The sequence below is a fragment of the Acinetobacter sp. 742879 genome (assembly GCF_000588535.1).
GTDB classification, from domain to species: Bacteria; Pseudomonadota; Gammaproteobacteria; order Pseudomonadales; family Moraxellaceae; genus Acinetobacter; species Acinetobacter pittii.
In genome coordinates, this window is sequence record NZ_JFYC01000021.1 from 1 (window position 1) to 52,157 (window position 52,157).

The following is a 52,157-nucleotide window of genomic DNA, read 5'->3' on the forward strand; positions in this document are numbered from 1 at the left end:
AAGTATGTCTCGTAAAGGAAATTGCTTAGATAATGCTGTAATAGAAAGCTTCTTTGGAATATTAAAATCGGAGTGCTTTCATGGTGAAAAATTTCAATCAACTGATGAGTTAGAGAAAACTATACGAGAGTACATTCATTATTATAATCATGAGAGAATCAAGGTGAAGCTACAAGGTTTATCCCCTGTACAATATAGAAACCAGTTTTTAAAAACTGCTTAACTAACTGTCCAACTTTATGGGGTCAGATCATTCCGCCGCAGAGGGGGCACGCAGGGATTTCCACAAAAAAGTTACTACTTTTTCGTGTACTTTGGCTGATGGTCTGCTAAAACCAACTGGCAATGTAGGCCAGCCCGCAAAGGATAGTATTCGCTCTTGTTGACGTCAAGCGTGGGAAATGACATTTGCTTTAAAATAGATCATTAAAAGTAAAGGGAATTAATTCAAACTTTTTTGTTAAAAATTGGTTTATAAAAAAACAAATCGATTATCGAAAATGGGCTTATATATTCATAAAAAAAGAATATAGCTTCCATGCTTTATTAATTTCATAGCTACATAGCAAACTATAGATTAACTTTAGAGATGAATTATGTATTGGCTTATTTTAAACATAAGTCTTTTTAACGTAACCAGAATAGTAAAAAGGGATATACTTAAAAAAAACTAGCCCTTATTAGAGCTAGTTTTTCAATCTTCACACAAATAAAAACTTATCAGCCTACCAGATCATTTACCCCTAGATGGGCAAATTTACCATTTATGGTACGACCATCATCTAACTGCACATTTTTAAATTCAATGGTTCCTTCTGATTCATTGACAGTTACACCAGTACAATGATCATTTGTCAATTTACAATTCCATTTCAAATGAATATTTACATTCAATTGATCCTTTTTAGGTCTTTGATACGCTACATTTGCTTTTTTAGTAATAGTATCGTATTTCACCGTAAACTCGAGATCAGACTTATGATCTCTACTCATAAAACGAAAATATTTACTTTCATTTTCTGCATATGCAGCTGCCGCAACTGTTTCATCAATTTTAAAAACTTCACTTCCTACTGTAACTTGCCCATAAGGAATTTTTTTCTCGAAACCGCCTGAGACATTTAATTCAGGAGATGCAACATATTCAATAGGGTTCGTAAATGAATTATTGATAAATTTAAAAGTGGTTAAACCATTTTCATAGTCCGTGTTTAATGTGAAATCCCGATTAAAATATCCTTTGTATATATAAACTTCTTTAGGCTGTTCATTACTAAAATAATTCCCCTCTGTTAATATGAACCTATCATGTTCAGGATCCAGAGGATTAGAAAAGTTAAAATAATATTCTTTATCTGTGTTAAAAGTTAAGACAGAACTGGTTGTCCAATTCATAAATCTTTGTATTGTCGCCAGCTTACCATTAACGACTAAATCTGATTTAGCTGGATATTCATTAAAACGTTTCGTGTTCCATACTGGCCAATCAGAATTTACTTCGAATTTAATAGAGCCGTTAATTTTGGCAGTCGAAGCAAAGCCAATATTATTTAAACGTCCTGATACAGCACCATTTGCGCTTATAATAAAGTAAGTTTTACCATCACTTTGTTTTTCGAACTTATAAGAAAATGTATCACTACATGAGTTTCGGCACTGGACAGCCAAATGCCCTTTATCATTCTCTGAATAGCTAAAAACTCCAACCTTATCACCTTTAGGATAAAAATAAAGACCAGCCAAATTGTTAATATGCGCAGATAAATCATTACTTGGAGTAAGAATCTCTAAATCCCACATACTATTATTTGAAGCGGATGCCTCAATTACACTGTTTGTATGAAATGGTGAGAACTTAATAGTTGAGTTATTAGTAACTCCTGAATTTTCAATTTCAAAATAGCCATGTGCCAAATCTGGGCTTAATACAGACGCTTCTACAATAGGCTTCGGTAAAGGTGTATCTGATGTCGCTGAATCATCCCCACCACCTCCACCACATGCAGCTAAAAGAAGAGAAAAAAGTGCTAGGGGTAATAGTTTTATGTGATTATAAAGCATAAAAAATATTCACTTTTATTAAAGATTTAAATTAAACTCAGAGAGTCTTTTGAACGATTCATTGAGCTTCTATAAAATTATGTTTTTGTTCGTATCTCCCAAAATTTATCGCCTTCAGAATTAACATAGTCCGTTATAAAATTTTCAAAGTTGGCTGAACAATACCAATCTGAGCGATTATCAAAAGGTAAAGCGATAAGTACAGCGCCATAATCCTTACTTTCAGGATCACACCTTAACAGTAACAAATCTGAATCACCATAAAACTCACCAATTATCAAATCCCCCTTAGTGAAGTCTTTAGGTCTTAACTCTCTATAATATTTATTAGATGACTGTAACTCATCAATACTAAATATTCTCGCTCCCCATTGCCCATATTCCTCATCCTTGAATAAATCAGCCCCATTACTAACTAAGAGGAACTCCTTAAACTCTGTTGGTAATTGCAAATCGATATCACCAAATCTATCTGGTGAAATACCATTATTCAAAATACAACGAAACTGAAAAAAAGTTTTTTCTCCTCTATGAACAGCATGCTTTGGCTCTTTACTCCAAAGAGTCTCTATTTTTCTTAATGCTTCATTTAACAGCTTCATTTACATATTTCTCCAAAAAGAATTAAACTCCTGTTGATGTGTTTTTCTTTGCACAGGTGTTAAATTCCAGAATTCATTTGTTCCACCAAACTCTCTAGGTTTAATATGATGAATATCATATTCAGACCAACCACCACGCGGAGTTTCATAACCTCGTTTATACCACTCCTGAATAAACTTACCACGTTCTTGCGCTCCCCAAGAAACACGACTTAATTCAGGTACTTTTTTTAAGTCACCAACTGGAAATGATATAGTTCTTCCTGTTCTTAAATCGGGTACATTCGGATAAAAATCACCTGCCTTATTTAAAATTTCACGATTTAGCCCAGCAGAATAATTTTTTCCAATTATATTCTTTTCGGATTTCAGAATATCAACATTCTTGCCTGCTTTTAAATCAATACCTATTAGCAAATCAATTGCTGCAAATGCTCTATCCCCAGGTGTGGATGTAGGGCTAATCAATGTTTTGATATTGTCCCCAATATCAATTACTCCCTGAACACCTTCTTCCTTAAAAATCTTAATAACATCGTCGGGTTTAAGATTTGCTCTTACTGAGGCTGGCATATCAGTAATTCTTTTAGCTACTCTATATGCCGCTTTTCCTGCGGTTGTTGCAAGCTTACCCAATGTGTTGTTTTCAACAGCTATATTCGCACTATTTGCCGCAGTATTAACATCGTATCCAGCAAAAGCAGCTGTCGTACCCGCAATAAGTTTACTTGTATCCTTAATTTTTGTTCTTTCGGCATCTGTTAGGTCGAGTGCAGTTTTACCCGCTGGAATCATAAGCTCTGCAACTATTTCACCAACCCCTGCTCCAATTGCACCCGCTTCACAACTCTGTTTTGTAGCTGCCGCCGTAGCACACCCCACAACAGCATGGGCAATTTTATGAATTGTATATTCAAATATGTTCGGATCGACTTTATCTAAACTCGTTCCAATCTGACTAGCCAACTCTCCTTGTAATGCCCCTGCTAGACCTGCAAGTAAGGCAACCTGTAAATTATCTCCCAGATCTCCACCATTAATTGCAGTTTGTACTAAAGTTGATCCTACTGAAGATGCAAAATTGTTTGCCAATCTGTCTGACAGAAGAGTACTGTCTGGTTTTAAATTTAGAGCAGTACCAACTTGACTTAATAAACCTGCTGTTACCACAGATGCAGCCAGATTTTTAATGGAGTCTTTACTTCCCATCTCTTTTAGGGTCTTACCAATATCCCCACCGTTATTAATCAGACCAATACTTGCCTGAGCAGCTAGACTCGTAACTGCTGCATTTGCCATTACCCCTAATGTTGATGGAACAATTGCTCCTGCTGCTGTGGTCGTCACTCCAGCAGTTCCAAGCATACTTGCACCCAGTCCTACAGTTGTACCACTTGCTGCGGTTCCCCCCGCTGCTCCAGCCGCTGCAGCAGTACCTGAACCCATCGTAGCAATTGTCACAATGATAACAATAATGGCAGCTCCAGCCGCTGTGAGACCTTGTGATTTATAATCCCAATCCTTTTGGGTTAATAAAACTGTTTGCCAATCTACATCTTTGCGGTTTACTAAATCTTTAAGATAGGCGCTTCCCGGTTGATTTGCTAATTTTAAAATTGCATCACGTAATTCGACTTTATTAACATCTTTTTCACTAATAGGAACTTGTACACTTAAACCACCTGCTGCATTAAAAACTGGGGGTTGTGGTCCATTAAAATTAGGGAGCTGCGCAGTTTCAGTAATTGATCCTTTGTCCTGCATAGACTGCCAGACAACAGAGTTCTTTTTTCTATTTAGGCTTTCTTCAACTAGATTCTTAGCAGGAACTAAAGTAATCGTTCCCCCTGCCTCAATTGTGGCACTTTTGAGATACGTAAACTCGGTCCCTTCAAGTCTTGTGTCATATCCTGATTTTGTACCAATATAATCAGCTTTTAATTTTGCAGGTATTTCTGTAGTTTGATTTCTGGTTGCATTGGTTTTTGATGTACCAAGATTAATCCCTAACCATGAAGATTTTTTAACCTGATTTACGTTTGAGTTATTCACAGCAGCTACAGTTAAAAAATTCAGGTCTCCGCCAGATCGAATTGAAATTTTTCCACCATTAGCATTAAATCGTGCAGAATAAATATCTACAGATGTATTCAGAGCAGGATCTCTTGTACCATCTGCTCGTAACGGGTTTTTAAATTGGCTGATAACGTTAATATTCTTACCATAAATATCAACAGAAGCAGGTGTTACAACATCTCCAATCGTTGTTGTGGTGGTAGTTTTTTTCTTACCATACCACGATCTTTTCGTTTCTATTTTTGTACTACGGTCATATAAAGTTTCAAGTGCCGTATCAAACAATATACTTTTATCTGCTTCAATATTTACATCACCTTGAGCAGAATTAATCCCTACTCCTTGCAGTACTAAATTGTCATTAACAGTTTTCCCTATAGCACGTATGTTTACCCCTTTATTTCCATTTATATTTGTTGGGTTTACATACTCTCTATAACTATAATTCTGGTCAGTATCCTTACCTTTTTCATACACATCTAAATTACCATCAATAATGATACTTGCACTTATTTCTTTAGCAGCAGTACCTTCTTTTTTTGCAGTGGCTCGATATTTCCCATTTAAAACACCCTGAGCTTGAATATTGACTATCCCTTGTTTTGCATCAATATTTGCTCCGGTAATTGAAACTCCCTTTTTTGAAGAAATATTAATATTTCCAGCATTAGAGGATAACTCGCTATTGAAGTTTTCCACTCCAGTGATCGTATTCGCGATAAAATTCTTCTTTTCCTGATCATCCTGACTGTTGATTAAATCTTTCTTCTTGGATACGCCATTGACTTTATCAGCAATCCCATCAATCACAAGGTCTCCCTTTGTTGAAACGATATTGATATCTTTTTGAACATTTATTTTTGTTCCTTTAATATCGACGCTTGTACCTTCTAAGCTAAGACCACCTTTCCTAGAGATGATGCCAACAAAACCTGCTTCATTTAGATTAGGTGCAAAATTTTCACCCTCAATCCTTATGGCTCCTTGTTTAGACCGAACATCAATATCACTTTCTGCAACTAATGTGATTGTGTCATGCCCATGAGTTGGTTTAATGACAAAGTCTTTATCAAGCTGAATCGACAAGTTACCGTTTATATTTTTTAGTTTAGTATCTAATTGAAGTAACTCACTTCCAGTTGCTCTAAAATCTATTCCATTATTTGACAGTTGATTTGCCTCAACAATAACTGCTCCACCATACCCTTGCCCATCAATACTTCCGCTACTAATTGCAGATAAAACACCTTTAGCATCTAAAATATAATTTTGATAAGCATTGATATTCCCCTTCGAGCTTAGGGCAATATGTTGATTTGCTCTGGTATTTGTGCGTTCTAATATAAGATCTTTATCAGAGTTTATTTCAATATTTTTTGTGGAGTTTAAATCAATATCATGTACTTGAGCATTGTTTCCTGCCCGAATTGATATTCCACCATTCGATGCATTAATTACACCGCTGCTTATATCTAAAACTCCGGTTTTACTCCACAAAATTACGTCTTTTGCATTAATAAAACCTGATGCAACTGCAGCTTTCATACCCGTGGTATAGCCATTATTGCCATCTAGTGTTAGATCCCCGCCAGAAAGAAGTAATACATTTCCATCTGTAGACTTAAGATCCACCGTATTTATTTTTGTAATAGCATTTTCGCCTTTTGACCCTAGGACAATTCCATTTTTTGCATTTATTCTATTTTTTAGGGTATACCATCCATCATTTTGAGTCTCAAAATTTACATTCCCATTCCCCAAAATTGAAACTTTACCTTCAGATGAGCTTACATTGAGACTTTTTGCATACAGGTTCCCGATGTCAGTTTGCACATCAATATCTTTTTTTGTCAGTAAGCTTGTATCGGTGCGAAGGATAAGATTATTTTTTGCAGCTATATTTATCGTACCTTGTGTTTTTAAGCTCACAGGACTGACATCATTACCGATCTCAATATCATTATCAGCGTATAGATTTATATTATTAGAATTTTCCTGAACAATAGAGCTATTTAGTTTTATATTTTTTGCGCCCTTAATATTAAAATCTTTTCCAGCATAAAGCTTGGTATTATTAATACCTAACAAAGAACTTGCAGTATTACCCAAACTTATTAAATTTACATTTCCAGCTTTAGACTCAATGCTGGAGTTAGCAATATTTAAATTATTTTTTGATTGGATGCTAAGATCATTATTACTAGTGATCCCTTTTCCATTTTGTATATCAATATTATTGTTTGCTAATAGAGAAATATCACCTTGACTTAAGATGTTGCTGTCCTTTCCTAAGTTGAAATTCAATGAGTCACTATAGATGCCCCCTCCGACTCCAACATTTTGAACATTTACACCATTTTGTAAGCTAACATCTCCTTTAGCCGATAAGAAAATAGAGCTTATCGTTGTTCCTAATTTATCTATTTTCCCTCCATTCAATGCCAAGTTTCTATCTGAACTTATAAATATATTGCCATTTGATTGGATTGCCCCCGAAGAGGTAAAATCTCCATTATTTTGACTAGATAAATTTAATACAGAATTTTGGCTACCTGTAGTTTTGATGGTTCCGCTATTTTCAATTTTCCCTGCACTTGTAATTACCATATTGTTGACTGCCTGAATGGTCCCTGCGTTAGTCACGCCCAAACCTTTTTCAGTTCCCATCAAATAGATGTTGTTGGCATACATCCCACCCAGAGCTTTAACATCCACAGCCAATGTCGGTGCAGTTCCAGTACCTGTTTTAGAGGTAACATCCTGCAAATCTGCACTGACATTATTTGCCCCGGCAATCACCTGAATATCATTTTTGGCACGTAGTTCAGCACTAAGTTCTAATGCACGAGCATAGAGGTCCACATAGTTTGTATCATTATTATTTCCCCCTAATCCAAACTTAGAGTTAGGATTTGCTGAAACCGTAATTCTTCCTTGATCAACTGTGAACTGTTTGATACTGCCATCAGCATTTAATTGAGGTTTACCCGTAGTAAAAATTGCCTTATTGGCATTAATAAAGCCACCGCCTTTAATGTTAATACCAGACGGGTTGGCAATAATCACATCTGCCATTTGCCCTGCGACTTCTAAGTTACCTTCAAATCTTGAAGCAGCTGTTGAATTTACCTCATTTAAAATAACTCGCGCTTCACCAGTCGCTAAAAATGGGTTTGCCCCTACGGCCCCTACTGTTTTGGTGGTTGCTCCTGTTCGACTGTTATTTAAAACAGCACCTTCAGCCAATACATCAAACTGTTTATAGATATTGTGGGAAATACCATTTTTGGGCGTCTGAATGTTAACCACTGGAACTGTTGTGCCTGCTGAGTTCTTACCAGCACCAATGACTGCTCTATTCGCAGCATTTGCTGCACTATCTGCGACAATAGCAGCATAGACAGGAGCAAATGGTACTAATAAGCTAATACTTGCTACTAATGCCTTGACATGCCACAGTTGATGAAATGATTTTTCTTGTCCTGATGATTGTCCCGAACGCTCTATTTCTGAGGAGGTAGATTGTCCTGCCGCCTTGCTCTGGCTTCTAACATTCTCCGCAACAGCCATAAACATGTTACGAGCTTTGTTAAAAACAATTCGATAAAGATTTTTATTCATAAGTCAGTTTTCTCTAATTAAAATTAATTTTGTTTCTTAAGGAAACTTAATAAAAAGCATTTAGACTAAATCCAAATATCCAGTCTTTTTTTATACTCTGCGGAGCGATTAGGCCTCGCCCTGTAAAGGCATCAATATAAAAATGGTTCAGATAACTTCGTAGACCTACGACACTCCCCATTAGATGGCGCTGCCCAGCAATACTGTTCTTACCGTTAACCCAGCCCTGATCTACGGCAACATACATTTGTGTATTTGGAATTTTTGTATTTACGCTGATTTCCTGTTGTAAATACTGTCCGTTATCGCCTGATAGCATCAGTTCACCATCAAAACCTCGAACGCTATAACGACCACCGATATAAAAACGATCATTAGGTACTAAAACTCGTGGAGCATATTGTCCACGCCAGTTCAAACGGTATTGAGCAGGGGTATCTAAAAGCAAAAATGGCATTTGAAAACGTAAATCGGCACTCCATATCGGTGCACGTGAATACCCTTCTGACGGTAATGGATTTTTATCAATGTCCTTAATTTGTTCTTCTGGTGCTAACAATGCATCAAAGGCACCGGTACCGTGCCGATAATCCAAACCCGCATCTAATACAGCATCACCCAAATATTGCCGATGTTGTATCCCCGCATTCCAACCTGACGTTTTTCTACGTTGAACTTCGATTTCAATATCATCAATAAAGTTTGAATTTTGCTTATGGTAAAACTTGCCATAGAGACTGGTTTTATGTTGACCACTCCGGCTAAGCACTCGAGATAAATTAAGATTCTCCTGCTGACTTAAGCCGTGATAACGCAATACACCATTTGCACCTAATACATTTTGCTCATATTGATAACGGCTATAGCTTGTACTGAAATCATAGTTTCCTAATGGAACCTGATAACTTACAAAATAGTTTTTATTTAAGTCTCGATGTAAGTTGTCTAATGAATGACTAAAATTAAAAGAAAGAGAATCATTTAAATAGAATGGATTATTAATATTGAGTCCCAGACTACCTATATAACGACCTGTATCTTTACTCCCTGAATTATCCAGACCAAAATTTAAATTGATTTTTGATTGTGGCTGTAACTTAATAATCAGATCACTATACCCTTTAGCTTCCTGAACAGACTCATTTGACGGCACAATTTGTATATCTACCGTATAAGCTCGTTTTAAGTTTTCGAGACCCTGATCAAGTTGTTGTAGATTAAGGACATCGCCTTTTTTAAATGGTAAAGCTGCTTTAAGTTGTAATAAGGAGAGTTGCTCACCTTCTACGATGATCTTACGTAAACGCCCAATCTGTACACCAAGCCGTAAAGAGCCTTGCTGAATATCTTGAGGATCAACAGTAACCTGACTGGTAATAAAACCCTTTTTAATCAACTCATTTTGGGCGAAATTAACGAGGTTATGTAAGCTTTGTGTACCAATACACTTGCCAATAATCTTCTGCGGATGATTCCAAATTGTCCGAAGCATAAAGTGAAATTTATAGTGTTCAGGGTCCTGTAACGTCTTTCTATCAAAATCAATATTCTTGACCTTAACGCATGGCTCTTCCGAAACGACTATAGTTTTAAAATCCTGCAATTGGGTAGTGACAGGTTTAGGTGCAAGCTGAGTGATTTGCTCTTCTAATTGTTGATTAAGCTCTTTTAAACGTTGTTCCTGACGTATACGATCTGGTAAAGAAATATCATCGATAGCATAAGCATGTGTAGCTAACCCATACAAAAGAAAAAAAGCGTGAGTAAAAAAAATTTTGTTTTGCATAAAATGTTATTTTTAATTTACCAAATGGATAAAAAATCAAACAAAAACTACATGAAACATTCACAATCAACAATAAATGTCATAAAAAATTCATAATTGAAACATTTTGGAAATTTTTTAAATATTTTTAATTTTTATTAATGTATACCTGTGGTTTAAATATTTAGGAAACAATAGTTGTTCATTAAAATTAATTTCCATCTTCTTTTATAAAGATATAAATTCAATTCTTTTCATATTTTTAGAAGTATTTCACTTACTAGGCCAATTTTTATCATTATTAAAAAAAGAAGATTTAATAGGAGTTAAGCAACCTAAAACCACTCAACTCCTTAGAAAGGCTTAATCAATCCATCAACTTTTTACGGCGATATAACCCACAATTTCCAGAAAATAGCGCTGCCAACAAACAAGTAATAATGGCGTAAGTCGCAACATTCATTCCAAATAGCTCAACAGCTAAAATAATAGATGTTAAGGGTGCCTTACTCGCCCCTGAAAACAGACTGACCAAACCTAAGCCAGCAAGCAATGAAATTGGCAGATTTAAAACCGCTCCTAAAGCATTACCTAATGTCGCACCTACATAAAAGAGTGGCGTAATTTCACCACCTTTAAAGCCTGAACCTAAAGTGATGGCTGTAAAAATAGTCTTATTAAAAAAGTCGTAAAACTCAATCGGTACATAAAAAGATGAAATGATTTTATCTGTACCCAAACCGTTGTATTGCTGATGCGCAGTGAACAACGTAAGTAGCATAATGACAATACCACCCGCCATCGTTCTTAATGGCAAATAACGCACATATTTATAAAAGACGTCACTCGCAAAATGAATGGCGGCAATAAAGAAACGTGCGACTAAACCAAAGATCAGACCTGCCACAATTAAGTTCATGAGCGTGCCAAAATGAATGGCTGGAAACTCACTAATCACATAAAAAATATGCGGATGAACAATATCAAATAGCTCAGGGATAGCCGATGCAATCAGAGCCGACACAAAACATGGAAAAATAGCTGAGTATCTTAAATTACCTAAAGCAGTAATTTCTAAACCATAGATTGCACCCGCTAGAGGCAAGCCAAACACCCCTGCAAAGCCTGCACCAATACTGGCGATTAAACAGATTTTTCGGTTATCTTCCGAGATTTTTAATATATGGCTCAAGTGATCAATTAAGGCACCTGAAAGCTGGACTGCTGGTGCCTCACGCCCTGCCGAACCACCGAACAGTTGCGTTAAAATTGAAGTAATAAAAATGATGGGGCTCATTCGTTTTGGAATAAACGACTTAGGCTGGTGAATTTCATCTATGAGTAAATGAGTTCCGCGTTCAATTGGTGATCCATATTTTTTAATGAGATAGCCAATACCAAAACCCACAAAAGGCAAAAAGTAGATGAGCCAGTGATGCAGGCTTCTAACTTTGTTTGAAATATCAAAAGCCACAAAAATTAAAGTCGAGGCCAACCCCGCGACGACTCCAATCACAATTGAGATGACGAGCCAATAGACACTGTATTTTAGAATTTGATCATATTCAGATGAAGGTAGAATTTTCATTCGCTTTCTTCAATTCGCCTTTGAGTGAGTGCCAAATTCTCAAATTATTTTTATGCTGCCAGCTCATTAAGTGAGAAATGCTTAAACTGGGCTAAAAATTAAAGCCCGCATAAGCGAGCTTTCAATACAGTGATTAATTTTCACATCACTAAACTGTGATAAATATCTCACAATTAGTGCTGATTTTCAAGCTAAAAATGGTTAACGAGTACTGTGAAAAATAACAAACTGAGTGAATAAATAAGCATTCGATTTGACCCAATTAAATTAATGCTTAAGTGAGCCAAATCATTTATTCAAAACTTAATTAATACTCGCAATCACAGTTTCTGCATGGCAGGTCGCGCCCTTCTCTGCACCAATCTGGATAACACCACTGCGATGTGCCAGTACCTGCACTTCCATTTTCATGGCTTCCATAATGGCGACTACTTGACCTTCTGTCACTTGCTCCCCATTTTCGACTTTCCAAGCGCTAATCACACCATTAATTGGGGCAACTAAATGCTCGGCACTCACTTCTGGCTCGGCTGTTTGTGCTTGGGCTGCCGTTGCTGGGCCTTGTGCAAACATACCCGCAGGTAAACCTAAACGGTGTAACTTGCCATCAATTTCAATGTAGCTGAGTAGCATGGGTTGTTGATGGTTTGGAATGCCACGTTTGGTTGGCTTTAACTCTTGTTTAAAGTCGTTTTCGATCCAACGCGTATGTACATTAAATTCATCTGTAAAGTCAGGTTCATTAAGTACCGCACGGTGAAAGTCTAAAACCGAAGCCACGCCTTCAATTTTAAATTGCTTTAAAGCACGTTTAGCGCGAGCAATTGCAACTTCTCGGGTTGGACCCGTCACAATCAGTTTTGCCATTAGGGAGTCAAAGTGACTAGAAACTAATGAACCAGTGCGAACGCCAGTGTCGACTCGTACCCCGTTACCAAACGGAGCTTCAAACAAACTCAACACACCAAAGGCCGGAATAAACCCACGTGCTGGGTCTTCAGCATTAATACGAAACTCAATGGCATGACCCTGTGCTTTCGGTGTTTCTTTAATAGAAAGCTCATGGCCCTGTGCCACGCGAATTTGTTCCACCACCAAATCGACTTTTGAAGTTTCTTCAGTCACTGGGTGCTCAACTTGCAAACGTGTGTTTACTTCTAAAAAGGAAAGCTTGCCGTCACGACTCAGTAAATATTCAACTGTACCCGCACCCACATAGTTTGCAGCCTGACAAATATTTTTTGCTGAGGTTAAAATTTGCTGGTAAATCTCATCGCTAATAAATGGTGCGGGCGCTTCTTCGACTAATTTTTGGTTACGGCGTTGCAACGAACAATCACGTGTGCCAAGCACCACAATGTTGCCATGTTGGTCTGCTATCACCTGCGCTTCTACATGACGCGGTTTATCTAAATATTGCTCGACAAAACATTCACCACGGCCAAAGGCAGCTTTTGCTTCTCGCACTGCCGACTCATAAAGCTCTTTCACTTCTTCGAGTTTCCACGCGACTTTTAAGCCACGCCCACCACCACCAAACGCAGCTTTAATGGCAATCGGCAAACCATATTGCTTGGCAAACGCTAAAGCTTCATCTGCATTGTTAAGTGGGTCTTGCGTACCTTGAACTAATGGTGCACCGACTGAAGCAGCAATTTTACGTGCTTCAATTTTATCGCCTAGTTTTTCAATGGCACTTGGTGATGGCCCGACCCATTTTAAACCTGCATCAATCACGGCTTGGGCAAATTCAGCACGTTCAGATAAAAAGCCATAACCAGGATGGACCATGGTCGCTTTCGATTTCTTTGCAACTTCGATAATGGCTGGAATATTTAGGTAAGTCTCGCTAGCAGTCGCACCAGCCAAACCCCATGCTTCATCTGCAAGTTCGACATGCATGCTGCCAATATCGTCATCTGCATATAACGCGACTGACGCAATTCCCATATCACGGCAAGCATGAATAATACGAACGGCAATTTCACCACGGTTAGCAATCAATAATTTTTCTGTATTCATCATTCATTCTCAAAATCTGTAAATTCGGCAATTTTTTTAAATTTGATGCGGCAACCTGCTGGAATCTGTGCCACCAAGTCCCAATGGTGTTTAGCAACAGAGCCAATGACCGGATATCCGCCCGTTAAAGGGTGATCATTCATAAACAAAACGGGTTGGCCACTCGGTGGAATCTGTAAAGCACCAATGCAAGTGCCTTCACTTTCCAGTTCATGGGTAATTTTGCGAGTTAAAGAATGTGCACCTGAAAGTCTTAGCCCGACTCGGTTGCTTTCATTGGTCACCAGCCATTCTTGCTGACATAGCAGTTCAATACTGTCTTGTTCAAACCAGTCTGTACGCGGTCCCATCACAATATCTAGCTCAACCACTTCGCCAGCTTGTGGCATATCGGTTTTACCTACTTCATTTACGCTAATATTGGTTGCCTTTACTTGCCCTTGATAAATGGTATCTCCAAGTTTTAAAGGTTCTGGACCTAACACCGCCAAGCTGTCAAACGAAGCACTACCCAGTACTGGTTCAACGTCTATACCACCTCGAACGGACAAATAGTTTCTTAAACCTGCTGTTGGTGGCTGAATTTGAAATTCATCGCCTTCATCCAAATCAATCGGTTGATAGCTTGCAAAGTCTGCGGTTTGCCCATCGGCAAATTTCACACGAATGGTTGAGATGGCCCCAGCCACCGCAATAACACCCGCATATTGCATTTTGGCTTTTAGGCCGCCATTTAAAACTTCAATGACAGGTGTGTCGGTTGGGTTCCCGACAATACGGTTAGCACTGTGCATGGCAGACAAGTCCATTGCACCCGCTACACCAACACCAATATTGGTCTGGTTTAAGCGCCCTTCATCTTGAATGAGCATTTGTAAACTTGGCGCAGTGATTTTAAACAGTGGCACCGATTGTTTCGGCTCAACCTTAGGCGTAATTTGCCGTGGTACAGTCACAGTAGTTGGATTATGCGTCACATCTTCAAAATGTACGGTCATACCCGGTAACAGCAATGCAGGATTTTTACGCTCTAAATCCCACATTTTTTCTGATGTTGTCCCGATCAGCTGCCAACCACCCGGACTGTCTTTTGGGTAAATACCAGAGTATTTTCCAGCCAAGCCCAAAGAACCTGACGGTATTTTTTTACGCGGAACCGTTAAGCGTGGAATATCGGTAAAAGGCTTATTGGGGCTGCTCATATACGCAAAGCCCGGCGCAAAACCAATAAAAGCCACATTCCACAAGCTTTGGTGATGTTTTCTAATCACATCAGCCACAGACAGCCCTTGTAACTCGGCAACCTGAGCAAGGTCTTCGCCATCGTAACGAATCGGCACAATCACTTCTTGGCCGCTACGCTCAAATCCAGAATCAATTTTGAGGCTCTGAATTGAAGCAACCAGCGTTTTAAAGTTGGTTTCGATCTCGTTAAAGAAAACCAAAATTGTTTTTGCAGCGGGGACTAAGTCTTTAATTCCATTCAATTGCGTATTTTGCAATTTATTGTACAACGCCAAAGTTTCCTCTAAACTCGCAAGCTCAATCAGAAAACAATCGGCGTTTACCGATAAAAAACGCATTTGTTTATCCTTTTAATTCTTCTTTAGTCCAATTAGCCAATCCAAGCACGGTCAGGAATGTCGGTAATAAACATGTAACCCGGGGCATGACTAATCGCAAAAGGAATTTTCGAGTTCATGACGGCAGCTTGCGGCGTTACTCCACACGCCCAAAACACTGGAATTTCACCCGCTTCAATACGAGAAGCATCCCCAAAGTCTGGCTTATTTACATCCAAAATTCCTAAGTTTTCAGGGTGACCAATATGTACAGGCGCGCCATGTACACTCGGCATACGTGCTGTAATTTTTACCGCTTCACTAATTTGATGCGATGGAATTGGTCGCATGGAAACCACCATATTTCCTGAAATACGGCCTGCTGGTTCACACTGAATATTGCTCAAATACATCGGTACATTGGTGTCGTCATGAATATGACGAACTTCAATGCCCGCTTCTTGCAAAGCTGTTTCAAATGAAAAACTGCAACCAATTAAGAATGTCACCAAATCAGGATGAGCGTTATAAATCTCTCTTGCATCGGTCACTTCATCGACCATTTCGCCATCTTTCCAAATGCGATAACGTGGGAAGTCAGTGCGGATGTCTGAGTCTGCTGCAAGCTTAGTTGCATAGATGCCTTCTTCGAGCACATCAAGCACTGGGCAACTTTGAGGGTTACGGTGTGCATAGAGCAAAAAGTCATACGCCCACTCTTTTGGCACCGAAATCATGTTGACCTGCGTCATACCTGCGGCCATCCCTGCTGTCGGTTTATCAAAACCTGCACGGATTTTTAAACGTGCATCTAACGCAGCTTCAAGTTGAGCTGGGTCGACTTTAATATCCTTATACATGGTGCTCATCCTTATGCTTTATTTACAAACGGGCGGATTTCAATATTGTTTTTTAAAAGCTCGGCTTTAATGGCAGCCGACATCTCTAGCGCACCGTCGGTATCGCCATGTAGGCAAATGGTGTCAGCTTGAATTGGGGTAAATACGCCGTCAATTGACTCAACTCCACCATTTTTAAGCATTGAAACCACACGGCTCGCAACAAATGCCGAATCGTGTAAAACCGCACCTTCTAGACGACGAGAAACCAATGAACCATCGCTGTTATAAGCACGGTCTGCAAAAGCTTCAGACACAACTTTTAAACCAGCCGCACGTGCCTGCTCGACTAAGTTCGACCCAGCTAAAGCCACTAAGACCAGTTCAGGGTTATACATTTTAATGGCATCAATTACTGCTGCTGCCTGAGCTTGGTCATGTGCAATGGTGTTATAGAGCGCGCCATGTGGTTTAACGTATTGCACTTTTGAGCCAGCTACTTTAGCCAAGCCATCGAGTGCAGAAATTTGGTAAAGCACATCGGCAATCAGTTCGTCACGTGACAAATCCATATTACGGCGGCCAAAGCCTACAAGGTCTGGATAAGACACGTGAGCGCCAATGGTCACGCCAAGCTCAGCGGCTTTACGAACCGTTTTTAAAATGCCGAGCGGGTCGCCCGCATGAAAGCCACAAGCAATATTGGCACTGGTCACGACAGGTAAAATCTGGTCATCATTACCCATTTTCCATGAGCCAAAGCTTTCACCCAAATCACTATTTAAATCTACAAACATGGCATTATTCCTTTATCACTTCACGCAGTCTGGCTTAAAGCTTGGTCAAATAGTTAAACACTGTCGTAAACGACATATAGCCCATCCACCATGTCAACAGACATGTTAACCCACCCAAAATAAGCAACCATTTTGGATAGTTATAATTACCCATCAAATCTTTACGGCATGCTGCAACATACACAAAAATTGTAAGGCCAATTGGCAACACCAAACCGTTAAAACCACCGACGAAAATGAGTAGACCTGCCGGAGTTGCACCCAATAACACATAGAGCAATAAAGCCAATGCAATAAAGGTAATGGTCGTATAGTTGGTTTGTTTTGGTGTTAAGTTCTTTTTAAACGCAGTAAAGAATGACACTGAAGTATATGCTGCGCCAATGGTGCTACTAATGCCGGCTGCCCAGAAAATTAAGCCGAATAATTTAAAACCGAATGTACCCGCTGCATATTGGAATGCTTGAGCTGCTGGATTGGCGTCATGGCTGGCTAAATCAATGGTTGCACCGCTTACCACCACACCTAAAAAAGCCAGGAACAACACATAGCGCATGATGCCGACTACAACAATGCCCTTGGTCGCAGCTTTAGCAACTTCATCAATATTTTCAGGGCCAACAGCGCCTTTATCGAGTAAACGATGTGCACCTGCATAACAAATATAGCCACCAACCGTACCGCCAACAATGGTGGTAATAATGGCAAAGTCGATCTGATCTGGAGCAAAGGTTTGATGTACAGCTTGCCCAACTGGAGGCATCACAATGACAGCAACGATAATAATCAGAAGGATTTTAAGCAATCCCAACACTATCATGCTTTTATCCATGGCAAGTGTTGCTTTTCTTGATGCAAAAATCAAAATGGCTAATGCACCACTTAAAATACCGCCCCACTTTGTGTCGAGGCCAAAAAGTGCATTTAAACCTAAAGCTGCACCGGCAATGTTACCGACACTAAAGAAAAACCCGCCTAAAATCACCAGAAACGCCAGTAAATAACCACTACCCGGTAATGCTTTATTGGCAATGTCTGATGCACGCATTTGAGTAAGTGTGACCACTCGCCAAATATTTTGTTGAACCACATAATCAATCAGAATGGAAATTAAAATGGCAAAGCCAAATGCCGCGCCTAACTTGACTGTAAATACAGCAGTTTGGGTTAAAAATCCTGGCCCCATTGCAGAGGTCGCCATCATAAAGATCGAGGCCACAATGGCCCATTGGCGATCTGATAAAAAAGAAGATTTCAGTAAAGACATATTAATGCGTTCCTCATCCATTTGAGCTTAACAACGCTATTTTCAAGTTGAACCAAGAACACCATTTTTTTGTCCCAAACGATATTCTTTAATCCTTTAAAATGACAAAGATTCCCTGTTCCCCAATCAACACAATCGGTGATCAAATCTTGTGTCTAAAATAAAAACATAGCTAATCCCTACGGACAATAAGACTTTTTACATTAAGTTAAAAATTTAAATAATTGATTTTAAATAGTTTATTAATTATTAGAAAATCAAGATAAGCTTTACTTATTGAAGTTAATAAGCTGCTTTTATGGTTTTACATATAAAACAGCTTTTTTAAATAATAAAAAATGAGATAAAAGACACTCAAAAACAGCTTATTTTTTAATTTGCTCATTGAGCCTTTTCATAGCACATTCAGAGACCTTAACTGCAACTTCGGTCAATTTCTCTTTTAAGGCCACATCGTTTCCTTGAATGTAGATCGAGGTGAAATGGAACGTTTTTAATTGAATAGGCGTATTTAATATTTCTAGTCGCCCATCAGTAATTTCTTTTAACGCCGTTAAGGTCGGCACCACAGCAATACCCAAGCCCTGCTCGGCTAAACGCAGTAAAGTTGCCAATGAATAACTGGTAATTGAAAGTGGTTCATCAATCCCTTGCTCTTTCATTCGTGCTTTCAATTCTTTATAGGGATAGGTAATTTTTGGATAAGTTAAAATGGTATGCGACATTAATGTTTTAAAAGACATTTGAGCAACACCACCTTTAAATGAAGGTGAAGCCAAGAAACTTAATTCAAAGTCACACAAAGCTTGTTCAATGCACTCAAAAGCTAAAGTTGGCCCAAGTAAAAAAGCCATGTCTAAGTCACCTGTCCGAACGCCTTCTTGTAAGTTAGGCGTAAGGTCTACCACAATTTCTACTGAAATTTTTGGGAACTCTTGCTGAACCTTTTCGATATATTCAACTAACCACGTATAGACAATAGTTTCGGAAACGCCCAAACGAATGGTGCCAGTCAGGTGCTGGTTTTCAGTCAGTTCTGCGACCAGATCGGTCTCTAGTCGCATAAATTTTTCGGCGTATTTAAATAAAGTTAAGCCTTTATGAGTCGGCTTAAACTGCCGATAGTTTCGATCTAAAACTTTAAAGCCTAATTCATTTTCAAGAGCTGTGATTTTTTGAGAGACCGCAGGCTGTGTGGTTTGCAATTTAGTCGCCGCTTTATTGAAGCTATTTAAAGTCACCACCCAATAAAATGCTTCAAGATTCTTTAAATTCACGTGTCATCCTGTCTTAAAAAACTCCTTTACTTTTATAGTATGGGAGTTGTTAGCGTGATTAGGCTAGCAATAAATAAATTTTTAAATAAAATTAGCCATCTAAATTTTTAAATGCTTTAGAAAGCTGACTAATTGTTTTGATCTGTTTTGAATAACGGCGGCATGAGCGGCACGCCAATAAATGCAGTTGTAAACCACTTTGCTCACGTAATAACAATGGTCTATCTTGCTTTTCAGATAACAGTTGAGTGGCTTGTCGACATGTCAGCATGAACAATCCTCCTTCAATAACCATTTATTTTCTAAACATTCACGTAGTCGGGTGCGACTCCGATACATCAACACATTAAAGTTTGAGATAGACAATTCTAATTTGCTACAAATCTCATTAGAACTCAGCTCTATCACCTCTCTCATCATAAAAACTTGAGCATATTTGGCAGGTAAATGATTTAAACAAGCTTCAAAAATTATCCAGAAATCTGCCTGCTCCATCATTTCTTCAGGGCTTTGCCATGCTTGAGGCGCTTCATATTTATGCCAATGTCCGGAAGCATCAAACAGTGCATCAATACTCAGTTCACTTTCCTCATCTTTAAATAATTCTGTCATTGAGACCAAACGCGATTTTTGCCGAATCACATTAATAATTTTATTTTTTAAAATCGCGAATACCCATGTTTTAAACGCAGCACGTCCTTTAAATGAACCTAAATGTTGGAAAGCACTTGTTAATGCTTCTTGCACCACATCTTCAGCTTGAGGAAGAGAAGAAAGCTGTAAAAAAGCAAATTTTATCATTTGCTGTCTTAAGTCTTGTAAAAAGGCTGGGTTATGCAACTGATCTTCTATTTCTTCATGATCTGATGCCACGGCTGAAGTCATCCCTCTACCTCTTTAAAATTATGCGAAGCTTGAATTAATCGCATTCGAGTTAACAGCGCTTTTAGTTCTTGAATTTGCAGATAAATATCATGTTCAGATAAATCAGTGAGTACAGGTTGAATGAGTGTATGAATATCTTGGTCAGTTAACTTTACATTTTGAGTCAACTGTTCAATTACCATAGCAAACAAAGGCGAAAGCTGTTCAATACATACTTTGTCTTGTTCATCTCGCCAAACCATAATTGCTCCAGGCATAGGCTCGACTTGTTCTGGAGTCATTAAAGTTGTCCACGTATAAACGGGATATTGATAAACCAATACCCATACCTTTGTGGTTAATTGCCAATCACCGTTTTCCTGCAAAACTATTTTTTCAATTTCAACAGTGTCTAAATACAACTCAAGCCATTCAAACTGTAACAACTCAGCCAACCAAGGATATTCTTGCAATATCGGGTGCTGCTGATCTATTAAATATTCTCTAAACTCAAGAGAAATATCATTATACAAAGGCGAGCGACACTGGGCTTTTTGAAAAAAATCCGAGATTAATTGTTGCCACTTTAACTCTGGCAACATCGCACGAGCCACGGGATAAACTAAATCAATAAATGAACAGACATTATTAAAAAGTAAGTCTCGATAAATATGCATTCGTTCGGCAGGAAGAGCTTGAGGTAATTCCAAATTAGGATCTCTAATCCAGTCACAAAACTGTTGTTGCATGGTTTGGAAGGATATTTGATTTTCCTTCATAGCCACTCTCCTGTTGTTGAATTATTTTGATTTTAGCTAGCTCCCTTTCTAATTCTTGCCATGATGGAATATTAAAGTCGCGCTCAAGTAAAGTTGCTTTCACACCACACACTTGATAGGTATATCTCAATAGTTCCCATACACGATCACAAACTTCTGCGCCATGCGTATCAATTAATAAATTTTTTTGAACTTGTTCATGTCCAGCAATATGTAAATAACGGATTCTCTCTTTTGGCATGTCCCGAATAAACCCAAATGCATCACTGCCATGATTAATGCTGTTGACATAGACATTATTTACATCCAGAAGCAAATCACAGTCTGCATATTGAAGGACTTCACGTATAAACTCCGCTTCACTCATTTCAGCATTGGGCATTAAATAAGTAGAAACATTCTCTATGACTAATCGTCTTCCTAAAATATCTTGAACACGTAAAATACGTTCAGCGACATATTTAACAGCCGCTTCAGTCATAGGAATGGGCAACAAATCATATAAATAGCCGCCATCATTTGTATAACTTAAATGTTCAGAATAAATCGAGACATCATATTGTTCTAAAAAGCTTTTTATTTTTTCGATAAATTCAAGATTCAGTGGATGAGGACCGCCAATAGACAATGACAAGCCGTGACAAATTAATGGAGCTTTTTCAGCACACTGTGCAAGTAATTTTGCATGTCGACCACCAAAACCTAGCCAGTTTTCAGGAGCAACTTCAATAAAATCTGGACATGTTTTTGCATCTAAAAACGAGTCTATAAAATCACGCCTTAAACCAAGTCCTACGCCTGACAAATCCATCATGGTGATTTCTCCTTTTGGAAACGATGCCGACACTTACCAGAAGGCCGACATCATCCATGATCAGATTGTTTACTTAGCGCCGCACTTACCGTCAGCGACTTTTTTATCTGCACCGCACTTGCCGTCCGCTGCTTTTTTAGTTGCTCCACATTTTCCATCTGCTGCTTTTTTATCTGCACCACATTTTGCTTCGGCAGACTTTTCATGGTTTTTCATTTTGTTAGCACCGCATTTTGCTTCACCGCATTTTCCATCTGCTGCTTTGGTTGCATGTGCTTCGGTTGTTGTATGGGTTGCTGCTACCGCCACTTGTGTAGCGCCAGCAACTGATAGTGCTAATAATGCCGCCACTGAAGTCATTGAATTGAGCTTATTCATGTTAGTATTCCTTTAAAGATAAATTCTCGGTTTGTACATTTGTACGTATAGTTAGACGGACCAAATCCTTTTTTATTACACCGTAAATAAAATTTTTTTTATGTAAGAAATACAGTTTTTATCCGACTAATTAATATTCAATCGCATCGGATGTGAAATTATCATGAAGAATTTTATTTATGGCTTATCTCAATATTATCAAAAACTGGGTAAAACTCTACAACATGCAGACGGCATCGCAGCTCTGGCTCTTCGATTGTATTTAGTTCCTATATTTTGGATGGCTGGCACAAATAAATTAATGCACTTTAATGACATTGTAGAATGGTTTGGCAACTCAGATGGAGGTTTAGGACTTCCCTTTCCATATTTAATGGCATTACTTGCAACAACGGCTGAGCTAGCAGGTGCAATATTATTAACATTTGGCCTTTTTACTCGCTTAATTAGCATCCCGCTCATGATTACCATGTTGGTTGCCATATTTACGGTCCATCTACCGAATGGATGGCAAGCGATTGCTGATCCGAATGCGCCCTTTGCAAACATGCAGGTGTTGGCCTCGGCTGAAAAGTTAGAAAAGGCTCGTGAAATATTACAAACCTACGGCAATTACGACTGGCTCACGTCTAGTGGTTCGTTTGTAATTTTAAATAATGGAATTGAGTTTGCCGCTACGTATTTAGTCATGCTTCTCGCACTGCTTGTTCTTGGAGGCGGCCGTTATTTCAGTTTAGATTATTGGATTAAAAAGAAGCTGCTCTAATTACTCATTACGCCAAGAATCCTACTGACAGCAACATAGGGCATCTTTTTCTTATTGTGTGCCATGTCTGGTTCATGACACACAATCAATATTGAGGCAATTTGGTCAAACCAGAAGCTGGTATCAAATTATCGAATTCTCACAAAAATAATATCTAGGTCTTTTTTGGGTACAAACTTAGTCTTGGTCATTTGAAATTGAGTTGGACTAATCTTTTTAACTGGCCCATCCCAACAAAATGAAACCAGTTCGTCCTTATCACGCTCAATGGTGAGCTTAAAGTTTTCAATTGGCTTTGCCCAATTTGCACCTGTCGTCAAAATATAGCCCAAAGCACTAAACGGCGAATTTTCTGCACTGGCTTTTTTTAAGCCTTGCTTAAATTGTTTATCCATACAAAATTGCTGGTTATATTCATCTGGATAGAGAGCTACTGAGCCACCGACCAAAGGTTTATATTCATGATGAATTTTAGTCAAACTATTGGCTTTAAAAGTCTGCTTCCAACTATAAACCACTTGAGATGACCACGGAATCACATCATCTTTTTTAAAATTAGCTAAAATTTTCTGTATTTGCGGCTTATTACATTGTTTTAGCTTGTCTACATAATATTCATAATCATAGTTAGTGCGAGTCCATGGGTTTAACATCTCTTGTTCATTAAAACCGCATTGCTTAAACTCATCCGTTGCATCAATCAGTGGCGATTTTTCATCTTTTTGAATAAACGTTCTGACATGCATCTCCGGTTTTATATTTTTTCCATCGACCACAATTTTAAAGCTTTTTAAAAGCTGTTCGGTGTGAGCAAAATCTGACTCAAAAAAATTATCAATGCGTGGTAACGGAAATAAGATCGTTTCCGTTACGTCTTTATTGCTTAAGTTTTTATAGAGGTAGTCGACCTTAATCAGTTTTTTACTGATGAATAGATCTTCACTTTGCATGGCAATCTGTGAGTTTTTAAGATATTGAATCCCACCTGTACCCACGTAACCCGTAGAGTCATTGGCTAGACTATAGGTAGATAGTGAAGCTAAAACAGCAAAGGTTAATACAAACGTTTTCATTTTAAAGCGCTCTGTCATTTTCTAATTATGAAATATCGATCTGTAATAAAGCATAACTGTTTAAGCATAGAGGCAGTTAGTTTTTTAGTAATGACTTATATCGCTTTAAATCTAAAAACTTTAATGAAAACTTAGCTTTTGTCTCGTCATCTTTTTAGGCACACTAATTTTTCCAATAAAGTTGGTTAGCCATAAAATGCATTCATCACGATGTTCAAAGTGAGGAATCAAACTGAGATCAATTTTTATATCCCGATCTGCTATAGGCAAACTCAAGCAATATTCAAAGTCGATCGAGTTATATTTTAATCTCAGATTTTTTTCTGCGGCCTGTTTTTTGATTTCCGCCATAATGCGGTTAAGGTTAACAATCAAATTATTGGAAACTTGATTATTCTTATAGACACGTTCATAGACGTTTTCAGCAACGTCAATGTATTTTATAAGCTCTGCATTTTCATTCATTTCATTCATACTCTCTTTTTTTAAAGATTATGTACAGCTAAATGTTTAATTGCGTTACTTGGCACATGGCTTATGTGAAAAATGTATATTTTTCTTTATCAAAGAATATAATTAAGGTATTGTTATTTATAAAAAATAGCCAGATATTTGCACATTTATACACATTTAATATTCTTTTAAATTAGAATTTCAACATAAGAAAAATTAAGTTATGAGCAATTTTTTAAACAAAAAAAACCGCCCCAGAAGGCGGTCGCTGAATTTAAACCAGCAGATATAGAAGTAAGGTGGACGTTTACTTCTATATTCTTTTATGAAGGAGTTTTATTAGTTTTAATAAAATCCTCAGATTTAAAATAATTGATAATCATGTCTGCATGCTCTTCTTTTGGAGGAGCAACAGTGACCGGAAACGCATCTTTCGACATCTTAAAACCTGGTGGTAAAAAGTGCGAAATTGGCGGTAACTTTGGTTTTCCACCTTCTGTGATTCGCTCAATAAATCCAGCTAACCAAAGAAGATATTCACCTTCATTTACGAACTTTGGCATAACACTCAGATCAATTTGAACTTTGCATTCACTTAACGGTTTCGTTAAGTTTTCTTCAAAGTCGATATAGTTGAACTTGAGCTTAAACTCAGTTCCCTTGATGGCTTTTCGAATCTGACTAATTAAACAGTTAAGGTTCTGAGTAATGTCATCAGTGAATAAGCTATCTTTTTTTATATTTTTATAAACCTTTTCGGCTACAGCTAGATACTTTGGCATTAACCTCTCTCCGTACTATTGTTATAAAGTTCTGATCTATGAATGTTTTCTGTCTTTGATTATGCTTAAAGTAGTGTAATTAAAGGTAGCCTTATTAGAGTGGTTTGTAAGTAGTTAGTGCTTTATGTAAATTGCACCATAAAAACTCTTAAAAAAATTAAGGTTTTGATAACTCATCCGCAAAAATGCATGGTTGAATAGAGATAATTAGAAACATTTATTTTCATATTATTTTTACCATTTGGTAAAATTAATATGTTTTCATTTGCTTATCTCGTCTTACCAGCCCTAAAACAGCTCGACGCACTCGTATTTCTTCTTCAGAAAAAGGTAAATGTTCGATGAGCTCGTAAATTGAGAGAGAATTATTTTCGATCAAGAAGCAGTCTTGCTCTGTTGTCCAATTAGCCGTAGCCGATTCAGTTTGTTTTAAATAGCGTTTCATATTTCCTAGCAGACTTATTTACACATATAAAAAGCCTGCCTTTAGGCAAGCTTATATTTCAGATTTTGAATTGATCATTATTATAGCAGTCTATAAATGGTATGTTCAGTTAATATTGTAGTTGCCCTAACTAAACATCATAAAAAAGCCCACTTACTGTGGGCTTCTAAATGGTTATTGTGCGGCATTTACCCCAACAATAAACTGACTACAATTAGAACCTTCAGATGCATTACCTAATTGCTTTTCAGAGAATTTAAATTTGGAAGCAACTGATTCATAATCTTTTTTAAGGCTTTGTCCTGTTAGCTCACCAAGCTCTTTCACTTGTTCTGGTTTCAAGATGCCATGTCCAACTGCTTGGTTTACCATGACACATGCTGTCGTCATCGCGTCATAACGTGCAGCAGTTTTAGAGTAACCAAGAGCACCTATTACACCACCAACAATTAAACCAATAATGACCGCTAAAGTTACGTGCATCTTATTCATTTTTTAAATACCTAAAAATCTAACCAAAAGACGAACACTTCAAAAGGATGTGCTCAAGTCCAGTTAGGATAGTCGTATTTACAGGTTTTAAAAAGTTAGATTCTGTCACATTTATTGATAGATTACGTGAAATGTGTTTAATCAATTAAAAGGGGAAATATCAGACCTTCCTAGTTCTCTTTCGTTTTTTGCTTGGCACTTCTAAAGGAATAATCACCTTACCTGTACCTAACCCGCGAAAAAAATAATTAAAGATGTATAAGAATAACAAGCCAAAATAAAAAATAGGAAAAATACTAAAGGCAGTACTTATGATTTCCCAAAACATAACCCCGACTCTATAGTTATAACAGAATGATATGAGTCCACCTCTACGTCTAGGCCTTTGCTGAGTAATATCATCCTCAATAAAGTGAAAAATTCCCATAACAAAACAACCAGCAAATGTACTTGAGACTAAAGTCTTTTTAATTAGAGGCTTTTCTAACCAAGGGTATTTTTTTGAAGATTCAAACTCGGCTTTAAAAAAGAATTTATAAATTTCTTCTTGATATGCTTTATTAATTCCATATTTTTTAATAAAAAAATATGAGATAACACAACCCACAAAGAACATGACTATGGTTATGTAAATGCTATAAAGAATCGTAAAAAACGGTAATGGCCCTTTCGTACCAACAGTCACATGCATAGTTTGTGTGATGTATTGATATAGCTCGTACTGCCATTCATTTTTTGGATAAGCAGGAAATACAAATAAAGGAATAATAAAAAGAATAGAGCATAAGGCTATATTTCCTCTATTTTCTTTACTTTTCCGTGCAAGCGTAGAAAGAAAACTTTTAGAAGCCATATCTATATTTTACAATTTGGAATCATGTGCTTAGCTTTATAAAACTCATCAAAAGCCTTCATATCATTTAACCATGGAGAGATAGTTTCCAGATTACGTTTATTAATATTTTTTGATGCTAATAGCCTTGGTGAAGAATAATTTTTCTGCTGAATTTTTTGATTATATTGTTGTACAAACATAAGCTTTAAGCATAATCCTCGAATGCCCTTATTACCAAAATATGAATACTCAGAATATTTATTTAAGACATCTTTCATTTCTTTATGTTCACCATTCCAAACATAAAATGAGCTTAATCCATTCAAATCGTTAATGTATATCTCATCATTAATGGAGTTTAACTCTAGCCCTTCTTTTAAAATAATACTATTTATTTCCACTTCATCAGATAAGTCCATCCAAAAAAAAGAAGCCATGACTTCTTCTGAAAATCTTATTCTGGCTTGCTCTGTATCCTTAGGATATACAATAAAAAAATAATACAATCCTAGAAAAATAATAAAACCTAATATAATAGAAAGTAATCTCCAAAAATTAGTACCTTTTATAATATTCATAACAAGCCATTCATTTTATTTAATATCTTGTGAACGCACTTTACTTTATGTTTTAGATGAAATCAAAAGAAGAGAGAGAAAATTTCTTTGAATGAAATATATGCTCACCTTTTTAAATTTCTTTGTTTGTGCCCTTTCCTGTTTAAAAGAGCACTTTTTTTAAATACTTTATTAAGATATTTCTAAGTCATTAAGGTAAAAATGGCTTTGTTAGAAGCACAATTCCGACAGAGAAAAAAGCATTATCATGATGAGAAATTTGGTTGCCATAACTTGCGTTTAATTGAACAAAATCTTTATAGACAATGTATCGAAAACCTGTTTGATAAAAGGCATCATTTCGGTCATTACCATATATTTCGGCAGTGAACGTTAATGGGTTAGCAAGTTGTGTTTCGGTTCCAATTCCCCACGTGGTTTGATTTTTATGTGTGGTATTTTCACGTAACCATCCCATATTGGCATGGATTAAAAATTTATCATCCAAAGTAGAAAGACTTAAAGGAACATTAAACGTCCAATCTTTCTTTGAAGAATCCTTAGTATTGATTTGAGTGCCAAAAGAAAAGCCGATTCCCCAATCATTCGTTTCTAAAGGCTTTAATAAGGTCTTACCTTGTAGAGTTGCATAACTGACATGCTCAGTATCATCATTTACTCTCCCCATCCCTACAGCAAATTCAAAATTGCCACCAAAATTACAGGCTGGTGTTGCCCAATATTCTTTGCTGTCAGAGTTATGCTGTGCCCATGTTTCTAGCTGACAAGTTTTTGGAGAAACAAGAGCGGCATCGTCAACAACCATAGGTCGTCCACTATGGCTCGCGCTAGATAATGCGAATAAACAGAAACCAGAAATAAGTGAGCGTTTCTTTAAAGTAAATAACACTGGCATCACTCCCATAAGTCATGGAGCACATGCAAGTACTGCAACCCGTCATGAATAAATCATGGGTTAATAATAGAAATGAAAAGATGGAAATAAAAAACCTCTTCTTGCATCCACAAAAAGAGGTCTGTCAGGACTTCAGTGGATACTTAGACTATTACCGATCGACTACTGTCACTCGAGCAAGTACTCACATTGAAGCTCCTAAAAATTAGTTGGGCGGATTCTAAAATTACCATTGTTAAATATCAAGTTAAAATTTCGTGTCAGTCTAAGCGAAAGAAAATCAGCTTATTTTAAAAACTCTTTCACAGTTTCTTGCATACTTGTCGTTGCACGGCCAATGAGCTGATGCAGATCTTTGCTATCACTATATAAACCGTCTTTAGACACGCCTTCATCCGAATCAGCCAATATATGAGCAAACCCTTCTGGTACACCAACCTGCACTAAGAATGCTTTATATTCTTCTTCGGGTAAATCTTGATAAGTTACATCTTTTTGAGTGATTTCACTTGTCCATTTTGCTACATCATCAAGGGTGTAACTTGTATCACCTGCCAGCTCATAAATCTTATTTTCATGCCCATCTTGCGTTAATACCACAGCAGCCGCTGTTGCATAGTCTAGACGTGAAGCAGAAGAAACTTTACCGTGATGAGTTGCCCCAAAAATTTTGCCATGCTCAACTGCTTGTTTAAGACCCATTGCATAATTTTCGTTGTACCAGTTATTGCGTAATAACGTGTAGGGAATATTCGACGCTTTTAAATATTGTTCAGTTTCAACATGTTCTTGTGCAAGTAAAAGCGGTGTTACATCTGCTTTTAATAAACTTGTGTAAGCAATAAATTTTACATGCGCGAGTTTTGCTGCATTAATAATATTTTGGTGTTGTACTGTGCGTTGACCAATTTCATTTGATGAAATTAATAAAAGCTTATCAATACCTTGCAGTTGCTCTGAAAGTTTTTCTACATCATTAACATAATCAAAAGGACGAACTTCTACCCCTTTTGAACTTAAATCTAAAGCTTTTTCTGGATTACGGACTAATGCCACAATATTTTTTGCTTCGGTCCGTTCAAGTAATTGAGAAATAACGAATTGACCAAGTTGACCTGTTGCACCAGTAACTGCAATACGCATGGTGATCTCCATCTGATGTAATTGAAATATTTCAATCATCGTAGTATCTTCACTTACTAAAAGTAAGTACTTACCTAAAAGTAAGTTCAGCATTAAATGTAAACTTTTGTAATGCAGGTAATGAGCAATGAAAGGTCTAGTTTTTGCAGCAAATTGTCCATCTAGAAAAATTTTGTTAACACTAACAAGCCGTTGGAGCGTTTTAATTTTAGTTGCATTACGTGATCAGCGTTTGCGCTTTAATGAATTAAAAAAATTAATTGATGGCATTAGTGAAAAAATGCTGGCACAAACCTTAAAGTTACTCGAGCAAGATGGCTTTATCTTCCGTCAGGATTATGCTGAAGTACCCCCTCGAGTAGATTATCAACTAACCGACTTTGGTCGAGAAGCTTCCGATAGACTTTTTGATTTAACGGATTGGCTTGAAAATAATATATCTCAGTTATTAGAACAGCAGCCTCGTTCAGACTTAGTTTAATAAGCAAATCTTTGTATATTTAAATTTGCTTCACGATTGATATATCTTCATCTAACTTTGATCAACAAACTTAGATTCCGTACTCCTTTACCCGAACCCCAGCAAAAAACACTCAAGCACTCTCTCCCGCTCAATTGCCACATCCGAACTTAAAAGCTGGATAATTGCACCTTCAATCATATATAAAAATAGCTTGGCATCCTGAAAGGTAGCATCGGTTTTTTGTTTTATAAGCTGGCTATAGATTTCATTAAGTAGCCATGTGCGATATCTCACCGCGGTTATATAGGCTTTTGGATAGGTCAGTTTCGTTTCAAAAATGGCTTTAAATAAAAGGTAGTACATTCCCTCTACATCGGTATGTAAGAAATAAAGCTGTTTGAGTTTTTCCTTCACGCTTGTGCCTTGATCATACCCAACAATTGAAACTACTTTTTCTTTTAAACGTTCTTTTTGCACAATTAGGCAGATTTCAATAAACCGCTCTTTTGAATGAAAAAAGTTATAAAAAGTTGCTTTGGTAATTGCACACTCTTTCACCATTCGGTCGACTCCAACCGTATGAAAGCCGTGATGGTGAAATAAATCAATCGACTTATTAATGACTTGTATTGCACGCGTTGAGAGAACTAAATTTGGCATATTTTTACCACTAAAAATTATTGTTGTTTCTAAATGAGATACTTTTTTTGGGAGAAAAAAGGCACAGCAAAGCCCGTAAGACTGTGCTTGGCACATCTCAAGTTTTATTGTTGATTAAGTTTTAAGACGAAATAATTTAAAGCCTGAAAACCTTACGGCGATCAAACGGCTTTAAATGTTTATGTTGTGTCGTTATAGCTTTTGGCAAGGGCCGCCAAGAAATAATGGATGTGCAAAGCCAACTCCTTTTTATTGGGAGTTCTGCCAGACATTAGAATTATGGTGGCAGAACGGAAGAGGGTTCGCGGACTGGTTTCGACTCCAGCACACCCGAGGGTGTCCCTCTCCCGTCCTACCGCTACGGGAGGGAACGAGATGCACACAAGACTATTCCTCAGAAGAAATAATCCTGATGTGGTCGAAAAAAGCGGTCCGCGACGACCGACTGGCAATGTGGCCAGCAGGCAAAGAATAGTGCCCAACCCCTTTGCAGTCAAGCACACAAAATGACATTTGATTTAAATTAGACCATTAAAAAAGTAAGGCTAAATAATTAAAATTTATTGTTAAATTGGGGTTTATAAAAGACTAAAATAAAGACAAATGGCTATTTTTTCTGCTTTAAGAATTCCAATAAATTGATAAAACCTTATTACATAGGATGTAAATATGTAATTTTATTCCATCCCATTCATACAAGTATATTTATTTATCAAGGTATTTTCTTTTCAAGAGGTTTACGGACATACGGTATCAATTCTTTTTTTATTGCTCCAAATAATTGAAAATTTTGTTTAGCCATATTTAAGCTAATGCCATTTGCCCCACCCATATAATCAGGATCTTCATTTTGAACATTATCATCTTCCCAAAAACAAATTGGACAGATTTCAAACGAATCATAGGCTAAGTCATCAAATGTAAGATAACCACAACATAGACATGCGTAAGACACTATTTTCTCCCATCTTTGTCTATTCCAATAAAGTATACCATCAGAATGTTTAAACACATTTTATGGATAGTTCATGAATGTGTTCCTCTATTTTTAACATCCAAAAATAAAATTTTTTTATAGCTATTATTAGTGATAGTTTATTATTTATTTTAACCCTACTATGAATAATATATTTTTAATAACAATTAAACTTAAGTAATTTATATAAGAAAGATTATGGATTTACATGAAGTGAGTATCTCTACTGAAAGACTCAATCTAACTCCTTTTACGGCAGAAGATGCCGATGAGACATATAACTGTATTACGCCTACTCTGACACGCTATATGGCGTGGGACCCTCAACCAAGACATGAGTTTGATCAAACTTGGAATGCTTGGTTAAAAAACTTCGAAACTGGATCTGAAATTATATTTGTTATAAGAGATGTACATACTCAAATATTTATAGGCCTTGTTGGCCTCCATCGTATGCAAACTCCTCATCCAGAGTTAGGCATATGGATAAGCGAAGATTATCATTATCATGGTTATGGAAGAGAAGCTGTATCAGCAGTCGCTAAGTGGGCAATAGACTTTGTTAAACCAGACTATTTTATTTATCCAGTTGCTGAAGCTAACGCTCCAAGTCGAAAAATTGCAGAATCTCTAGGAGGGAAAGTAGTTTCAAAATCTACAGGCCCAAAATACGAATTTGTAACTTATGAGATTCCTGTTAGTTGTTAATACTTAAAAAAACATAACAATCAAAAGACTAATGATGTCTTAAAAGAGAAAACTTGCAAAAAATCATCTATGATAATATTTTAGAGTAATTACTCTAAAATGAGATCTAATAATGAAAACTAAAAGAATTGGTTCGTATCACTGGATGCAAGCTACCAATGGTCAGCTCAGCTTCAAAGAGAAAATTAAGTTAATTCAAAAAATTATGCTGCCAAGTGTTATGGCCTCTATAAAAATAAATTACTTTCGATTCAAAACTTCTCATGATTTTGATTTTGATCAGATCGTAATACCCGATACTCAAATGGTTAAAGTCGCGCTTGATGAGCTCGAAACTAAAGCAAGTATATCTATCTACAATCATTCATGGCGAACCTATTTCTGGGGCGCTGCCCTAGGCCATATACAAAAACAGCAATTTGATGATGAATCACTTTTAATAGCCTCACTTTTTCATGATATTGGCTTAACTGAGCAACATATTCATAGTAAAGGTTGTAACTGTTTTACCTATGAGAGTGCTAAACAATTTGAACTAAAGGCCAAAGAACATAGCTTTGATGATAAGAAAAGTGAAGTCATTAAAGATGCTATCTGCTTACATATGAACGGCTATATAGATCATTCTGACCCTGCAGAAATTATACTATTACAGCAAGGCGCATCCTGTGATGTGATTAGCGATGGTCTATATAAACTCCCCCTATCTTTTCAAAAGGAAATTTTAGAAAAGTATCCTAGAAAACAGTTTAATAAAGAATTTATTGAGCTTCTTGATTTAGAAAGTAAGAATGTACCAAATTCTCGAACTAGCTTATTAAATAGTCTTGGTTTACCACTCATGATTAAGTCAAATTTATTTAAAGAGTAGAAATATTAATATTTATAAAGTACTTATACCAAGGATTAAAACACTCGGAGTTAGATTTTGGAGAAAAAGCGTAAATCTCTTATATTTAGAATTCTGCTGTTAAATTAAGATTTTTAATTATCCTTTTGCCTATTTTTTGAAATGGGCTATCTGTTCTAAGAAATCATTTAAAGGCATCGGACAGCCCCACAAATAGCCTTGAAACTCAGTACATCCATTACTTTTAAAAGTACTAAATTGTTCATGAGTTTCGATGCCTTCTACTAACACGCGAAGGTTTAAATCCAGTCCAATTTTAATAATACCAGTGACTAATTTATTACTGCGTTTATCATCCAAAGCTGCCTGTACAAAGCTACGATCAATTTTGATTTGACTGATGGGCATTTTTTGTAGATAGCTTAAAGATGAATAACCTGTACCAAAATCATCAAGAGAAAGCTGAACTCCTTGTTTAGATAAGAACTGCATTTTTTCGATCATACTTACACAATTCGTTAAAGCAATATTTTCAGTAATTTCTAATATGAGCCGAGATGGATTGACCTCATATTTTTGAATCAACCCAATCACAGTTTGCTCAAAGTTTGGTTGCATGAAGTGATCAGGACTAATGTTGATTGAAAGCGTAAGATCTTTAGTCTCGGCTTTTTTGCTCCAGTCATGTAAAACTTTACAGGCTTGAGCCAATACCCACTCCCCGATCTCTGGCATTAAGCCAAAACTTTGTGCCGACGGAATAAAATCTTTTGTAGGAATATATTCTGAAACAGGATGATGCCATCTTAATAAGGCTTCCGCGCCTATCAGTGTTTCAGAGGCATTGACTTGTGGTTGATAAAAAAGCTCAAACTGTTGTTTAGCAAGCGCTAAGCGTAAGTCTTGCACCATAGTGCTTTCAGTTTGTATCTCTAATTGCATGGTGTAAATTGAAATACAGATCATGAGCGTAGCGACACAAGTTGCAATCCATCCCCCATGGTCACGAATATCTTCCGGTAAAGGTATGGTGCTCTCAAGATTAAAAGAGCTGCCACTAAAAAATATAAAGCATCCAATCGACAAAAGAATTAAAGTAGCTCGTAAAAAGCTTGGATTTCTACGGTAATTCAAATATCCCAATATCGCCCCAGCGGGTAAAAACAATTGAGCCACTTGCGGACGGTCACTTGTAGCGACATCAAAAAATAAACAAAAAATGACTGGAAAAACAAGCAGAACGACTTGAGATAAAAGAATACCCGCTGAAATGCGGTTTATATAAATAAGAAAAAGGCTAAAGATGGAGATCAGTGTAAAAATGATATCCATACCCACAATTAACCACATTTTTGCAAATATAAAATATGTGGTCCAAAACAAACAAAAAATAATGCAAATAAAGATATTGGCTTTTGCGGCGATTGTAAGCTGCTGGTCCTTTAGGCTGCGGTAATTTTTCTTGTGTTTTTTAAAATAAGACGAAGCGAACATAAATAAATCAACCATAAAATATTTTTTCATAGCCCCTCATCTGGATCATTGATACCCCACTTCAAGATTTACCAAAAAAAAAATGTTTTATTCCTTGTTATTTATACGACTCATCTTGAGACTGTTGTTGTTTTATCGTGGTGGTATAGTTTGGTTGTTTAATTGAACGACGTTGCTTATCAAACACCTTATAATTTTAAAGGATCATCCCCTAACGATACATGTGTCTGCGACTAAGGTACAGGCCCTAAATAGCGAAAAATTAGAGCATAAGAATTTTTAGAATATAGAGCTCTCTTTATTGATATTAATAATAATTATCATTACTATTTAATAATAATTTAACTGTGTGTTTAATTGCGCTACTCATTGCCAATTTGTGGACTCCGCCGCTATGAACTTCAATGTAGAGAAACACGTATGGTTTAGCCAAATTTACCGTTCTCAGCAAACTACGCTTTTATCATGGTTTAAACACAAAATTCAGCACCATCATCAATCTGAAGACCTGAGTCAGGAAGTGTTTTATCGTGCTTTTAAAAGTGGATATTGTTTTCAAAAAATTAAGGAACCACAGGCATGGCTTATGGGCATCGCCAAACATGTCATTATTGACCATTGGCGCCGTCAGCATATTGAAAACTTATATCTAGACGCCCTACAGCATCTTCCAGAAGAATATTATCCCTCTGCTGAACATGAAGTTTATATTCAAGAAACCCTATATCAAGTTCATTTAATATTAGAAAAACTACCCACCCGCACGGCTCAGGTCTTTTTGATGTCTCAACTAGACGGCATGACTTATCGAGAAATTAGTGAAAAAATGAATATTTCTGAAGCTACTGTGAAAAGAGATATGAAACAAGCTTTTTTGGCTTGTATAGACCTCTATAATTAACCCTTTTCAACGCGCTCAAATTTCTACTGTATGTCAGCTATTAATAAAATTCCTCCTCATGTTTTAGATGCAGCCGCAGACTGGTTGGTACTTCTACATTCGGGTGAAATGACAGCATTACAGCAACAACAATTTGAGCAGTGGAAAGCCGAAAAAAAAGAACACCAGCTAGCACTCCAGCAAATGGAAAAATTTAGCCACGGTTTATCAAACCTCGCAGGTAACTTCCCTTCCAAAGCTTTAGTTCAGTCTAATCAAAAATTTAATCTTGCTGCAAAACGCAATATGCTGTTGAGCCTTTCAGGTTTAGTCATCGTTGGCTTGTCTGCCTATTTCATACCTTGGGAAAAATGGCAGTCGGACTATCACACCAAAGTGGGTGAAATTAAAAAAGTATCGTTAAAGGATGGTTCTCAACTGATTATGGCAAGTGATTGCTATGTCGATGTAAATTTCACGCAAGAGAAACGTCAGATAAAGCTGATTGATGGAGAAATTTATATTGAAACGGCAAAGGATGCTCAACATCGGCCATTTATTGTCGAAACCAAGAATGGTTCAGTAGAAGCCTTAGGTACTCAATTTACGGTTCATCAAGAAAATAGCGAACAAACCAAAGTCAAAGTCTATAAACATGCAGTAGCCATTGAACCAGAGAACTCGTCTAAACGCCAAATATTAAAACAAGGTCAACGTGCTTTTTTTGATGAAAAATATATATCAAAAGCTCTTCCTCTCGATAACGATCAGCCCTATTGGACCCAACAACTTTTGGTTGTAGATCAATGGCCACTTCAAAAAGTGCTGGATGAACTATTTCTTTATAAAAAAGGAACTTACCATCTCGCCCCCGAATTAAAAAATATAAAAATTTCTGGCGTATTTTCTCTAAAGAACCCTGAGCAAAGCTTAGAAACTTTGGCCTATAGCCATCAACTTGAATTGAATTATTACAGTCCCTATTTGTTAAATATTAAAAAAAGATAAAAAAATGTGACCCTTTTTTTGATCTGGTTCGACTTATAGAGAAATACACTCCCTGTCGAGAAGACCACATGAAGGATTATCAAGCAAAAAGTAAATTGGCTTTGGCTATACGTGCAGTGCTATGGAGTACGCCATTGGTGGTCACGGCGCTTACCTCAACTTCTATTTACGCTGCGCAAACTTATAGTATTTCAATTCGCCAGAGCACGCTTGATCAGGCCATTAAACAACTGGCTATTCAAACAGGTACCACCATTAGCTACGATAATGCCAGTCTTTCAAAAACAAAAAGCAAAGGGCTTCAAGGGAATTACGCTGTTGAAGATGCTTTAAGTCTGTTATTACAAAACCATCCATTTGAAGCCGTTAAAGTCAACAATAGTGGTTATAGCATCCGAGTGAAGGCTCCACCCGCTCCAATTGAACCCAAAGTTTTTCAGTTAGAAGCCATTAAAACAAAAGCGAATAACAATAATGAATTTAATACGGCAGGCAGTGAAACAGGTACGGCGCATTTAGCAACAATTCATGTTAATGCTGATCATGGTGAAAATTTAACAACCGAAGGTTCAGGTTTATATACGGCGAAGGCGACCACCGCTTCTAATGGCTTAGCTTTAAGTTTGCGAGAAACACCTCAGCTGGTCAGTGTAATCACCAACCAACAAATGAAAGATCAGAACCTCACCCAATTAACCGATGTTGTCAGTCAAGCAGCAGGACTCTCTATTAAACAAGGCGGCAATATTGGTAGTGATAATTCACCTATTTACGCTCGCGGCAAAGAAGTAGATAGTTATTTACTCGATGGCGTGAAGCTCATGAGTTCATATGCAAGTATTTTCCAAAGTCAGGACATGGCTTTATTTGACCGAGTCGAAGTCGTGCGCGGTGCAAATGGCTTAATGACAGGTGCTGGCAGTGCAAGCGCAAGTATTAATCTGGTCCGAAAAAAACCATTACAAGACTTTAAGGCTTCGGTGAGTGCTGACATTGGTTCTTGGGATTCCTACCGTACCGATATTGATGTTTCTACCCCCCTTAATGAGTCTGGAAGTATCCGTGGTCGTACTCTTTTTGCCTACCAAAAGTCAGACTCTTATATCGACCGCTACAATGAAGAACGTAAAGTGGCTTATGCCGTATTAGAAGCTGATTTAACTGAACAAACCAAAGCAAGTTTGGGTGCAAGTTACCAACAACTCGATTTGACTGGTGTCGCTAGAGGTGGTTTACCAAGCTTTTATACAGATGGCACACCGATTAACTGGTCCCGTTCAGATTCAGCGGCGGCGAGTTGGACGGGTTCAGACCGTTCAACGACATCTTACTTTGCTGATATTGAACACCAGTTTAATGACCGCTGGAAATTAAAAGGTATGGTGTCTAGAACCATTACAGATTCGGATGAAATTGTAGGTTATACCTTCTCAAGTAAAGGGATTGATAAAGCTACTGGTAGCGGGGCAATGTTGTATGCAACCCGTTGGGATTATCGCCCTACTCAAGACTTATTCAATTTAACCTTAAACGGTTCATTTGATTTGTTTAATCAAACTCATGACGTGGTGTTAGGCACAACTTACACAAAAAGCAAAAATAAACGTCCAACCTATTCGGGCTGGAATAACGGAATGACATGGGATGGAACTCTAAAAAATATTTTTGCTTGGGATGGCAGTACACCTAACCGCCCCGAAACAAAAATAGATGGTTGGTACAGTGGCGATGATCGTAGCCAATCTATTTTTGGTGCTGTTCGTCTTAAAGCAACCGACAATCTTGCAGTCATTTTAGGCACTCGAATTGAAGACTGGGAGCGCGTAACTGGCAACCATTCAGATGCTGATAATAAGACCACCTACACAACACAAGAAGAAAGTGGCAAGGTGATTCCTTATGTGGGCATTACCTATGATTTCACTGACAACTGGACTGCGTATGCAAGCTACACCAATATTTTTTCACCACAAGATAAGAAAGCTGTTACAGGCGAATACATAGACCCATTAATAGGTAATAGTACCGAGCTGGGTATTAAGGGTGAGTTTTTTGATAATCAATTAAATGTTGGCGCTGCTATTTATCAAACTAAAGAGGACAATACAGCGATTGCATTAGCAGATGTATTTGCTCCAGATGGTTCACAAGCCTATCGAACAGAATCTGGCACCAAAAGTCGCGGCTTTGAAATTGAAGCGACAGGTAAGTTGACTGATTTATGGCAAGTTTCCACAAGCTTTAGCCGTAACTTATCAAAAGATAGCCAAGACAACCGATTAAATACCGGTGTGCCAAATAACACAGTCAAACTGTTTACCACCTATACCCTGCCTTATCTTGATGAAGCCCTGACCATTGGTGGCGGTGTTCGTTGGCAAAGCGAAATCTATGAAAAAAATGCGGTCTCTGCAACAGGTAGATTTACTCAAGAAAGTTACGCTTTAGTCGACTTAATGGCACGTTATAAGGTCAACAATAATCTAATGCTTAACTTTAATGTTAATAACTTATTTAATGAGAAATACCATTTAGGCACCACAAATAGCTATTACGGCGCTCCGACTAATTTTCGAGTGGGTGTTAAATATGAGTGGTAAATAAATTACTCGACCTTTAAAGACCTTACTTCAGAGGCAAATAATGTTCTTCTGAAGTAAGTTTAAGCTGGCGTAATAAATTGCAAGGGAATATTTTTTAGCTAAGCTCAGGCTATAATATTAGACATGCTCTATTATTTTATTTAATTCTCCTATGAAGAATGCGTTTTCTGACAGCAAACAAATTAGACAAGTGTCTAGTTTCCCTGAACTTGTAAATACAAAGTTTCAAGGAGAGACAAATGCGATTTGCTGGCACAGAAATTTGGTTGGCGACTTTAAAGAGATTGTGAGTAAACTTCATTTAAAAGAAAATATTACAGAAGTTTCTGTTGAAGACCTTTTAGCGCTACAACTTTCAGAAAAAGGCAATCTGGCAAGAAAAACTATTTTAGAAGATATCGAGCAGTTAACTGATTTCGGCGCATCGCCAGTACTTAACTTACTTAAACATTATGAACGCGATGAAGAGCTAGGCTTCATTTCAACAGATGTATATTCATTTCATGTTGATCGCTCTCCAATTGAAACCGATACATTCTTATGTACCTATCACGGCGCTGCCAGTGATATTGTGCCCAATAATCAGGTTGAACAAAAAGTTTTAATTCCCGAAATTAGAGAAAAGCTCAAAGAATTACATGATGGCCCAGAAGCTGAATTTGAAGCATTTTTGGCAGAGTATTTTTTTGATTTGCATTATCAGCCTAAACCCGCTGCCCAACCTGTAAATTTAGGCACGGGACATATTTGGCGTTTGGCCGTAGATCATCCAACTCAAAAGGTTTTGCCTTGTGTTCATCGAGCACCTGTTGAAAAAGATGGTGAATATCGATTGCTGTTGATTTGTTAAATGTTTAGGTGGCTCACTGGTCTTTAATGACTGAAATATATTGCCACCCCATGACTGGAATGGCTTGAAGTCACTTTATATCAACAATATTGGTTTTAAAGCCTCTTATCTGTCACCGAAAAGAGCAATCCCTAGACCTATCAGCATGACCATTGTTCCACATAGTTTAAACATGGAAACTGGTCGTTCGGCCGCCCCTAGTAATCCAAAATGATCAATCAACAATGACGAGATAATTTGTCCAGCAATTGCCAGCCCCAGCAAAGCCGATAACCCGATTCTAGGTGCAAGGACTACGTAGCTCAGTAATGCGCAAGAACCTAGAACCCCACCTAAAAGGGTCCACCACGGCTGGGTTGGAATAGCGATCAGCGAAGTAGCTATTCCTCCTCGCATTAGAGAATAAATCCCAAGGCATACCGCACCAGCAGTAAATGAAAATAATGCCGCAGCGACAGAATTCCCGCCTATACCTTTAGCCAGTTGGCCATTCAATGTGGTTTGTAGAGTAATCCCCAGCCCCGCACCAAAAGCCATGAGGTAATAGATAACATTTATAGACATATTGTTTGCTCCCTCTTAGACAACTTATTCCAGAGGTAGAAACGTCTCGGTAAAAATATCTGGAGTATAACCAGCCGCAACGAAAAGATGCTGGCGAGATTCATCAATCGCTGCACGAAGTTGCTCACTGTCCACACCCAACACTTTACCGTCACGTTTAACGATTCTTCCACCAATCATCACCGTATCGATATTGCTGCGTTCAGTTGCATGAACAACCGTGCCAAATGCATTACCAGACGGATAAAGGTTAATGTCATCCGTTCGAATTAATATCAGGTCAGCTTGTTTACCGGGTGTCAGGCTGCCGATTTTTTCTTGCAGACCTGCACAAGTAGCACCATCAGCCGTTGCAGCTTTGAGAAGGTTTTGCGCCTGAAAGGTCACTGGCGAATGTGCCGAACCACAACATTTGTTTTGGTGCATGCCCATTACACGCTGTAAGTAAAATGCTACGCGCATTTCCATAAACATATCGCCACTATAAGACGTTTCATTATCTACACTCAAACCAGGTCTAATGCCATGACGTAGAGCCGATTGCATGGCAAACATACCGTCTTCGATACCATAGTGAGCATCTGATCGTGGGCATACGTTTACTCGCACTCCAGCTTCGCGCAAAATTTTCCATCCAGCATCTGGCAGCGAGGTACAGTGGTTAAAGATATTATCTGGCCCTAACAGACCTTGTTGATGCAGACCCTCTAGTGCAGCAGCCATTTCCCCACCAAAAAATTCAGTAATGATTGGTAGCCCTAATCTGCGTGCCTCAGCCCATAATTCGGGTTCTAACTGAGCCATGGCAGCTAATGATACCAAACCGTTTTTACTATTTTTAAAATATTTTTCTTGAAGACGTTCGAGATTACTAGGCCAGTTCGCTCTATCCCAATCTCCTGTTACTGGTGCACCAGAAGCGTGTACAGCCCGAATACCAGCATCTAGTAAAGCTTCAACAGCCGCATCAGAGTGGGCCGCACTGCGACTATTGTGTGAGTTATCAATCAATGTTGTGATACCCGCATCTATACAACCTAGAGCTGTAAGCAAATTACCGATGTACATATCTGCTGGGCGATAATACTTGGCAAAAGAATAATGCGTCGCGTTGCAATAGTCTTCTAAGCTTTCGGCATTCGGATTAATCCGTCGTAATTGTCCTTCCCATGAATGTCGATGAGTATCAACCATACCCGGCATCGCGATCATATTGGATGCATCAATAATAGCTGCACCTTCGGCTTCTAAATTTTCACCAACGGCGATAATCGTACCGTTCTCGATAAGAATATCTCCGCGAACCATGTTCCCAATTACGCTATCCATGCTTAGGATCGTCGCCCCGCGAATCAGTGTTCTATTTGGCGAAGACTCAGTCAGCTGCACTATGTTTCTGTTGTAATCAGTCATCATTATTCCAACTTCTCAAATGTATGCTGAAAATCTATCTGAAGTGATAATGCTGAAAAAGCTGGTTAAACTGTTTTTATTATTCAGTAAAAACGAATAATCTAAGAGTGTGAGTATAGTATTGGGACAAAGGTATGAGATTGGATCGTATTCAGGCAATGCAGATTTTTGTTCGGGTGGCAGAAGCTGGGAGCTTTATCCACGCGGCAGAAGCACTTTCACTACCCGCTTCAACAGTCACCAGCACAGTTAAAAATCTTGAAAAGTATTTACAGGTACGCCTATTAAATAGGACAACGAGACGGGTTAGCCTGACTCCAGAGGGAGCAGAATATCTCATCCAGTGCCGAGAAATAATCGACCTCATTGAACACACCGAATCCAACCTGACTAACGCCATCAAACAGCCACAGGGCCGATTACGAGTTGATATGCCTGCGGGCATTGCTCATTCGGTCATCATGCCCAATCTGCAAGAGTTTCAACAGCGTTATCCTGATATTTATCTCATGATAGGTGTCAGCGATAGACAAGTAGACCTGATTAAGGAAGGCGTGGACTGTGTAATCCGCATGGGAAATTTAGAGAACTCCACGCTGGTAGCCCGCCCTCTTGGTGAGTTTCACTGGGTCACATGCGCTTCAGCTGCATATTTAAAAGAAAATGGATTTCCACAAACTCCCAATGATTTGGAACATCACCGAGCTATTCATTATTTTTCAGGGAGCAACAGACACGCTGGTGAAATGCGCTTTGTACGAAATGAAGAAAAAAAAACCGTACAAATGAATGGTACTGTTGCCGTTAATGAAACTGAGCTTTATATCAAAATGTGCCTTGAAGGATATGGCCTCGCTCAACTTGCAGAAAGACTTGTGATAGATCACTTAAAAGAAAAACGACTAATCGCAGTATTACAAGACTGGTGTCCACCACCTGTTGCCGTGACTTTACTTTATCCACATCAGCGTTTTCTTTCACCAGCAGTACGGGTGTTTTCTGACTGGATAGACGACCTCATTAGGAATTATTAAACCAACTCACTTTAAAAGACCTTTTTTTAAGATCTCGCAATGAAACTCAGGTAATTATTGAAATAAAGAGATAAATTCGAATATTTACTAAAGCGAAAATAATGAAAAAATATGATTTAAAGTAGTTGACCCTCACGTAACGTAAGCCCCTAGCATAAAACACGCCTAAGGAAGAAGGAGCTAAAAAGATGCTGTTAAAAGTTGGTGAATTGGCTAAGCAAACAGGACTTACTGTCCGTGCTCTTCATCACTATGACGATATCGGTTTACTTCAGCCTTCGGTCCGTTCCGATACAGGTTATCGACTATACACCCGTAAAGACATTACTCGTTTGCATCAGATTCAAGCATTACGAGGACTGGGAATGTCGTTAGCCGAAATCCATACGGTTCTTGAAGACCCCAATCTTGCACTTTTACCGATTATTGATCAGCAGATTCAAGCAATTGATCAAAGGCTGACAGAGCAAAAGAAATTGCGAAATCAGCTCAGCAAACTTAAATCTCAGATCATAAGTGGTGAAGAGCTTGGTTTGGAGGATTGGCTAAAAACACTGGAGCTTATAGCGATGTTTGACAAATACTTTACAAAAGAAGAACTTGAAAAACTTACTTTCTTACAAGCAGGCACTAAAAGCCACCAAGAATGGCAAGGGTTAACTCAAGCAGCAAATGCACTATTTAATGCTGGCGAATCATCTAATAGCGAAGCCGCTCAAGACCTGGCACGAAAGTGGATGAAAACTCTTGAGCACAATACGCGAGCTAACCCAGAATGGTTAGTTAAACTAAATGCCATAAATTCAGCCGAACCTGAATTTCAGGAAAAATTAGGCGTAACTCCAGAAGTTGTTGAGTTTTTACTTAAAGCTTTTTCTGAGAGTAAGCTGAGTATTTTTGCCCGTTATTTATCTGATGATGAGTTTACTTTTTTAAAAGAAAATTACATTCGTGAGATGAAAAAATGGCCTCAATTATTGGTCGATATTGAAAAATTGATTGATGCCGAGGTCACACCAGATAGTGATGGAGCGAAGCATTTGGCACAACAATGGCTCTCTATGCTACAAGGCTATGCTGGCAAAAACCCAAGTACTCAAGAAAAAATCCGTACAGCAATGCAAAATGAACCAAGCCTTGCTGACGGTACTTGGCTCAAACCAGTGACTCTACAATTTCTGGAAAAAGCGGTAGCAGCACTAATGCGTGGTGCTTAGTTCTATCAAAGCAGCTGGCTACACCATAATTTGGTGTAGCTTTTTAAAATACTCTATTCACCCCTAAAAACAGGTTTTTTATAAATTAGTTTTTGATATTTATAATTATTTTGGTTTCTACAATTAATATATAACATTCACACGAACCCAATCTTCATACTTGGTTGCCTGAACATTCGTACTTGATATGATTGCCCCGTGAATAGGAATATTTTCTTTCATCCCTGTCGCAATTCGTGAACGAACTTTATCTGCCGCCCCTCCCCAAATTTGAGTATGGCCTGCATCTTGATAAAGTACATATGCAACAGATGCTGGGCTGGAAGTAGATTTAAGTTCAAAGTTATTGTCAGAGGTTACAGCCAATTGATAGGGTGTATTTTTGCTGCATTGCACAGTTACATCCGTTCTTGCAGTAGGAACTGGCTGAGCACGTTCAACCGAACCAAAATCTAGGTTTCCTTGTGTGGAAACTTCACAAGTTTCTAGAATGGTTAAACTGACCCTTAATGATGTAGATGCATTGCCAGCATCTGCACTATTTATTATCAGCATTCCCATAAGAGAAAATAAGGCATGTCTAATGACTTTCATGTCTTCTCCTTAACTTTTTGTTCTAATGTCTAATCATCTTTATATTGTGTTTTTTCTGTTCCTATTAAAGAAACAGCTTTTCAGGATTCTTTAGTTATAAGACTTAATATTGCACAGTGTCAATCTATACTAATCACATGATTTGCATATTATTTTTATAATTTGTGATGAGTTACACGCAATCTAACCAATTTAAAAAGTAGTGGATGTTTTTTATTTCTCCTAAGCGTAAATTTTGTCATTATTTATCAAATTGTATGCAGTTTAATCACCCCACTACTTCTAAAAATTATCAGTAATTTATAATCTGCTTTTAAATCTTGCGTAATCATTCTGTCCATTCTCGCAATTGCATAAAAAAACCGATCAAAATAATATCCAAACAAATAGATTATAACTTTGCATATTATTTAGCTTATAGATTTAATCCTGAGAAAATTGTGAAGTTAAATTTAAAATGAATAATTCTGGCCTTTAAAAACCATTTATTTTTAATTAGAGAAACTATTGATATGAAAAAATATTTATTATTAATTTTATTCAGCTTTTATTCGGTTCATTCATTTGCTTCGGACAAACTACATGGCAGTGTTTGGAAAACCATTGATGATGCAACCAATCAACCTCGAGCGCTGGTAAGATTTAACCAAGATAAAAATGGCAACCTCTCTGCAAATATCGAAAAAATACTTGTTCCAAGTGAAGCTAACAAATGTACGATGTGTGAAGGTACCTACAAAAACAAATCTTTGATTGGCTTAACCATCGTTAAAAATTTAAAAAGTGTGGGTCAAAATAAATATGACAAAGGATCTATTCTCGACCCTCAGTCAGACAAGACCTATCGCTTTAGCCTAACAGTATCGCCAGATGGTGAAAAACTTACCGCGCGTGGCTACATTGGTATTTCTGCAATTGGCCGAAACCAAACGTGGTATCGAGTTAAATAGCTCATGAACTAGCATTAACCAACTCTTTATAGCTACTTACCGATCATAATTACAATCAATATGTGCATGATGCATATAATAGTTTTTATGATCGGTACTTAGCTTGAATCATCAGCATGATAATGACGAGTAGCGAAGGTATTGCAGCAATCACGAATAAATGGGTAATGACCAGAAATTGGGAAAGGTAGCCACCAAATAGCGGCCCAATGACCGAACCCAAACGGGCAATTCCGATACTCCAGCCCACCCCTGTAGTACGAAGTGAAACTGGGTAATAACTGGCAGACAGTGCATTAATCGCAGGTTGCCCACCCACAATGGCAAAGCCAGCAATAAAAATGATAATAAATAATAAAACAATATGGCTAACCGCATAGCCAATTAAAGCAACACTCATCACTGCAACCAAAAAAACAGGAATTAATACTTTATAAAATCCTGTCTTATCGATTTTAAGGCCCATCACCACACTACCAATCGTACCGCCTAATTGTAGAGTGGAACCGATCATCAATGCCTGATTTAATGAAAGTCCTGACTCTTTGGCCAAAGTCGGGAGCCAGTTCGCCAGAAAATATAGACTGATCATATTTAAGATACTAATGATCCAGATGGAATAGGTAAAAAACGCGCGCTGATTTTTAAACAACTCAAGCGGCGACTTTTTAACCTCAACTTCAGTGTTATTAATAATTTTTATTTCTGAATTAAATGTTAAGGCCGGATAGAACTTCTTTAACCAAAATAAAATTTTAGGAGTATTTTTATTATCTTCACTCAAAAAATATAAAGATTCTGGTAACTTAAAATATGTGATAAAGAAAATAATTAAAGGAACAATACCACCAAAATAGAAAATTGCCTGCCAGCCTCCCCAAGGAACTAATAAGGCGGATATACCGCCCCCTAACATTGCCCCTACCGTATAGCCACAAGAAATGACCATCATGGTAAAAATACGAGATTTGAATGGAACAATTTCGGAGCTATAAGCCATAACATTTGGCATGATCCCTCCTAAAAAAATTCCTGTAACAAAGCGGATTGCAGTCAATTGTTCAATATTACCTACATGTGGCGTCACCAGCATCAATACCGAGAACATAAAGGTTGAGATCAGTAAGATGGGACGGCGGCCAAACCGATCAGAGAGTGAACTTAATAAAAATGATCCGACAAACAAACCAAATAAGCTGGCGCTAAACACAATCCCTAGCATGGATTTTTGAACGCCCCATTCTTCTATAATCATTGGGGCTGCGTAAGCCATAGACTGAATGTCATAGCCATCCATAATCATCAGTAATAAACAGGTGATCAGAATAAATTTTTGATAGCGTCCAACTTTCTGCTGATTGATCAGATCACTTAATGCAACTTCTTTCATGGTATTCCCTTCTCCATGACATGCTTTAAATTAATTCATTTTAATTATGCAATACGTAATTGATTTACGATTAACGTAAAATAAAATAGCAATAATATGCCAACAAAGTCAAAATATTATTTTTTTATAATATAAACAAAAAGTTAGATCGGATGATTTGATTCTATCGAAGTAATGAGCTCATCTTATTGCACGTGATCTATGGTCTGCTCATCTAACAAAAATTAAGCAAACCATACATCCTATTATTTAAATTATTTTTAGATTCAAACAGATGATTTAAAAAGCACTCCAAAGCTTTTCCCTCTCATCCGCCTGATCTGAGCTAAATAATTCCCCTCAATCAGCATTCTCCTTTTCAGCAGAAGACCTATTACTTGATGGTTCAGAAGAACCCAAAGCCATACTTGAGAATACGCCATCGCGATAAATCCATGCATGTAATAACGCAGCAGACAGATGACCAATAACCACAGCAAATAGTAGCCAAGCTAAAACTCCGTGTAGAGTACGGAACCATGCATAGAGCGTCGAGTTGGTTGGAGCGATTGGTGGAAGATCCCAACCCGGAAATAGAGTTACAGGCCAATTCCCTGCCGATAGCGTAGCCCATCCGAGCAATGGCAAACTAAACATTAAAATATAAAGCAGCCAATGTGATGCATGGGCCATAAACGCCTGCCAGCGCGGTACAGTCGGCGGCAAAGGTGGAATTGGAAAATAGAGTCGGTTTATTAACCTTATGATGACCAATAATAAGATTGCGATTCCTAAAGGACGATGGATATCGATTAACCACGGACGCCAAGTGATTGAGGTTGTCATTCCCACACCAATAAATAGCATGGCCAAAATCGCTACCGCCATAAGCCAATGTAGTATTCGAGCAGTCAAATTAAAATGACGTGGAGCATTATTGTTAGATTTGTTTTGCATGGCTGATCTCTCCTATTTGCCCACGGCATCCGTTGCTTTGCCAAATCCAATTTCACGTAAGCGAGCATTGTAAGACTGTGAATAGATGCTTGCTCGAGCGGCAAGTACCGGATCATCTGATAACTCAATTCCGGGTGGAACTAGTGTTGGATCAAAGTTAATGTCACGGCAAACGCCATTTACCTGTTCAGTTACATTTTTGACTTCCAATGTTCCTGCTATCACTTCTTTACGTTCTTTTGGCCAAGGTTGAGATGGGTCATTCACTGGGTCTCCCGGCTCGGCAAGTTGCAAAACCAAATCCCAATAGAGCGGCCCTTCAGCTAAACGTTTTTTGATGTCTTTAAATAAGAAATCATGGCCAGCTTGATCACGTTGTTCTTTCGTCAGGCTAATAAATTTTGAATGAGGACGCATAGACCAACGAACTGGCTGTTCTTGTCCATTAGCGGCCTGCAATATAAAAGCATTTACGACATAAAATTCTGCGCCGCTGAAACTACCGGTTAATGGCATCTTCGCCTTTTGCTCAATAGACTTACGTGCTTCTGGATATTCTTTTAAGAAAGCCTCAACAAGGGCTGGATCGGGTTTGCCAGTAGATGGAACTGGTTTAAATGCTTTTTGCTGCGCCAAAAAACCTTCTGCATTTCGCGTAGGGAAATAGGGAAAGTTGTTTAATTTCATGCGCCATTGTGAATGATCAGCTGCGGAAAGTAATAAAGCCATACTTACTGTTGCTGTCGAATTATCTGCCGCATGCGGGTTACCACTTCCAATAGAAAAACGGCCAATCGCGGGTATATCAGACTTGGCAAATACAGTGGCTTTAGAGAGTGCCGCCGCCGCACCATTACTGTGGTAAGTACCATCAAAACAAATACCCTTACCGTGTGCACGTCGATATCCGGGATCAAAGTTATTTAATGAGTCTCCCAAAAAAGTTTTGCTTGTGGTGCGATGTCCAAATAGACCAGCGACCCAAGCAAATGCCAATACTAAAGAGCCCGCGATTACAGCAATACCCACGAATCGCAGCCAATACTTCTTTAGAGTTTTAAAATTCAAATTATCCATTCTTTATCCTGTGTAAATTGTATGGCTGCATCCCTAAAAAAGAGTTTGATCATGTCAAAAGAGACTTACTTACATTGATGGAATCACGTTCAAAATTAGCTCAGTAAATAAAATCCCAAAGTTCTGGATCCAATAGAGATAAGCCTTAATATAATATTTATTTCCCGATCATATAAGGTACGCACCTCGGGGTTAGTATTAATCTTATTAACATTTGAATGGAGATAAATACAGCATGGTAACGAAGAATCTAGAAGCGCCGACATTGACCGAAAGAGTCCGAAGAGGTGATCTTTTTAAAAGCGAGCTCGTTAACTAATGATGATTGATCATAGAGATGAGAAAACAATCCAACACCTTTTCCCGATCGACTGCCCCATCTGAACTTAAAAGCTGAATAATTATGCCTTCAATCATATATAGAAATAGCTTGGCGTCCTGAAAAGTCGCATCCCTTTTGAGTGCTCTAAGCTGGCTATAGATTTCATTAATGAGCCATGTTCTATATCTCACTGCGGTTTGATAGGCTTTTGGATGAGTCAGTTTTGTTTCAAACATGGCTTTAAACAATAAATAGTACAGTCCCTCTAAATCAGTATGTAAGAAATAAAGTTTCTTAAGTTTTTCCTTTACGCTTGCGCTTTGGTCGTACTCAACAATTGAAACCACTTTTTCTTTTAAACGTTCTTTTTGTACGATCAGACAAATTTCAATAATCCGCTCTTTTGAATGAAAAAAGTTATAAAAGGTCGCTTTGGTAATTTTTGACTCTTTAACAATTCTGTCGACCCCAACCGTATGAAAGCCGTGATGCTGAAATAAATCAATCGACGTATTAATAACTTGTATGGCACGGGAGGAAAGCACTAACTTTGGCATAGTTTTACCGTTATAAAAATTCTTGTTGTATATAAATGAGATAAAAAACCTGTGCCCTTTCTGGGAGAAAAAAAGGCGCAGCAAAGCCTATAAAGACTGTGCTTGGCACATCTCAAGTTTTATTGTTGAGTAAGTTTTTTGGTCGTGACGATTTAAAGCTTGAAAACCTTAGGGCGATCAAACTGCTTTAAACGTTTAAGCTGTGTCGTAATAGCTTATGGCAAGGGCCGCCAAGAAATAATGGATGTGCAAAGCCAACTCCTTTTTATTGGGAGTTCTGCCAGACATTAAATTTATGGTGGCAGAACGAAAGAGGGTTGACGGACTGGTCATAGAGCCAGCACACCCGAAGGTGTCCCCCTCCCGTTCTGAACTGCACCCCATAAGTTAGACTTTTAAAACTTATGAGGTGTGCTCTATGCCAATTCCGAAGCATTCAAAAGAGTTAAAATTAAAAGTCATTCAAGCTTATTTAGAGGGAAGTAAAGGATATAAAATCCTTTCACAAGAATTTAATGTAGATCTCCAAACCATCCGCTTATGGATTGAAAACTATAAGGCACAAGGTGAAGATGGCCTGAATGTTAAAACTAAAAAAACCTACTACTCTTCCGAATTTAAAATCAAGGCTGTACAAATGCTTCTTGATAAGATACCGGTAAGAGAAGTTAGAAGACGGTTAAATCTGAGCGGGACGTCAATTTTAAGAAGGTGGCTAGCTCAGTATCATAAAGAAGGGATTGCTGGGTTTAATACCACGAGGATTTATACCAATATGCTTAAACAAGATAAAACTAAAATAACCAAGTCTGTAAAAGATGACAAAGATAAATCTCAGCAGGAGCTCATTGATGAAGTGACCGCTTTACGAGCAGAGGTTGCCTTTTTAAAAAAGCTAAAAGCCTTAAAACTGAAGCAACGTACCTAAATTCAATTTCTACTGCAGACAGTGTTCAAGTTATTTCAGAATTAAGGCAAATTTATCCATTAAAGCTCTTACTCAGTATTGCCAAGATCGCTCGTAGTACTTATTTCTATCACATGAAAGCTGTACGCTCTAAGGATAAATATACTGAGTTAAAACAGCAGATCAAGTCCATATATCACAAGCATAAGGGATGCTATGGCTATCGTAGAATTACTCTTGCTCTGAAAAGTACAGGAATAATAATCAACCATAAATGTGTATATCGTCTTATGAAAACTATGGGACTTAAATCACGTATCAGAGCACTAAAATATCGCTCATATAAAAGTGGTTGTGTCGGGATGGTGGCCGATAACATTATGCAACGGCAATTTAAAGCGAACCGTCCCAACCAGAAATGGGCAACTGATGTGACGGAATTTAATGTTAACGGTGAAAAACTTTATCTATCACCAATTATAGATTTATTTAATGGGGAAATTATTACCTTCCGGATCCAACGTAAACTCAATTATGAGTTAGTGAAAGATATGCTCATTCATGCTTTAGCTAAACTTAAGCGACATGAGAAACCAATTCTCCATTCAGATCAAGGATGGCAATATCAAATGGCTCATTATCAACAGCAATTAAAGCAACATGGTTTAATTCAAAGTATGTCTCGTAAAGGAAATTGCTTAGATAATGCTGTAATAGAAAGCTTCTTTGGAATATTAAAATCGGAGTGCTTTCATGGTGAAAAATTTCAATCAACTGATGAGTTAGAGAAAACTATACGAGAGTACATTCATTATTATAATCATGAGAGAATCAAGGTGAAGCTACAAGGTTTATCCCCTGTACAATATAGAAACCAGTTTTTAAAAACTGCTTAACTAACTGTCCAACTTTATGGGGTCAGATCATTCC

At 37.7% G+C, this 52,157-nt stretch carries 48 protein-coding genes and 1 pseudogene; 14 read left to right on the forward strand and 35 right to left on the reverse strand.

Annotated features, from left to right (window positions below; genetic code table 11):
- A partial coding sequence (locus J690_RS21525; protein WP_032007636.1) for an IS3 family transposase occupies positions 1-223 on the forward strand: 223 nt, incomplete at its 5' end.
- A gap of 497 nt (positions 224-720) precedes the next feature.
- Here J690_RS21525 and J690_RS21530 read toward each other — a convergent pair.
- From J690_RS21530 to J690_RS21605, 16 genes are all read right to left on the reverse strand, one after another.
- Positions 721-2,061 carry a hypothetical protein gene (locus J690_RS21530; RefSeq protein WP_032038298.1) on the reverse strand — a complete coding sequence of 447 codons (1,341 nt, stop codon included), beginning with the start codon at positions 2,059-2,061 and terminating at the stop codon, positions 721-723.
- Between the two features lie 77 nt (positions 2,062-2,138).
- Complete coding sequence (locus tag J690_RS21535; RefSeq protein WP_032038301.1) at positions 2,139-2,663, reverse strand: SMI1/KNR4 family protein; 525 nt, start codon at positions 2,661-2,663, stop codon at positions 2,139-2,141.
- Positions 2,664-8,360, reverse strand: a complete 5,697-nt coding sequence (locus J690_RS21540) for a two-partner secretion domain-containing protein (protein ID WP_032038303.1) — start codon at positions 8,358-8,360, stop codon at positions 2,664-2,666.
- A gap of 46 nt (positions 8,361-8,406) precedes the next feature.
- Entirely contained in the window at positions 8,407-10,146 is a 1,740-nt protein-coding gene (locus tag J690_RS21545; RefSeq protein ID WP_032038305.1) for a ShlB/FhaC/HecB family hemolysin secretion/activation protein, read from the reverse strand.
- Between the two features lie 346 nt (positions 10,147-10,492).
- Positions 10,493-11,713, reverse strand: a complete 1,221-nt coding sequence (locus J690_RS21550) for a chloride channel protein (protein ID WP_032038307.1) — start codon at positions 11,711-11,713, stop codon at positions 10,493-10,495.
- A 303-nt stretch (positions 11,714-12,016) separates the two neighbouring features.
- Positions 12,017-13,735, reverse strand: coding sequence for an acetyl/propionyl/methylcrotonyl-CoA carboxylase subunit alpha (locus tag J690_RS21555; RefSeq protein WP_032038309.1), 1,719 nt, complete (start codon positions 13,733-13,735; stop codon positions 12,017-12,019).
- Positions 13,735-15,318, reverse strand: a complete 1,584-nt coding sequence (locus J690_RS21560; protein WP_032038312.1) for a 5-oxoprolinase subunit B/C family protein — start codon at positions 15,316-15,318, stop codon at positions 13,735-13,737. The genes J690_RS21555 and J690_RS21560 overlap by 1 nt, the downstream gene beginning before the upstream one ends.
- 32 nt (positions 15,319-15,350) lie before the next feature.
- Positions 15,351-16,166 (reverse strand): putative hydro-lyase, encoded by an 816-nt coding sequence (locus J690_RS21565; RefSeq protein ID WP_081405277.1) that lies wholly within the window; start codon positions 16,164-16,166, stop codon positions 15,351-15,353.
- A gap of 2 nt (positions 16,167-16,168) precedes the next feature.
- Positions 16,169-16,933, reverse strand: coding sequence for a LamB/YcsF family protein (locus J690_RS21570; protein WP_017403062.1), 765 nt, complete (start codon positions 16,931-16,933; stop codon positions 16,169-16,171).
- Positions 16,934-16,967: 34 nt separating this feature from the next.
- The gene (locus J690_RS21575) at positions 16,968-18,221 is read right to left on the reverse strand and encodes an NRAMP family divalent metal transporter (RefSeq protein WP_080591763.1); all 1,254 of its coding nucleotides are present in this window, start codon (positions 18,219-18,221) and stop codon (positions 16,968-16,970) included.
- 344 nt (positions 18,222-18,565) lie between these two features.
- Complete coding sequence (mumR, locus tag J690_RS21580; protein WP_032038316.1) at positions 18,566-19,477, reverse strand: LysR family transcriptional regulator MumR; 912 nt, start codon at positions 19,475-19,477, stop codon at positions 18,566-18,568.
- Between the two features lie 91 nt (positions 19,478-19,568).
- Positions 19,569-19,748, reverse strand: a complete 180-nt coding sequence (locus tag J690_RS21585; protein ID WP_017400102.1) for a zf-HC2 domain-containing protein — start codon at positions 19,746-19,748, stop codon at positions 19,569-19,571.
- Complete coding sequence (locus J690_RS21590) at positions 19,742-20,362, reverse strand: RNA polymerase factor sigma-70 (protein ID WP_032038318.1); 621 nt, start codon at positions 20,360-20,362, stop codon at positions 19,742-19,744. The genes J690_RS21585 and J690_RS21590 overlap by 7 nt, the downstream gene beginning before the upstream one ends.
- A complete protein-coding gene (locus J690_RS21595; RefSeq protein WP_032038320.1) occupies positions 20,359-21,120 on the reverse strand; it encodes an HvfC family RiPP maturation protein in 762 nt (253 codons plus the stop codon). Before J690_RS21595 ends, J690_RS21590 begins: the two co-directional genes overlap by 4 nt.
- Entirely contained in the window at positions 21,071-21,934 is an 864-nt protein-coding gene (locus tag J690_RS21600; RefSeq protein WP_032038323.1) for an HvfB family MNIO-type RiPP peptide maturase, read from the reverse strand. Before J690_RS21600 ends, J690_RS21595 begins: the two co-directional genes overlap by 50 nt.
- A gap of 69 nt (positions 21,935-22,003) precedes the next feature.
- The gene (locus tag J690_RS21605) at positions 22,004-22,312 is read right to left on the reverse strand and encodes an HvfA family oxazolone/thioamide-modified RiPP metallophore (RefSeq protein WP_002122109.1); all 309 of its coding nucleotides are present in this window, start codon (positions 22,310-22,312) and stop codon (positions 22,004-22,006) included.
- A gap of 163 nt (positions 22,313-22,475) precedes the next feature.
- Here J690_RS21605 and J690_RS21610 point away from each other — a divergent pair, with 163 nt between their 5' ends.
- The gene (locus J690_RS21610) at positions 22,476-23,078 is read left to right on the forward strand and encodes an HvfX family Cu-binding RiPP maturation protein (protein WP_032038324.1); all 603 of its coding nucleotides are present in this window, start codon (positions 22,476-22,478) and stop codon (positions 23,076-23,078) included.
- 128 nt (positions 23,079-23,206) lie between these two features.
- Here J690_RS21610 and J690_RS21615 read toward each other — a convergent pair whose 3' ends face one another.
- The 9 genes from J690_RS21615 to J690_RS21655 form a co-directional block, all read right to left on the reverse strand.
- On the reverse strand, positions 23,207-24,151 hold the full coding sequence (locus J690_RS21615) for a DUF4424 family protein (RefSeq protein ID WP_032038325.1): 945 nt from the start codon (positions 24,149-24,151) through the stop codon (positions 23,207-23,209).
- 120 nt (positions 24,152-24,271) lie between these two features.
- The gene (locus J690_RS21620) at positions 24,272-24,616 is read right to left on the reverse strand and encodes a hypothetical protein (RefSeq protein ID WP_032038327.1); all 345 of its coding nucleotides are present in this window, start codon (positions 24,614-24,616) and stop codon (positions 24,272-24,274) included.
- Between the two features lie 311 nt (positions 24,617-24,927).
- Positions 24,928-25,386, reverse strand: coding sequence for a hypothetical protein (locus J690_RS21625; protein ID WP_017387211.1), 459 nt, complete (start codon positions 25,384-25,386; stop codon positions 24,928-24,930).
- Positions 25,387-25,636: 250 nt separating this feature from the next.
- The gene (locus J690_RS21630) at positions 25,637-25,831 is read right to left on the reverse strand and encodes a hypothetical protein (protein WP_017387212.1); all 195 of its coding nucleotides are present in this window, start codon (positions 25,829-25,831) and stop codon (positions 25,637-25,639) included.
- A 174-nt stretch (positions 25,832-26,005) separates the two neighbouring features.
- Positions 26,006-26,323, reverse strand: coding sequence for a hypothetical protein (locus tag J690_RS21635; protein ID WP_032038329.1), 318 nt, complete (start codon positions 26,321-26,323; stop codon positions 26,006-26,008).
- 160 nt (positions 26,324-26,483) lie between these two features.
- Complete coding sequence (locus tag J690_RS21640; protein ID WP_032038330.1) at positions 26,484-27,176, reverse strand: hypothetical protein; 693 nt, start codon at positions 27,174-27,176, stop codon at positions 26,484-26,486.
- Between the two features lie 2 nt (positions 27,177-27,178).
- Complete coding sequence (locus tag J690_RS21645; protein ID WP_032038331.1) at positions 27,179-27,736, reverse strand: hypothetical protein; 558 nt, start codon at positions 27,734-27,736, stop codon at positions 27,179-27,181.
- A 190-nt stretch (positions 27,737-27,926) separates the two neighbouring features.
- The gene (locus J690_RS21650; RefSeq protein ID WP_032038332.1) at positions 27,927-28,631 is read right to left on the reverse strand and encodes a hypothetical protein; all 705 of its coding nucleotides are present in this window, start codon (positions 28,629-28,631) and stop codon (positions 27,927-27,929) included.
- Between the two features lie 285 nt (positions 28,632-28,916).
- A complete protein-coding gene (locus J690_RS21655; RefSeq protein ID WP_032038334.1) occupies positions 28,917-29,774 on the reverse strand; it encodes an SDR family oxidoreductase in 858 nt (285 codons plus the stop codon).
- Between the two features lie 127 nt (positions 29,775-29,901).
- Here J690_RS21655 and J690_RS21660 point away from each other — a divergent pair, with 127 nt between their 5' ends.
- The gene (locus J690_RS21660) at positions 29,902-30,255 is read left to right on the forward strand and encodes a winged helix-turn-helix transcriptional regulator (RefSeq protein ID WP_017481458.1); all 354 of its coding nucleotides are present in this window, start codon (positions 29,902-29,904) and stop codon (positions 30,253-30,255) included.
- 87 nt (positions 30,256-30,342) lie between these two features.
- Here the strand turns inward: J690_RS21660 and J690_RS21665 are convergent, their stop codons facing one another.
- Positions 30,343-30,897, reverse strand: coding sequence for a TetR/AcrR family transcriptional regulator (locus J690_RS21665; protein WP_032038336.1), 555 nt, complete (start codon positions 30,895-30,897; stop codon positions 30,343-30,345).
- 712 nt (positions 30,898-31,609) lie between these two features.
- Positions 31,610-31,852, reverse strand: coding sequence for a CPCC family cysteine-rich protein (locus J690_RS21670; protein WP_032038339.1), 243 nt, complete (start codon positions 31,850-31,852; stop codon positions 31,610-31,612).
- Between the two features lie 219 nt (positions 31,853-32,071).
- Between J690_RS21670 and J690_RS21675 the strand changes: the two genes are divergently transcribed.
- Positions 32,072-32,581, forward strand: coding sequence for a GNAT family N-acetyltransferase (locus J690_RS21675; RefSeq protein ID WP_032003264.1), 510 nt, complete (start codon positions 32,072-32,074; stop codon positions 32,579-32,581).
- Positions 32,582-32,693: 112 nt separating this feature from the next.
- Positions 32,694-33,452 carry an HD domain-containing protein gene (locus J690_RS21680; RefSeq protein WP_032038342.1) on the forward strand — a complete coding sequence of 253 codons (759 nt, stop codon included), beginning with the start codon at positions 32,694-32,696 and terminating at the stop codon, positions 33,450-33,452.
- Positions 33,453-33,581: 129 nt separating this feature from the next.
- Here J690_RS21680 and J690_RS21685 read toward each other — a convergent pair whose 3' ends face one another.
- Positions 33,582-34,955, reverse strand: a complete 1,374-nt coding sequence (locus J690_RS21685) for a putative bifunctional diguanylate cyclase/phosphodiesterase (protein WP_032038344.1) — start codon at positions 34,953-34,955, stop codon at positions 33,582-33,584.
- Positions 34,956-35,319: 364 nt separating this feature from the next.
- On the opposite strand from J690_RS21685, the gene J690_RS21690 reads away from it, so the two are divergent.
- The 4 genes and pseudogenes from J690_RS21690 to J690_RS21705 all read left to right on the forward strand — a co-directional run bounded on the left by J690_RS21690 (position 35,320) and on the right by J690_RS21705 (position 40,266).
- Positions 35,320-35,826 carry an RNA polymerase sigma factor gene (locus tag J690_RS21690; RefSeq protein ID WP_032038346.1) on the forward strand — a complete coding sequence of 169 codons (507 nt, stop codon included), beginning with the start codon at positions 35,320-35,322 and terminating at the stop codon, positions 35,824-35,826.
- Between the two features lie 30 nt (positions 35,827-35,856).
- Positions 35,857-36,823 (forward strand): annotated as a pseudogene (locus J690_RS21695) (FecR domain-containing protein).
- Positions 36,824-36,881: 58 nt separating this feature from the next.
- The gene (locus tag J690_RS24640) at positions 36,882-39,413 is read left to right on the forward strand and encodes a TonB-dependent siderophore receptor (RefSeq protein WP_032038352.1); all 2,532 of its coding nucleotides are present in this window, start codon (positions 36,882-36,884) and stop codon (positions 39,411-39,413) included.
- A gap of 154 nt (positions 39,414-39,567) precedes the next feature.
- Positions 39,568-40,266 carry a DUF1826 domain-containing protein gene (locus J690_RS21705; protein WP_032038354.1) on the forward strand — a complete coding sequence of 233 codons (699 nt, stop codon included), beginning with the start codon at positions 39,568-39,570 and terminating at the stop codon, positions 40,264-40,266.
- 105 nt (positions 40,267-40,371) lie between these two features.
- On the opposite strand, the gene J690_RS21710 is transcribed toward J690_RS21705, so the two are convergent.
- On the reverse strand, positions 40,372-40,830 hold the full coding sequence (locus J690_RS21710; RefSeq protein WP_228133006.1) for a DMT family transporter: 459 nt from the start codon (positions 40,828-40,830) through the stop codon (positions 40,372-40,374).
- A 24-nt stretch (positions 40,831-40,854) separates the two neighbouring features.
- Positions 40,855-42,243, reverse strand: a complete 1,389-nt coding sequence (locus J690_RS21715; RefSeq protein ID WP_032038359.1) for an amidohydrolase family protein — start codon at positions 42,241-42,243, stop codon at positions 40,855-40,857.
- Positions 42,244-42,377: 134 nt separating this feature from the next.
- Here J690_RS21715 and J690_RS21720 point away from each other — a divergent pair, with 134 nt between their 5' ends.
- A complete protein-coding gene (locus tag J690_RS21720) occupies positions 42,378-43,277 on the forward strand; it encodes a LysR family transcriptional regulator (protein ID WP_032038362.1) in 900 nt (299 codons plus the stop codon).
- Positions 43,278-43,465: 188 nt separating this feature from the next.
- Positions 43,466-44,494 (forward strand): MerR family transcriptional regulator, encoded by a 1,029-nt coding sequence (locus J690_RS21725; RefSeq protein WP_032038365.1) that lies wholly within the window; start codon positions 43,466-43,468, stop codon positions 44,492-44,494.
- Between the two features lie 123 nt (positions 44,495-44,617).
- Here J690_RS21725 and J690_RS21730 read toward each other — a convergent pair whose 3' ends face one another.
- Entirely contained in the window at positions 44,618-45,088 is a 471-nt protein-coding gene (locus tag J690_RS21730; RefSeq protein ID WP_032038367.1) for a Csu type fimbrial protein, read from the reverse strand.
- A gap of 512 nt (positions 45,089-45,600) precedes the next feature.
- Between J690_RS21730 and J690_RS21735 the strand changes: the two genes are divergently transcribed.
- Entirely contained in the window at positions 45,601-46,038 is a 438-nt protein-coding gene (locus J690_RS21735) for a DUF2147 domain-containing protein (protein WP_032038369.1), read from the forward strand.
- An 85-nt stretch (positions 46,039-46,123) separates the two neighbouring features.
- On the opposite strand, the gene J690_RS21740 is transcribed toward J690_RS21735, so the two are convergent.
- The 4 genes from J690_RS21740 to J690_RS21755 all read right to left on the reverse strand — a co-directional run bounded on the left by J690_RS21740 (position 46,124) and on the right by J690_RS21755 (position 50,320).
- On the reverse strand, positions 46,124-47,428 hold the full coding sequence (locus J690_RS21740; protein WP_032038372.1) for an MFS transporter: 1,305 nt from the start codon (positions 47,426-47,428) through the stop codon (positions 46,124-46,126).
- Positions 47,429-47,767: 339 nt separating this feature from the next.
- Positions 47,768-48,364, reverse strand: a complete 597-nt coding sequence (locus J690_RS21745) for a cytochrome b (RefSeq protein ID WP_032038374.1) — start codon at positions 48,362-48,364, stop codon at positions 47,768-47,770.
- Positions 48,365-48,376: 12 nt separating this feature from the next.
- Positions 48,377-49,441 (reverse strand): catalase family peroxidase, encoded by a 1,065-nt coding sequence (locus J690_RS21750; RefSeq protein WP_032038376.1) that lies wholly within the window; start codon positions 49,439-49,441, stop codon positions 48,377-48,379.
- A gap of 315 nt (positions 49,442-49,756) precedes the next feature.
- Positions 49,757-50,320 (reverse strand): TetR/AcrR family transcriptional regulator, encoded by a 564-nt coding sequence (locus J690_RS21755; protein WP_032038381.1) that lies wholly within the window; start codon positions 50,318-50,320, stop codon positions 49,757-49,759.
- 418 nt (positions 50,321-50,738) lie between these two features.
- Here J690_RS21755 and J690_RS24835 point away from each other — a divergent pair, with 418 nt between their 5' ends.
- Positions 50,739-51,248: a helix-turn-helix domain-containing protein gene (locus J690_RS24835; RefSeq protein ID WP_002120495.1), complete on the forward strand. Its 510-nt coding sequence runs from the start codon at positions 50,739-50,741 to the stop codon at positions 51,246-51,248.
- Between the two features lie 32 nt (positions 51,249-51,280).
- The gene (locus tag J690_RS24840; RefSeq protein ID WP_230445321.1) at positions 51,281-52,123 is read left to right on the forward strand and encodes an IS3 family transposase; all 843 of its coding nucleotides are present in this window, start codon (positions 51,281-51,283) and stop codon (positions 52,121-52,123) included.
- The last annotated feature ends 34 nt before the right edge of the window (positions 52,124-52,157 follow it).

Excerpts from the sequence above, each read along its gene's own strand:
- J690_RS21665 (WP_032038336.1), bottom strand. The coding sequence starts at position 30,897 with ATGCCAAATTTAGTTCTCTCAACGCGTGCAATACAAGTCATTAATAAG.
- J690_RS21560 (WP_032038312.1), bottom strand. The coding sequence starts at position 15,318 with ATGCGTTTTTTATCGGTAAACGCCGATTGTTTTCTGATTGAGCTTGCG.
- J690_RS21530 (WP_032038298.1), bottom strand. The coding sequence starts at position 2,061 with ATGCTTTATAATCACATAAAACTATTACCCCTAGCACTTTTTTCTCTT.
- J690_RS21565 (WP_081405277.1), bottom strand. The coding sequence starts at position 16,166 with ATGAGCACCATGTATAAGGATATTAAAGTCGACCCAGCTCAACTTGAA.
- J690_RS21710 (WP_228133006.1), bottom strand. The coding sequence starts at position 40,830 with ATGTCTATAAATGTTATCTATTACCTCATGGCTTTTGGTGCGGGGCTG.
- J690_RS21590 (WP_032038318.1), bottom strand. The coding sequence starts at position 20,362 with ATGACTTCAGCCGTGGCATCAGATCATGAAGAAATAGAAGATCAGTTG.
- J690_RS21655 (WP_032038334.1), bottom strand. The coding sequence starts at position 29,774 with ATGCGTATTGCAGTTACTGGTGCAACAGGTCAACTTGGTCAATTCGTT.
- J690_RS21545 (WP_032038305.1), bottom strand. The coding sequence starts at position 10,146 with ATGCAAAACAAAATTTTTTTTACTCACGCTTTTTTTCTTTTGTATGGG.
- J690_RS21610 (WP_032038324.1), top strand. The coding sequence starts at position 22,476 with ATGAAGAATTTTATTTATGGCTTATCTCAATATTATCAAAAACTGGGT.
- J690_RS21750 (WP_032038376.1), bottom strand. The coding sequence starts at position 49,441 with ATGGATAATTTGAATTTTAAAACTCTAAAGAAGTATTGGCTGCGATTC.
- J690_RS21685 (WP_032038344.1), bottom strand. The coding sequence starts at position 34,955 with ATGAAAAAATATTTTATGGTTGATTTATTTATGTTCGCTTCGTCTTAT.
- J690_RS21720 (WP_032038362.1), top strand. The coding sequence starts at position 42,378 with ATGAGATTGGATCGTATTCAGGCAATGCAGATTTTTGTTCGGGTGGCA.
- J690_RS21625 (WP_017387211.1), bottom strand. The coding sequence starts at position 25,386 with ATGCCAAAGTATCTAGCTGTAGCCGAAAAGGTTTATAAAAATATAAAA.
- J690_RS21690 (WP_032038346.1), top strand. The coding sequence starts at position 35,320 with ATGAACTTCAATGTAGAGAAACACGTATGGTTTAGCCAAATTTACCGT.
- J690_RS21620 (WP_032038327.1), bottom strand. The coding sequence starts at position 24,616 with ATGAATGAAAATGCAGAGCTTATAAAATACATTGACGTTGCTGAAAAC.
- J690_RS21550 (WP_032038307.1), bottom strand. The coding sequence starts at position 11,713 with ATGAAAATTCTACCTTCATCTGAATATGATCAAATTCTAAAATACAGT.
- J690_RS21755 (WP_032038381.1), bottom strand. The coding sequence starts at position 50,320 with ATGCCAAAGTTAGTGCTTTCCTCCCGTGCCATACAAGTTATTAATACG.
- J690_RS24640 (WP_032038352.1), top strand. The coding sequence starts at position 36,882 with ATGAAGGATTATCAAGCAAAAAGTAAATTGGCTTTGGCTATACGTGCA.
- J690_RS21600 (WP_032038323.1), bottom strand. The coding sequence starts at position 21,934 with ATGATGGATTTGTCAGGCGTAGGACTTGGTTTAAGGCGTGATTTTATA.
- J690_RS21725 (WP_032038365.1), top strand. The coding sequence starts at position 43,466 with ATGCTGTTAAAAGTTGGTGAATTGGCTAAGCAAACAGGACTTACTGTC.
- J690_RS21675 (WP_032003264.1), top strand. The coding sequence starts at position 32,072 with ATGGATTTACATGAAGTGAGTATCTCTACTGAAAGACTCAATCTAACT.
- J690_RS21680 (WP_032038342.1), top strand. The coding sequence starts at position 32,694 with ATGAAAACTAAAAGAATTGGTTCGTATCACTGGATGCAAGCTACCAAT.
- J690_RS21570 (WP_017403062.1), bottom strand. The coding sequence starts at position 16,933 with ATGTTTGTAGATTTAAATAGTGATTTGGGTGAAAGCTTTGGCTCATGG.
- J690_RS21575 (WP_080591763.1), bottom strand. The coding sequence starts at position 18,221 with ATGGATGAGGAACGCATTAATATGTCTTTACTGAAATCTTCTTTTTTA.
- J690_RS21705 (WP_032038354.1), top strand. The coding sequence starts at position 39,568 with ATGAAGAATGCGTTTTCTGACAGCAAACAAATTAGACAAGTGTCTAGT.
- J690_RS21640 (WP_032038330.1), bottom strand. The coding sequence starts at position 27,176 with ATGGCTTCTAAAAGTTTTCTTTCTACGCTTGCACGGAAAAGTAAAGAA.
- J690_RS21740 (WP_032038372.1), bottom strand. The coding sequence starts at position 47,428 with ATGAAAGAAGTTGCATTAAGTGATCTGATCAATCAGCAGAAAGTTGGA.
- J690_RS21715 (WP_032038359.1), bottom strand. The coding sequence starts at position 42,243 with ATGACTGATTACAACAGAAACATAGTGCAGCTGACTGAGTCTTCGCCA.
- J690_RS21635 (WP_032038329.1), bottom strand. The coding sequence starts at position 26,323 with ATGAATAAGATGCACGTAACTTTAGCGGTCATTATTGGTTTAATTGTT.
- J690_RS21595 (WP_032038320.1), bottom strand. The coding sequence starts at position 21,120 with ATGAAGGAAAATCAAATATCCTTCCAAACCATGCAACAACAGTTTTGT.
- J690_RS21585 (WP_017400102.1), bottom strand. The coding sequence starts at position 19,748 with ATGCTGACATGTCGACAAGCCACTCAACTGTTATCTGAAAAGCAAGAT.
- J690_RS21630 (WP_017387212.1), bottom strand. The coding sequence starts at position 25,831 with ATGAAACGCTATTTAAAACAAACTGAATCGGCTACGGCTAATTGGACA.
- J690_RS21535 (WP_032038301.1), bottom strand. The coding sequence starts at position 2,663 with ATGAAGCTGTTAAATGAAGCATTAAGAAAAATAGAGACTCTTTGGAGT.
- J690_RS24835 (WP_002120495.1), top strand. The coding sequence starts at position 50,739 with ATGCCAATTCCGAAGCATTCAAAAGAGTTAAAATTAAAAGTCATTCAA.
- J690_RS21615 (WP_032038325.1), bottom strand. The coding sequence starts at position 24,151 with ATGAAAACGTTTGTATTAACCTTTGCTGTTTTAGCTTCACTATCTACC.
- J690_RS21735 (WP_032038369.1), top strand. The coding sequence starts at position 45,601 with ATGAAAAAATATTTATTATTAATTTTATTCAGCTTTTATTCGGTTCAT.
- J690_RS21745 (WP_032038374.1), bottom strand. The coding sequence starts at position 48,364 with ATGCAAAACAAATCTAACAATAATGCTCCACGTCATTTTAATTTGACT.
- J690_RS21730 (WP_032038367.1), bottom strand. The coding sequence starts at position 45,088 with ATGAAAGTCATTAGACATGCCTTATTTTCTCTTATGGGAATGCTGATA.
- J690_RS21555 (WP_032038309.1), bottom strand. The coding sequence starts at position 13,735 with ATGAATACAGAAAAATTATTGATTGCTAACCGTGGTGAAATTGCCGTT.
- J690_RS21540 (WP_032038303.1), bottom strand. The coding sequence starts at position 8,360 with ATGAATAAAAATCTTTATCGAATTGTTTTTAACAAAGCTCGTAACATG.
- J690_RS21605 (WP_002122109.1), bottom strand. The coding sequence starts at position 22,312 with ATGAATAAGCTCAATTCAATGACTTCAGTGGCGGCATTATTAGCACTA.
- J690_RS21660 (WP_017481458.1), top strand. The coding sequence starts at position 29,902 with ATGAAAGGTCTAGTTTTTGCAGCAAATTGTCCATCTAGAAAAATTTTG.
- J690_RS21650 (WP_032038332.1), bottom strand. The coding sequence starts at position 28,631 with ATGCCAGTGTTATTTACTTTAAAGAAACGCTCACTTATTTCTGGTTTC.
- J690_RS21645 (WP_032038331.1), bottom strand. The coding sequence starts at position 27,736 with ATGAATATTATAAAAGGTACTAATTTTTGGAGATTACTTTCTATTATA.